General features: G+C 59.1%; 38 protein-coding genes, 4 tRNA genes, 1 rRNA gene and 1 riboswitch. Of the genes, 13 read left to right on the top strand and 30 right to left on the bottom strand.

What is annotated here, in order from left to right; all coding sequences use genetic code 11:
* Positions 1-162 precede the first annotated feature (162 nt).
* Positions 163-990 (bottom strand): protein-glutamate O-methyltransferase CheR, encoded by an 828-nt coding sequence (cheR, locus tag KGA88_RS22315; RefSeq protein WP_110662516.1) that lies wholly within the window; start codon positions 988-990, stop codon positions 163-165.
* 45 nt (positions 991-1035) lie between these two features.
* A complete protein-coding gene (locus KGA88_RS22310; RefSeq protein WP_007980130.1) occupies positions 1036-1968 on the bottom strand; it encodes a chemotaxis protein CheV in 933 nt (310 codons plus the stop codon).
* A gap of 83 nt (positions 1969-2051) precedes the next feature.
* Between KGA88_RS22310 and flgA the strand changes: the two genes are divergently transcribed.
* The 4 genes from flgA (at position 2052) to KGA88_RS22290 (ending at position 4660) form a co-directional block, all read left to right on the top strand.
* On the top strand, positions 2052-2810 hold the full coding sequence (gene flgA, locus KGA88_RS22305; RefSeq protein WP_110662515.1) for a flagellar basal body P-ring formation chaperone FlgA: 759 nt from the start codon (positions 2052-2054) through the stop codon (positions 2808-2810).
* A 167-nt stretch (positions 2811-2977) separates the two neighbouring features.
* Positions 2978-3304, top strand: coding sequence for a flagellar biosynthesis anti-sigma factor FlgM (gene flgM / locus KGA88_RS22300; RefSeq protein WP_110658344.1), 327 nt, complete (start codon positions 2978-2980; stop codon positions 3302-3304).
* A 48-nt stretch (positions 3305-3352) separates the two neighbouring features.
* On the top strand, positions 3353-3820 hold the full coding sequence (locus KGA88_RS22295) for a flagella synthesis protein FlgN (protein ID WP_110658343.1): 468 nt from the start codon (positions 3353-3355) through the stop codon (positions 3818-3820).
* A 93-nt stretch (positions 3821-3913) separates the two neighbouring features.
* Positions 3914-4660: a flagellar brake protein gene (locus KGA88_RS22290; RefSeq protein ID WP_110658342.1), complete on the top strand. Its 747-nt coding sequence runs from the start codon at positions 3914-3916 to the stop codon at positions 4658-4660.
* 63 nt (positions 4661-4723) lie between these two features.
* Here the strand turns inward: KGA88_RS22290 and KGA88_RS22285 are convergent, their stop codons facing one another.
* The 5 genes from KGA88_RS22285 to KGA88_RS22265 form a co-directional block, all read right to left on the bottom strand.
* Positions 4724-6109, bottom strand: a complete 1386-nt coding sequence (locus KGA88_RS22285) for an MFS transporter (protein ID WP_110658341.1) — start codon at positions 6107-6109, stop codon at positions 4724-4726.
* Between the two features lie 70 nt (positions 6110-6179).
* Complete coding sequence (locus KGA88_RS22280) at positions 6180-7424, bottom strand: glutamine synthetase family protein (RefSeq protein WP_181432002.1); 1245 nt, start codon at positions 7422-7424, stop codon at positions 6180-6182.
* Between the two features lie 201 nt (positions 7425-7625).
* Entirely contained in the window at positions 7626-8318 is a 693-nt protein-coding gene (locus tag KGA88_RS22275) for a sensor histidine kinase (protein WP_223594305.1), read from the bottom strand.
* Complete coding sequence (locus KGA88_RS22270; RefSeq protein ID WP_223594303.1) at positions 8315-9919, bottom strand: tetratricopeptide repeat-containing response regulator; 1605 nt, start codon at positions 9917-9919, stop codon at positions 8315-8317. The genes KGA88_RS22275 and KGA88_RS22270 overlap by 4 nt, the downstream gene beginning before the upstream one ends.
* A gap of 342 nt (positions 9920-10261) precedes the next feature.
* A tRNA-Arg gene (locus KGA88_RS22265) sits at positions 10262-10338 on the bottom strand.
* 291 nt (positions 10339-10629) lie between these two features.
* Here KGA88_RS22265 and KGA88_RS22260 point away from each other — a divergent pair.
* The 3 genes from KGA88_RS22260 to KGA88_RS22250 all read left to right on the top strand — a co-directional run bounded on the left by KGA88_RS22260 (position 10630) and on the right by KGA88_RS22250 (position 11806).
* Positions 10630-10863 carry a hypothetical protein gene (locus KGA88_RS22260; protein ID WP_110662655.1) on the top strand — a complete coding sequence of 78 codons (234 nt, stop codon included), beginning with the start codon at positions 10630-10632 and terminating at the stop codon, positions 10861-10863.
* A 23-nt stretch (positions 10864-10886) separates the two neighbouring features.
* Positions 10887-11066 (top strand): PA3371 family protein, encoded by a 180-nt coding sequence (locus KGA88_RS22255; RefSeq protein ID WP_110662656.1) that lies wholly within the window; start codon positions 10887-10889, stop codon positions 11064-11066.
* A 413-nt stretch (positions 11067-11479) separates the two neighbouring features.
* A complete protein-coding gene (locus KGA88_RS22250) occupies positions 11480-11806 on the top strand; it encodes an Arc family DNA-binding protein (RefSeq protein WP_003178899.1) in 327 nt (108 codons plus the stop codon).
* A 382-nt stretch (positions 11807-12188) separates the two neighbouring features.
* On the opposite strand, the gene mgtE is transcribed toward KGA88_RS22250, so the two are convergent.
* Positions 12189-13631, bottom strand: coding sequence for a magnesium transporter (gene mgtE, locus KGA88_RS22245; protein ID WP_110660499.1), 1443 nt, complete (start codon positions 13629-13631; stop codon positions 12189-12191).
* Between the two features lie 322 nt (positions 13632-13953).
* Here mgtE and KGA88_RS22240 point away from each other — a divergent pair, with 322 nt between their 5' ends.
* Positions 13954-14472, top strand: coding sequence for a cell envelope protein SmpA (locus tag KGA88_RS22240; protein WP_110660498.1), 519 nt, complete (start codon positions 13954-13956; stop codon positions 14470-14472).
* 20 nt (positions 14473-14492) lie between these two features.
* Here KGA88_RS22240 and KGA88_RS22235 read toward each other — a convergent pair.
* From KGA88_RS22235 to ltaE, 7 genes are all read right to left on the bottom strand, one after another.
* Positions 14493-14569 (bottom strand) — tRNA-Arg (locus tag KGA88_RS22235).
* Positions 14570-14641: 72 nt separating this feature from the next.
* A tRNA-Arg gene (locus KGA88_RS22230) sits at positions 14642-14718 on the bottom strand.
* A gap of 107 nt (positions 14719-14825) precedes the next feature.
* A tRNA-Ser gene (locus KGA88_RS22225) sits at positions 14826-14916 on the bottom strand.
* 62 nt (positions 14917-14978) lie between these two features.
* Entirely contained in the window at positions 14979-15167 is a 189-nt protein-coding gene (gene csrA, locus KGA88_RS22220; RefSeq protein ID WP_002554426.1) for a carbon storage regulator CsrA, read from the bottom strand.
* Between the two features lie 186 nt (positions 15168-15353).
* Positions 15354-16595: an aspartate kinase gene (locus tag KGA88_RS22215; protein WP_007971040.1), complete on the bottom strand. Its 1242-nt coding sequence runs from the start codon at positions 16593-16595 to the stop codon at positions 15354-15356.
* Between the two features lie 91 nt (positions 16596-16686).
* Positions 16687-19305 (bottom strand): alanine--tRNA ligase, encoded by a 2619-nt coding sequence (gene alaS / locus KGA88_RS22210; protein WP_223594300.1) that lies wholly within the window; start codon positions 19303-19305, stop codon positions 16687-16689.
* 146 nt (positions 19306-19451) lie between these two features.
* Complete coding sequence (gene ltaE / locus KGA88_RS22205) at positions 19452-20456, bottom strand: low-specificity L-threonine aldolase (protein ID WP_223594298.1); 1005 nt, start codon at positions 20454-20456, stop codon at positions 19452-19454.
* A gap of 197 nt (positions 20457-20653) precedes the next feature.
* A riboswitch (FMN riboswitch) is annotated at positions 20654-20824 on the top strand.
* Positions 20825-20927: 103 nt separating this feature from the next.
* On the opposite strand from ltaE, the gene KGA88_RS22200 reads away from it, so the two are divergent.
* Positions 20928-21440: a 6,7-dimethyl-8-ribityllumazine synthase gene (locus KGA88_RS22200; protein ID WP_110660495.1), complete on the top strand. Its 513-nt coding sequence runs from the start codon at positions 20928-20930 to the stop codon at positions 21438-21440.
* A 143-nt stretch (positions 21441-21583) separates the two neighbouring features.
* Here the strand turns inward: KGA88_RS22200 and astE are convergent, their stop codons facing one another.
* The 7 genes from astE to KGA88_RS22165 all read right to left on the bottom strand — a co-directional run bounded on the left by astE (position 21584) and on the right by KGA88_RS22165 (position 29494).
* Positions 21584-22594, bottom strand: coding sequence for a succinylglutamate desuccinylase (gene astE, locus KGA88_RS22195; protein ID WP_110662227.1), 1011 nt, complete (start codon positions 22592-22594; stop codon positions 21584-21586).
* Between the two features lie 12 nt (positions 22595-22606).
* The gene (locus KGA88_RS22190) at positions 22607-22894 is read right to left on the bottom strand and encodes a topoisomerase II (protein ID WP_108215213.1); all 288 of its coding nucleotides are present in this window, start codon (positions 22892-22894) and stop codon (positions 22607-22609) included.
* A gap of 61 nt (positions 22895-22955) precedes the next feature.
* Positions 22956-24302 (bottom strand): N-succinylarginine dihydrolase, encoded by a 1347-nt coding sequence (gene astB, locus KGA88_RS22185; RefSeq protein WP_110662226.1) that lies wholly within the window; start codon positions 24300-24302, stop codon positions 22956-22958.
* Between the two features lie 164 nt (positions 24303-24466).
* Positions 24467-25936, bottom strand: a complete 1470-nt coding sequence (gene astD, locus KGA88_RS22180) for a succinylglutamate-semialdehyde dehydrogenase (protein WP_223594307.1) — start codon at positions 25934-25936, stop codon at positions 24467-24469.
* Positions 25933-26958, bottom strand: coding sequence for an arginine N-succinyltransferase (astA, locus tag KGA88_RS22175; RefSeq protein WP_110658819.1), 1026 nt, complete (start codon positions 26956-26958; stop codon positions 25933-25935). Before astA ends, astD begins: the two co-directional genes overlap by 4 nt.
* 70 nt (positions 26959-27028) lie before the next feature.
* Positions 27029-28048 carry an arginine/ornithine succinyltransferase subunit alpha gene (aruF, locus tag KGA88_RS22170; protein ID WP_110658821.1) on the bottom strand — a complete coding sequence of 340 codons (1020 nt, stop codon included), beginning with the start codon at positions 28046-28048 and terminating at the stop codon, positions 27029-27031.
* A gap of 225 nt (positions 28049-28273) precedes the next feature.
* Entirely contained in the window at positions 28274-29494 is a 1221-nt protein-coding gene (locus tag KGA88_RS22165) for an aspartate aminotransferase family protein (RefSeq protein ID WP_110658823.1), read from the bottom strand.
* A gap of 310 nt (positions 29495-29804) precedes the next feature.
* Here KGA88_RS22165 and KGA88_RS22160 point away from each other — a divergent pair, with 310 nt between their 5' ends.
* Positions 29805-34745 carry a dermonecrotic toxin domain-containing protein gene (locus KGA88_RS22160; protein ID WP_223594296.1) on the top strand — a complete coding sequence of 1647 codons (4941 nt, stop codon included), beginning with the start codon at positions 29805-29807 and terminating at the stop codon, positions 34743-34745.
* A gap of 12 nt (positions 34746-34757) precedes the next feature.
* Here the strand turns inward: KGA88_RS22160 and argR are convergent, their stop codons facing one another.
* The 7 genes from argR to acs form a co-directional block, all read right to left on the bottom strand.
* Entirely contained in the window at positions 34758-35738 is a 981-nt protein-coding gene (gene argR / locus KGA88_RS22155) for a transcriptional regulator ArgR (protein WP_110658827.1), read from the bottom strand.
* A 249-nt stretch (positions 35739-35987) separates the two neighbouring features.
* On the bottom strand, positions 35988-36752 hold the full coding sequence (locus KGA88_RS22150) for an ABC transporter ATP-binding protein (RefSeq protein WP_110658829.1): 765 nt from the start codon (positions 36750-36752) through the stop codon (positions 35988-35990).
* A 27-nt stretch (positions 36753-36779) separates the two neighbouring features.
* On the bottom strand, positions 36780-37904 hold the full coding sequence (locus tag KGA88_RS22145; RefSeq protein WP_110658831.1) for a M14 family metallopeptidase: 1125 nt from the start codon (positions 37902-37904) through the stop codon (positions 36780-36782).
* A 1-nt stretch (position 37905) separates the two neighbouring features.
* Entirely contained in the window at positions 37906-38604 is a 699-nt protein-coding gene (locus tag KGA88_RS22140) for an ABC transporter permease (protein WP_110658833.1), read from the bottom strand.
* Entirely contained in the window at positions 38601-39290 is a 690-nt protein-coding gene (locus tag KGA88_RS22135) for an ABC transporter permease (protein WP_034151464.1), read from the bottom strand. Before KGA88_RS22135 ends, KGA88_RS22140 begins: the two co-directional genes overlap by 4 nt.
* A 91-nt stretch (positions 39291-39381) precedes the next feature.
* Positions 39382-40158: an ABC transporter substrate-binding protein gene (locus KGA88_RS22130; RefSeq protein ID WP_103397762.1), complete on the bottom strand. Its 777-nt coding sequence runs from the start codon at positions 40156-40158 to the stop codon at positions 39382-39384.
* A 703-nt stretch (positions 40159-40861) separates the two neighbouring features.
* The gene (gene acs, locus KGA88_RS22125) at positions 40862-42817 is read right to left on the bottom strand and encodes an acetate--CoA ligase (RefSeq protein WP_223594294.1); all 1956 of its coding nucleotides are present in this window, start codon (positions 42815-42817) and stop codon (positions 40862-40864) included.
* 475 nt (positions 42818-43292) lie between these two features.
* Here acs and KGA88_RS22120 point away from each other — a divergent pair, with 475 nt between their 5' ends.
* From KGA88_RS22120 to KGA88_RS22110, 3 genes are all read left to right on the top strand, one after another.
* Positions 43293-43556, top strand: a complete 264-nt coding sequence (locus KGA88_RS22120; protein WP_110662288.1) for a DUF2790 domain-containing protein — start codon at positions 43293-43295, stop codon at positions 43554-43556.
* A gap of 191 nt (positions 43557-43747) precedes the next feature.
* Positions 43748-44023: a hypothetical protein gene (locus tag KGA88_RS22115; RefSeq protein ID WP_110662287.1), complete on the top strand. Its 276-nt coding sequence runs from the start codon at positions 43748-43750 to the stop codon at positions 44021-44023.
* A gap of 527 nt (positions 44024-44550) precedes the next feature.
* Positions 44551-45798, top strand: coding sequence for a ribonucleotide-diphosphate reductase subunit beta (locus KGA88_RS22110; protein WP_007978181.1), 1248 nt, complete (start codon positions 44551-44553; stop codon positions 45796-45798).
* 584 nt (positions 45799-46382) lie between these two features.
* On the opposite strand, the gene rrf is transcribed toward KGA88_RS22110, so the two are convergent.
* Positions 46383-46492, bottom strand: a 5S ribosomal RNA gene (gene rrf, locus KGA88_RS22105); the annotation flags it as partial.

Below are 46492 nucleotides of genomic sequence, written 5' to 3'. Positions count from 1 at the left end.
GATGTTGTGGGTCAGTTCCAGTGCCCGAGCGAGACGCATAAAAAAATCCGATGCCAGTACAGGCATCGGATTTTGATTTCTTGCGGCCAAAGGTCAAGCGAGAAGGCTTAACTGATCGGCATTAGCCCCAAAGGGCTCCCGTTTTTTGACAACACCAACAAATCACTTCGCCTGGTAAATAATCCCCGGGCTGCACTGGACCATCTGGTAATGATCCGGCAAACCGTTCAGCGCTTCGGAAGCACCGAGGAACAGGTAACCGCCCGGCTTCAACGTACTGTGGATGCGCAACAGGATGTCCTTCTTCACCTCGGCGGAGAAGTAGATCAACACGTTGCGGCAGAACACGATGTCGAACTTGCCCAGGGCTGCGTAGCTGTCCAGCAGGTTGAACGAGCGGAACTCCACCCGGCTCTTGATCGGCGCCTTGATCGCCCAGCGTCCCGGTCCTTTCGGATCGAAATAACGCTGCAGGCGCTCGGGCGACAGGCCGCGGCCGATGGCCAGGCTGTCGTACTCGCCGGTCTTGCAGTTGTTCAGCATGGTGCCGGACAGATCGGTGGCAACGATCTGCACGCCCATCCTCAACTGCCCCATGTTGACCCGCTCGAACTCGTCGATGGACATCGACAGCGAATACGGTTCCTGGCCCGACGAGCATGCCGCCGACCAGATGCGCAGGCGCTGGCCGGGACTGGCCTTGATCGCTTCGGGCAGTACCTTGTTCTTCAAGACTTCAAACGGGTAGGTATCACGAAACCACAGGGTTTCGTTGGTGGTCATGGCATCCACCACCTGCTCGCGCAAACCGCTGCGCGGCTGGGTCTGCATGCGCTGAACCAGCTCACCCAAAGACTTGATGCCTTGCTGTTCCATCAGTTTGTTGAGACGGCTGGAGACCAGGTATTGCTTGTTTTCACCGAGCAAAATGCCACAGGCTTTTTCCAGGAATACCCGGAACTGTTCGAAATCCAAATTACCCGTAGACAATGATGCCGCCTCTTAAATCGTGTTGACTGCCAGGGGCGCGGGCCCCTAGCTGATATCTGCTGCTTTGATCCGGTCGACTACCCGGGATGCCAGGTCATCAGGACGGAATTTGGCCAGGAAGTCATCGGCACCGACCTTCTTGACCATCGCCTGATTGAAAACCCCCGACAACGAAGTATGCAGGATGATATGAAGCTTTTGCATGCGCGGGTCGTTGCGGATTTCCGCCGTCAGGGTATACCCGTCCATCTCCGGCATCTCGATGTCGGAGATCATCATCAGGAACTCTTCTTCCGGCTTCTTGCCCTCGTCGACCAGTTTGCGCAGGTAGTCCAGCGCTTGCCGACCGTCGTTCAACGCCACCACTTCGACGCCGACCGTTTGCAGGCAACGCGTGACCTGCTTGCGCGCCACCGACGAGTCGTCGACCGTCAGCACGCGCAACGACAGCGCCTTGTGCTGGGTTTCGACATCCACCACGCCGACGGAAATCGCTTCCGGCGTCGGCGCCACTTCCGCCAACACTTTTTCGACGTCGATGATTTCGACCAACTGATTGTCGACCCGCGTCACCGCCGTCAGGTAGTGATCGCGTCCGGTGCCCTTGGGTGGCGGATGGATCTCCTCCCAGTTCATGTTGACGATGCGTTCCACCGAGCGGACCAGGAAACCCTGGGTCTTGGTGTTGTACTCCGTGATGATCACGAAGGGGTTGTTCTTGTCCTTCAAAGCACCGGAGCCGGTCGCCATCGCCAGATCAAGGATCGGAATGGTCGCCCCCCGGATGTTCGCCACGCCGCACACGACAGGACTGGACTTGGGCATCAGCGTCAGTTTGGGGCATTGCAGCACCTCCCGAACCTTGAAGACGTTGATCCCGTATAGCTGCTGGCCGTCGAGACGGAACAACAACAGCTCAAGGCGATTCTGCCCCACCAGTTGCGTGCGCTGGTTTACCGAATCCATTACACCAGCCATGCCCAGACTCCTACACCAACGCCAAGTGTTGTTGCGACGCACCTTCATCACTAAACGGCACGGCGCTTGCTTTTTTAATCGTTATGAACACAGAACCGACATTTTTTCGACGCCTGATCACACCCTATCGCAAATTACTCGGCGTGCTGGCGGCTGTTTGCCTGTTCAACGCTGGCAGCCCTGCCCTTGCTGACGCGGTTACCTTGCCTGACATGCTTATCGGCGTCACTCAGGGCTTTCTTGAATTCACCGTAGAAGACTATCTGGCTACCAGTCAAACCGAAGGTCGCTACGAGATCGAGGTCAAGCAGCTCGATCCGCGCATGCACATGCCGATGTGCGACAAGGAATTGACAGCAACGCTGGAGAGTCCCAAGCCACTGGGACGGGTCACGGTGAAGGTGCGCTGCGAGGGCGCCTCCCCCTGGACCGTGTTCGTACCCGCTCAAGTCCGCCTGTTTCGCGATGTCGTGAGCACCGCCCGGCCACTGCGCCGCGCCGCCATTGTCGAGCCTGGCGACGTGGTGCTGCGCGAGCGCGATATCAGCCTGATCAGCCAGGGCTACCTGACCTCCCTCGACCAGGCGATCGGGCAGCGACTGACCCGACCAATGGTCGCCGACCAGGTGATTACCCTGGTGCATATCGAACAGGCCGAGGTTATCCGCAAGGGTGATCAGGTGGTGATTACTGCCCGCAGCGGTACGCTCAGCGTGCGAATGCCAGGCGAAGCCCTGTCAAACGGCAGCCTGAGCGAACAGATACGGGTGAAAAACCTCAACTCCCAACGGGTCATCAAGGCGCAGGTCATGGCGCCAGGGCAGGTGGAAGTGTCCATGTAAGGCTCTCTGCTCATCAGAATGTGGCGCTTGCCGCGGCTGTTCCCTAGACTGTGCTCCATGCAGGGCAAGCGCTGACGCGCGCGAGGTTCATTGATAAATGAGCCTAAAGTTTTCCAGGGAATGGCCGAAACCATGGCAAGCGTCCAAATTCCCAGAGGTTTTTTATCATGGTCATCGATTTCAGCCGATTGAACAGCTCCTCGTCCCTTACGGGCAGTACACGTACCAGCGCCAGCAAGGAAAGCGCCGAAACCGGCAAATCCGCGCCGCTGGAGTCCGCGGCCGAACAGGCCGGTACCGTCAAAAGCGGGGAATCGGTACATCTCAGCAATGAGGCTCAGCAGTTGCAGAAGGTCACCGACAAGCTGCGCGATCAGCCCGCCGTCGACAACGCCCGCGTGGCCGAGTTGAAAGCAGCGATTGCCGATGGCAGCTATAAAGTCGACAGCAACCGCGTAGCCAGCAAACTGCTCAACTTCGAAGCCCAGCGCTAGGCCTCCGCCGGCGCCAGGCTTTTGGACGCTTAAAACCCAAGGCCAGCCATGCACGACACTAATTTACTGCAACTGATCACCGACGACTTTGCTCCAGCGCAACACTTGCTGGAATTACTGCGCACCGAATCCCTCGCCTTGCATGGCCGCGACCTGCCATTGCTCGAGGACATCCTGGCGCAGAAACAGGCATTGATCGTCCTGCTCGAACAGCATGGCCGCAAGCGCAGTGAAATTCTCGCCAGCCTCAACCTGCCGACCAACCGCGGCGGTCTTGAGCAATTGGCCGGCCAGTCGAGCATTGGCGACCAGTTGCTGGCGCAAAGTGACGTGCTGACCGATCTCCTGGCCCAGTGCCAGGCCATCAACGCCAACAACGGTCAATCGATCCTCACTCAGCAGGCCGCTACGGCCACCCAGCTGAAAATCCTCAATGGCGGTGAAACCCCGGCGCTTTACGATGCCAGCGGAACATTCTCCAAGCTTGCTAAGCCGAGGCCGCTCAGTCAGGCTTAGGCCGCTCGATGAGCCCGCTCTATCCAAGACGCGAAAGATGCTGGCAAAATGCTGGCCAGTCGTAGTCAAATTTTGTCTGGAGATTGATTAACCGTGTCCAATGCCTTATCCGTGGATGATTCGCCGCAGCCACCCAAGGTGCTCTCCACGCCCTTGGAAATCTCCAGCAACCTGCGCCAGCTGCTCGAAAGCCATGACCCGCTGATCATCACGTTCCACGAGCGCAGCCAGCGCTTCCAGAGTTATCTGGTGGACCTGGACCGTGACAGCAACATGATTGCCCTGGACGAAATGATCCCCCGCGATGGCGAACGCTACCTGATGGCCGGCGAACCATTCAGGGTCGAAGGCTTCCACGAAGGCGTGCGCATCGCCTGGGAAAGCAACGGCCAATTGACCATCGACGAATCCGGTGGCAGCCGCTGCTATCGCGGCCCCCTGCCCGATGAAGTCTCGTACCACCAGCGCCGCAATGCGTTCCGCGCGGCGTTGAAGCTGGCACAACTGGTCAACGTCAACCTCGACGGCGAAAAGCTCAAGGCGCCCATCAGCGGCAAGCTGCTGGATATTTCCGCTACCGGGTGCAAATTGCGTTTCGACGGCGACATCACCGGCAGCCTGCAACTGGGCCAGGTTTACGATCGCTTCAACGCCGACCTGCCCTTTGGCAAGATGACCGCTCCAGTCGAGTTGCGTTACCTGCACTTCGAAGAAAGGATCTCCACTACGTTCGCCGGCGTTCGCTTCCACAACATGAGCGGACTGGTGCAGCGTCAGGTCGAACGCTTCGTCTACCAGTTGCAGCGCGAAGCACGTCGGTTCGACAAAGACGACATGTAACAGAGCGCCAACAAAAAACGGGCAGTCCCTTGCGGTGACTGCCCGTTTTTTTATGCCTTGGATTTAAGGCCTGGCCTCACTGAAGTTAGGGTCCCGCCCTGTATCAGGGTCTTGCGGTGGTTGATCGGTTTCAGCTTCGGTTACATCAGCCTCAGGTTCTGATTCAGGCTCTGGCCCGGCACTCACCGGGTTTTGCATCTGATCCTGCACTACCTGCTCATCAACACGCGGGTCGAGGCAAGCCACCAGTGGTGAACTCGTCATGTTGTCTGGCATGGCCACGTGATGCAGCGGCGCATCTTCCACCTGATGCAGGTTGGTCACCGCTTTCGGGCGAATCCGCCACACCAGCACCAACGCAAAGAAACTGAAGAAGGCATACAGCATCTGGCTGCCGAACAGCTTCATCAGCACACCAGCCACCAGCGGCCCGATACTCGCGCCAACACCGTAGGTCACCAGCAACATCGCCGTCAGGGACACCCGGCGATCGCCTTCGACGTGGTCGTTGGAGAACGCTACTGCCAACGGATACAGGCAGAACTGCACCAGCGAACAGATAAAACCGGCGATAAACAGAACCTCAAGCGGCACCTGCGGCATGATCGCCAGCGGCAGTGCAGCCAGGGCCAGGCTGAAAGCGAAACTGCGGATCAACACAGCCCGATCGTAACGGTCGGACAACCAGCCCAACGGCCACTGCACCAGCAACCCGGCAAAAATGCAGCTACCCATGAACAGACCGACCTGCTCCGTGGATAACCCTTGCTGCGAGGCATACAGCGGCGCCAGACCGTAGAACGAACCGACGATCAGGCCCGCCCCGAGCACCGTGCTCAATGACTGCGGCACGCGCTTGATAAAGAACCGTGGCTCCATGGGTGCCGGATGCAAGGGTGCCGGGTGAATCCGGCGGGTCAACGCCACGGGCACCAGGCACAGGGCGAAACACAGGGCGACCAGCATCAGCAGCTCCAGCCCCAGCGCCGGGTGCATGACCAGAATCAGTTGCCCCATGACCAAGCCCAGGTAAGAGGCAATCATGTAGCCGCTGAACACCAACCCGCGCTGCTTGGCCTCGGCCTGCTCGTTCAGCCAGCTCTCGATCACCATGTACTGGCACATCATGCCGAGGCCGACGATCACCCGCAGGAACAACCAGGCCGGCAGCCAATCGATCAGGCCATGCCCCAACACCGCCGCGCCGACGATCCCGGCACAGGCCGAATAGGCCCGGATATGCCCGACCCGGGCAATCAACCGGTGACCGATCTTGCCCCCCAGCACCAGGCCGAAGTAGTTGGCGGCCATCAGCGCACCAACCCACAGGCTGTCGACATGGTCGGCAGCCAGGCGCAGGCCCAGGTAGGTACTCAACAGGCCCGAGCCGATCAACATCATCAGCGAGGCGAAATACAGCGCTCGAAAGGATTTCCAGATTTGGCGCATCGGCGTTCCGAGCGGCTCCTTGCAGTGAGAATCGGCTATCGCTAAACGATAGCCGGATGTCGACGGATCGTCAGGCCTGGGCGGCTAAAACACGCCGTTCCCAGGGAGTAATTTCATCGTAGAAGCTGGTCAGTTCCAGGGTCTTCGAGGCGATGTAGCCTTCGATGAATTCCGTACCGAACAGTTCCTTGGCCAACTGGCTACGTTTCAGACGCTCCAGTGCCGCATGCAAGGTACACGGCAACGAAAGATTGTCCGGCACCTGGAACTCACCCTGGATCGGCGCGCTCGGTTCCAACGCGTTCTCGATGCCATGCAAACCCGCCGCCAGGCTGGCGGCAATCGCCAGATACGGATTGGCATCGGCCCCCGGCAAGCGGTTCTCGACCCGACGGGCCACCGGCAGGCTGGCCGGAATACGCAGGCCAGCCGCACGGTTGTCGTGGGACCAGCAGGCATTATTCGGTGAGGCGTATGGGTGGCACAAGCGCTGGTAGGAGTTCACGTTCGGCGCAAACAACGCAGTGAAGTCGGCCATGCAGGCCTGCTGACCGGCAATGAAGTGGCGGAAGATGGCCGTCTCCTGCCCCGCCTCATCACTGAATACGTTACGCCCCGAATCAATTTCGACGACGCTCTGGTGAATATGCATCGAACTGCCCGGCGTATGCGCCAGCGGCTTGGCCATGCACACCACGCTCAGGCCGTGCTTGAGGGCAACTTCCTTGAGCAAGTGCTTGAACAGGAACGTCTGGTCAGCCAGCAGCAATGGATCGCCGTGCAGCAGATTGATCTCGAACTGGCTCACGCCCATCTCGTGCATGAAGGTATCGCGAGGCAAGCCCAGGGCCGCCATGCACGCGTAGACCTCATTGAAGAAGGGGCGCAGCCCATTGTTGGAGCTGACGCTGAACGCCGACTGACCGTCCTCGCGACGACCGTCCAGCCCCAGCGGCGGCTGGAACGCCTGAGTCGGATCGGTATTGGGGGCGAAGATAAAAAACTCGAGCTCGGTTGCCACCACTGGCGCCAGGCCGCGAGCGGCGTAACGGGCGATGACCGCCTTGAGCTGGCCACGGGTCGACAGATTGGAGCTGGTGGTCGTGCCCAGTTCATCCGCGTCGCAAATGGCGAAGGCCCGTGGTGGGTTGCTCCAGGGCAGGCGATGGATTTGTGCAGGGTCCGGGATCAGCGCCAGATCACCATCATCGCTGCCGTAAAACCGCGCTGGCGGGTATCCGCCCATGATGCATTGCAGCAGCACACCCCGCGCCAGCTGCAAACGTCGACCGTCGAGAAAACCCTCGCTGGTCATCACCTTGCCCCGTGGAACGCCATTCAAATCCGGCGTGACACATTCAACTTCATCAATGCCCGTCAATCGCTGCGCGAGTGAACTCAGGCCAACGGTCGTCATGACGCTATCCTTGTTATTGTGCGGGCCGCGAACGGCGACCGTACAAAATAGGCTCCGCGTGTTCGGAATTTCAAGCAGCGTCGATAAATATGCTACCTGTCAGGGCAGGTACAGGCGGAACACACCACCACCCAACGGTCCGCCATTGCTGATTTCGGTACGCCCGCCGACGCCGTTGCGTTGATGCAACGCGGCAATACGCCCGGCAAAGTACAGGCCCAACCCGGTGCTGCCGGTGGTTTGATTGATGCCCTGCACGTAATCGGCCTGACGCTCGATCATCTGCGCCGGATACCCCTGGCCATCGTCATTGATGGTCAACACCAACTGCCCGGCTTCGTCGCTGACGCTGATCAGAACGGCATGCCGTGCAAAGCGGATCGCGTTGTTGATGCAGTTGGCCAATACCGACGCGATCAACTCACGGTCGAAGAAACCCAGCGGGCTCAACGGGTCCACTTCAAAGGTAGCCATGATGCCGCGGCTGGCGAACACTTCCTGATGGCAAGCCAGTTGCGCTTCGATGAAGTCGTCCAGTTCATGGTAGGCCGGCTGCAACGGCAACCGGTTGACGCCAAGCTTATACAGCCCCAGCAACTGCACCAGCATGCCGTTGAGGTGGGCGAACTCGAAGTCGATCACGCCCTGCTCCGGCGTCTGTTGCGCCGACGCCGGCAACCGCGCCAGCCACTGGCTGTGGGCCTGCATCAGCATGGCCAGCGAGTTCTTCATGTCGTGCACGGTAGAAGCGATTACCGTGGAGAAATCCAGTGCCTGCTCATTGTCATTCATTGGCCAAACGCCTTGCTTTTAAGCTTCTGATAACGCGGATAGCGCGCGTCGGAGTCGGGCATCAGGCCGACCATTTTCAGGCAGGTCCGGCATTCTTCCAGCTCGGCCGAAGGAGCGCTGGTATCGGTGCCGTGCAACAACGACTGCGCCAGGTTCAGGGCAATACTGATGTTCTTCGGTTGCATCGCCAGGGCTTTGCGGAACACCTGCCGGGCCTCCACCAGATTGCCGGTCTTGTACACGCGCACACCTTGACGGTTGAGTTCCGCGGCGGCGTTGCCGGAATTGAGGATGTTCGGGTCGTCGGTCTGCTTGGCGATGTCCTTCATGACCGCCGGATCGTCGCCGTAGATTTCCACGCAGTTTTTCAGCATCGCGGTGCCGGCTTCGGTCTGCCCGAGCATTTTCAGCTGCTTGGCCACCAGCAACGCCGCTTCGGCGCTCATGAATTGCTCCATGCCATCGAGGCGCAACAGCGCCTGCTCGGTGAGCTTGTCAGCCGTTTCCGCATCATTGATCAGCATGCTGGTGGCCTTCATCAAGCGCGCACGAATTTGCAGGCCAGGGTCGCCAGGGTTGTCCTTGGCCACTGCGCTCAGCGTGGTATTGATTTCCAGTCGGGTGCGGGTGTCCAGCCCCCTGTCGCTGCCCTTGCTGATCAAGGCATGAGCCAGGCCGAGGTTGCTTTCAGGATCCTTGAAACGCGACTGCGCGCCTTGGGCTACAGCCTGACGATAGGCTTTGGAGGCGGTGTCAAAGTCCTCGTTGGTCATCGCCAGCTTGCCGAGCATCGCTTGCCGGCGCACCGCCAGCGGCGACAAGCGAATCGCCTCTTCCAGAACGCGCTGCGCACCCTTGGTGTCGCCTTCGGCGACCAGCACGTCAGCCATGCCGTCATACAGCGACGGCATCATCGGGAAGACTTTCAGGGCTTTCTCGTAAATGCCTTTGGCCTGCCCGACCTGGCCGCGTTTGAACAGCAACTTGCCCAACCCGGCAAACGCCCATGGCAAAGGACGGTCGGCAATGATGCCGTCGTACAGCCGCTCCAACGCTTCGTTCTGATTGAGGTCGCGCAGGGCATCGGCACGATAGCGCAGGCACAGGGGCGAATAGCGGATGTCTTGCTTGCACAGGGCGATGCAGGCGTTGAGCACCTCCATCGGTTTGCCCCGGTCGAGGGCCTGCAGGATCGGCTTGAGCAGGGTCTTGCGCTGCTCCAGGCGCTCCAGGCGCTGGGCCAGGCTGGAACGGTTGAACGGCTTGGTCAGGTAGGCATCGGGCTCATGCTCCAGCGCACTGAGCACCATGGCCTGGCTGGTTTCGGCGGTGACCATGACGAACACCGCTTCATGGCTGATCAGCTTTTCTTCCATCAGGTCTTCGAGCACCTGCTGGCCGTTCTTCTTGCCGTCGCCCAGATGAAAGTCCTGCAGGATGAAATCGTAGGCCTTCTGCGAACACATTTTCAGCGCCTGTTCGCCGGTATCGGCAGTGTCCACTTCCTTGACGCCCAGTTCGCGCAGCATCGACCTGACCGAACTGCGGAAGTCCGAGAAATCATCGACGATCAAAAAACGCTTTTGGTGATACGACAGCATCGAAGATTTCCAGGCAATTGTTAGAAGAAGAACCCAAAGGCAAATACACGGACGGACTCAGCTTCGCAGCCCCTGTTTTGGCGCGCAGATGATAACTGGTGGCACTAGGCTATCAAACACCTTCTCATAGAGATGAGCCCGCCCAAGCCAACCGCAACAGACCAAGTGGCCCCTGACTGTCCGGGTTATCGGCCAACAATGGCGTTACCTTGAGAACCTTCCCCAACGCTTACCCTGAATAAGTAGAGGCGTTACTGAAAACGAGATATCGCGCACAAAAAAGCCCCGCCGGATGCAAATTTCCGACGGGGCTTTTCCGGACAGCAAAGTGCTGATGAATGATGGTGTCCCAGGGCAGGTTCGAACTGCCAACCTTCCCCTTAGGAGGGGGATGCTCTATCCAATTGAGCTACTGAGACACAAGTCGGCCGCGAAGAAACGCGACGCGATGGACGGCGTGCATGTTAACGGCCGGGCCTGCTTTTGTCATGTCGTCCGTAGGCTTTTTAAGTGTAGGCAGACGCCTCGGCCGGGCGCGGACTTGTTTACCGTGCAAATTGCATCACCTCAAAAAGCCATCATTGCAAAATGCAAGATCGAGCTTTCGCGTAAATATGTTAATTCATTGTTTTTAAAGAATTTAATTGCCGATAGACTCTGGCATGCGAGCTGCTTCTGCTGTTCTCCACAGAACAACGGAGGCCCGCCTCATGAACAGTGCCCTTTTACTCTCGAATGCAATCGCCCTGACGGTTTTGTTGGGTTTTCATTTTATCCCCGAGAGTGGTGCTACGCAGGTTGCCCAGCGGATGCCACATTACCTTCAACTGCAAAAAGCGCCGCAGTTGGCCGTGATGAGCGACCAGCACGGCTTTGTCAGCCAGGAGGTCAGCCAGGAAAACATCCCACTGCCGACTCCACCTGCCGAACGTTTGGTTTTTTGAATGACCCCCACCAGGAGCACAGCATGTCCAAATCAGCCGCGAGTTTCTTCATCCTCGCCTTGTCGAGTGGCATTTTTCATCTGTCATTGACCCAGGACATGGTCGTCACCCTCCCCCTGATCGCCTGTGGTGTATTCACTGCTCTGTTCGTGCTCGCATTGATTGCCGGGCGCAAGATCAAGTTTGATCCGGTGCTGCGTTAATCCTGGCTTGGCAGACCCGGTGCGAGGGCCTGCCATCCATCCCCAATTCAGCCCCTCTATACGACTCCCCCTAGTAAATCGGCCATTTGCCACTATTCTGTAGAGGTAAGGAACAGTGATCGAGTGCGCTGTTTTCTGCCTGCCGGACACCTTTCGTCGGGCGGAGAAAGCGCTAAGCGATACGGCCCGGTCGAACTTTTCAAACCAGTCCGCATTTCTGATAATTGGTGCTGGCAGAACGCCTTTATCCAGTTCAATATTTGTCACAGAATTGACGCCAAGGATCTGGCTGGTTTGAGGCATGATGCGCGCCTCTATCAATTCAGGTTGAACATTTGGTCAGAGCGCTTGTCCTACCAGACATCCTGCGGCCAATCCCGAAAACCGCTCCCCTGAACTAACCGGTTAAATATATGCGCCCATTGAAACAGGCAATTTATTCCAGCCGTACGGCTGACAAGTTCGTCGTACGTCTGCCAGACGGAATGCGTGAACGCATTGCCGAGGTGGCTCGCAATCATCATCGCAGCATGAACTCCGAAATCATTGCGCGCCTTGAGCAGAGTCTTATTCAGGAAGGCGCACTGGGAGAAGAGTTGAGCATGCGCCTGGACAGCCCGGAGCTTTCCTTGCATGAGCGCGAGCTGCTGCAACGCTTCCGCCAACTCTCCCATCGACAGCAGAACGCCCTTGTTTCGCTGATCGCTCATGATGCTGAAATGGCCGCCGACGCGTCCTGATTCAGCCTGAAAGCTCAAGCCAGCCTGATCGCTGGCTTTTTTTTGGGCTTTTACTGGACGCAGCCTCCTGCAGGAGCTGGCTAGCCAGCGATGGTCGCCAACGATAACGCGTGTGACCTGGATAAACGCGGCGCACCTGGGTCCATCGCCGGCAAGCCGGCTCCTACAGTTCCCCAGCGCTCAAACGCAGTCACTTGTAGGAGCTGGCTTGCCAGCGATGGTCGTTAACGATAACGCGTGTGACCTGGATAAACGCGGCGCACCTGGGTCCATCGCCGGCAAGCCGGCTCCTACGGGGATTGCGTTATCGGTGCTTCCCGGGGTTGCCCGAAATCCGGGCACAAAAAACCCGCCAATTGGCGGGTTTTCAATGAGCAGGACTTCAGAGCAGGAAGATTGTCGCAAGCCCGAGGAAGATGAAAAAGCCGCCGCTGTCGGTCATGGCGGTAATCATCACACTCGCACCCATTGCCGGATCGCGCCCCATCTTCGCCAGGGTCATCGGGATCAAGACCCCCATCAACGCCGCCAGTAGCAGGTTGAGCGTCATCGCGGCGGTCATCACCACGCCCAATGACCAACTGCCATAAAGCAGGTAGGCAACCACACCAATCACCCCGCCCCAGATCACGCCGTTGATCAGCGCGACCGCCAACTCCTTGCGCATCAGGCGCGAGGTGTTGCCGGTGCTCACCTGGTCCAGCGCCATGGCGCGAACAATCATGGTGATGGTCTGGTTGCCCGAGTTGCCACCAATGCCCGCCACGATCGGCATCAACGCCGCCAGCGCCACGAGCTTCTCGATCGAACCCTCAAACAGACCGATGACCCGGGAGGCTACGAACGCGGTAATCAGGTTGATCGCCAGCCAGGCCCAACGGTTACGCAGGGATTTCCAGACCGAGGCAAAAATGTCTTCTTCTTCACGCAGACCCGCCATGTTGAGAACTTCGCTTTCGCTCTCTTCACGGATCAGGTCGACCATTTCATCGATGGTCAGACGGCCGATCAGCTTGCCGTTCTTGTCGACCACGGGCGCGGAGATCAAGTCGTAACGCTCGAACGCCTGGGCGGCATCGTAGGCGTCTTCGTCCGGATGAAAGCTCACCGGATCGCTGGCCATCACCTCGGACACCTGTTTGTCCGGGTCGTTGACCAGCAAGCGCTTGATCGGCAACACACCCTTGAGGACGCCGTCGTAATCGACCACGAACAGCTTGTCGGTGTGGCCCGGCAACTCCTTGAGACGGCGCAGATAACGCAAGACCACTTCAAGGCTGACATCCTCGCGGATGGTCACCATCTCGAAGTCCATCAGCGCACCGACCTGCTCCTCGTCATAGGACAGAGCCGAACGCACGCGCTCGCGTTGTTGCTGGTCGAGGGTCTCCATGAGCTCATGAACGACGTCTCGCGGCAGCTCGGAGGCCAGGTCAGCGAGTTCGTCGGCATCCATGTCCTTGGCGGCTGCCAGGAGCTCGTGATCGTCCATGTCGGCGATCAGCGACTCACGAACCGAATCGGATACTTCAAGGAGGATGTCGCCGTCGCGATCGGCCTTGACCAGTTGCCAGAGCGTCAGACGATCATCCAGCGGCAAGGCTTCAAGGATGTAGGCAACGTCGGCGGAGTGCAGGTCATCGAGCTTGCGTTGCAACTCGACGAGATTCTGCCGGTGGACCAGGTTCTCGACCCGGTCATGATGCGGGCCTTCCTGGCGGTGAGTCAGGTCTTCTACTACTCGCTGGCGCTGCAGCAATTCAACCACCTGAGCCAGGCGATCCTGCAAGCTTTCCTGCGTTTTCTTTACTTCGATTTCAGACATAGGCGAACTCCACTCCCAGCAGCGGGGCACGCCGGAAGGATCAATCAGTCAATTCATGATTGGTAAAACGGGGTACTGAGTAACTACTGGGTAAGTCCATGGAGGTATTCCACAAGCCCCGGCGGGGCTGACGGGCGTAATGATACACCGCCTGACGGTTTTAAACGTTAAAAAATCGCGGCTGAAACAAGCGCTTGCACAACAAACTTGAGCATCGTCCTGATCCGTGAAAATGCGACGACGCATCCAGAAAAGAAAACACACCTCCTTTTCGAAAATTGTAGCCGCTACCCTTGATAAGGAACGTCATGGAGGACGCCTGATGCCATCAGTTGCACGATTCTTTTTGCTTTTCACCCTGCTCAACCCCCTGCCCCCGGCGCTCGCTACCACTGTTCAGCGCTGCGAGGCGGCCAATGGGCGCACTACCTTCACCACACTGGGTTGTGCCGCGGGAGAGAATGTTTCACTTCAGGACGCCCGCGCCTTTACGCCAGGCAGCACGAGGGCGCTTATGCCGCCAGCCGAACCCCGCGAAACATCAGGAATGAAAATCCAAAGGAAAGAGCCGACCGTGGTCGGTCAGGTGCAGGACAAGTGTGGAAACCTGATCAGTGCCAGGCAGCGCCGAGAGGCGATCATCAATCGACGAGTAATCGCCGGCATGAGCCAGCAAGACGTCGAAAGCGCGCTCGGCAAGCCGGACAAGATCAGTATTCGCAATTCAGCCACGAGCTACCGTTACGACACCCTGCGAGGCCGCAGCGCTCAGGTGGAGTTCGACGAGAGGGGATGCACGAAAGGAAAAGCCAAATCCCAGACGGCAAAAAGCCCGCATTAAATGCGGGCTTTTTGTTTGTATGGTGCACTCGACAGGATTCGAACCTGTGACCGCTCGGTTCGTAGCCGAGTACTCTATCCAGCTGAGCTACGAGTGCAATTTGTGTTTTTATACCAGATCACAACTGGTTGAAGCCAAGTTACTTACATCGCTGTAACTAACTCTTAAATGGTGCACTCGACAGGATTCGAACCTGTGACCGCTCGGTTCGTAGCCGAGTACTCTATCCAGCTGAGCTACGAGTGCATTTGTTGCCGCGCATTATAGGCCGTCTAATCTCTATGTCAAACACTTTTTCTAGTAATTTCAACAACTTACCGAAGAAGCCAGATTACAACGTACTACGCAAATAATGGCGGAGAACGGGGGATTCGAACCCCCGACACCCTTTTGAGGTGTACTCCCTTAGCAGGGGAGCGCCTTCGGCCACTCGGCCAGCTCTCCGCAACACGGGGCGTATATTAACCAGCTTCTTCCCCGTTTGCAAACATAAAAAACGATAAAAATTAATGGCTTGGTTCTTCGTCCTTCTCTTTCTTGATACGCAGGTAAATTTCTTCCCGGTGAACAGCCACCTCTTTGGGGGCATTAACACCGATGCGCACTTGATTTCCTTTGACGCCGAGCACGGTCACGGTGATTTCGCCATCACCGATAATCAGGCTTTCTGCGCACCGACGAGTCAGAATCAGCATACCTTTCTCCTCACGCATTTCATTTCAGGGACAACAGTCTGCAAAAAAAAGGCACTCGACCTACAACCAAAACGGTCGAAGTCCTACATGCCTGAGTATTGACTAGCGCGAGCAAAAGAACAGCCAACGGGTCGCGCCTTTCAAAAAACAAAGGGCGCGGTCAGACCGCGCCCTTTGGCAAACGCATCACTCGCCCTGGCGGGCCGGTGCATCCAGTTCGAAAGCCGTATGCAGGGCGCGCACAGCCAGTTCCAGGTACTTCTCTTCGATCACTACGGAGACTTTGATTTCCGAGGTCGAGATCATCTGGATGTTAATGCTTTCCTTGGCCAGGGATTCGAACATGCGGCTGGCCACGCCTGCGTGAGAGCGCATGCCAACGCCAACGATCGACACCTTGGCGATCTTGGTGTCGCCCACGACCTCACGGGCACCCAGCTCACCAGCGGTCTTTTCCAGCACGGCTTGCGCCGCCTGGTAGTCGTTGCGGTGCACGGTGAAGGTGAAGTCGGTGGTGTTATCGTGCGCGACGTTTTGCACGATCATGTCGACTTCGATGTTCGCGGCACTGATCGGGCCGAGAATCTTGAAGGCAACGCCCGGGATGTCTGGCACGCCACGGATGGTCAGCTTGGCTTCATCGCGGTTGAAAGCGATACCGGAAATGATCGGCTGTTCCATGGTTTCCTCTTCATCAATAGTAATGAGGGTGCCCGGACCCTCCTTGAAGCTGTGCAGTACGCGCAGCGGAACGTTGTACTTGCCGGCGAACTCGACCGCGCGGATCTGCAACACCTTGGAACCGAGGCTGGCCATTTCCAGCATCTCTTCAAAGGTGATCTTGTCCAGGCGCTGGGCCACGGACACCACACGCGGGTCGGTGGTGTAGACGCCGTCGACGTCGGTGTAGATCTGGCATTCGTCAGCCTTCAGGGCTGCCGCCAGCGCCACGCCGGTGGTGTCGGAACCGCCACGACCGAGGGTGGTGATGTTGCCGTGCTCGTCGACGCCCTGGAAACCGGCGACAACCACCACACGACCTGCCTTCAGATCACCACGAATCTTCTGGTCATCAATCTGCAAGATACGCGCTTTATTGTGCGCGCTATCCGTCAGAATCCGCACCTGGTTGCCGGTGTACGACACCGCTGGCACGCCACGCTTGATCAGCGCCATGGCCAACAGGGCAATCGTCACCTGCTCACCGGTGGAAACGATCACGTCCAGCTCGCGCGGAACCGGTTGGCCGTCACCACTGATTTGCTTGGCCAGATCGATCAGACGGTTGGTTTCGCCGCTCATTGCAGACAGCACAACCACCAGGTCATCGCCGGCATCGCGGAATTTCTTAACCTTGTCGGCGACCTGCTCGATTCTCTCGACAGTGCCGACCGAGGTGCCTCCAAATTTCTGTACGATCAAAGCCATTTCAAAGCCGCCTCTGCCCATGAAGGGCGCCCAAATAATCACTCAAACAGCGTTGCGGCCCGCCACTAGACTACGAGCCGCAAGTACTGCCTTATAGACCCTGCTCTACAAACGGAACGGTCAGGGCCAGTGCCGCATCCAGTGCGCCAGCGTCGGTACCGCCGCCTTGCGCCATGTCTGGACGACCACCACCCTTCCCGCCCACTGCCGCAGCGGCTTGCTTCATCAAATCACCGGCTTTGAGTTGGCCAGTCAGGTCTTTGGTTACGCCTGCAACCAGAACGACCTTTTCCTCATGGACACTGCCGAGCAGGATCACTGCGCGGCCGAGTTTGTTTTTCAGTTGATCGACCAGCGCCAGCAGCGCCTTGCCATCCTGACCGTCCAGACGCACGGCCAGCACTTTCACGCCCTTGACGTCCAGCGCCTGGGCCGACAGATCGTCGCCCGCGGCACTGGCAGCCTTGGCTTGCAACTGCTCGAGTTGCTTCTCCAGCAGACGGTTGCGCTCCAGCACAGCCGACAGCTTGTCGATCAGGTTGTCGCGGCTGCCCTTGACCAGGTTGGCCGCTTCCTTGAGTTGTTCTTCCGCCGCGTTCAAGTAGGCCAGCGCTTGCGCACCGGTGACTGCCTCAATACGACGCACACCCGAAGCCACACCGCCTTCACTGATGATTTTCAGCAGGCCGATGTCGCCGGTACGGTTGGCGTGGATACCGCCGCACAGCTCGACGGAGAAATCGCCGCCCATGCTCAGTACGCGCACGTTGTCGCCGTACTTCTCGCCGAACAGCGCCATGGCGCCTTTTTGCTTGGCGGTTTCGATGTCGGTTTCTTCGGTTTCAACAGCGGAGTTCTTGCGAATCTCGGCGTTGACGATGTCTTCCAGCGCTTTGATCTGCTCAGGCTTGATCGCTTCGAAGTGGCTGAAGTCGAAGCGCAGGCGCTGGCTGTCGACCAACGAGCCTTTCTGTTGAACGTGATCGCCCAGCACTTTACGCAATGCTGCGTGCAGCAAGTGGGTGGCCGAGTGGTTCAGCGAAGTGGCGTGACGCACGTCGGCCTCGACGTGGGTCTCCACCGGTGCGCCAATGATCAGGCTGCCGGAGGCCAGCACGCCGTGGTGCAGGAACGCGCCGCCGGTCTTGGTGGTGTCACGCACGTCGAAACGCGAAGCGCCAGCCTGCAGGTAACCGCAGTCACCGACCTGGCCACCGGATTCGGCGTAGAACGGCGTCTTGTCGAGAACGATCACGCCCTCGTCGCCTTCGCTCAATACGTCGACCGACTGGCCGTTCTTGTACAGGGCAACGATTTTTGCCGAGCCACTGGTATCGGTGTAGCCGGTGAATTCGGTGGCCACATCAACCTTTACCAAGGTGTTGTAGTCCAGACCGAACGAGCTGGCCGAACGCGCACGAACACGCTGGGCTTCCATCTCACGCTCGAAGCCGACTTCGTCGATGGTCAGCTCGCGCTCACGGGCGATGTCGGCGGTCAGGTCCATCGGGAAACCATAGGTGTCATACAGTTTGAACACCACGTCGCCCGGCACCACGGTGCCTTTGAGTTCAGCCAGGTCCTGTTCGAGAATCTTCAGGCCGTGCTCCAAAGTCTTGGAGAACTGCTCTTCTTCGGCCTTGAGTACGCGCTCGATGTTGCTCTGCTGCTTCTTCAGTTCCGGGAAGGCTTCGCCCATCTCGGCGACCAGCGCGGCAACGATCTTGTAGAAGAAGCTGCCGGTGGCGCCCAGCTTGTTACCGTGACGGCAAGCACGACGAATGATCCGGCGCAGCACGTAGCCACGGCCTTCATTGGACGGCAGGACACCGTCGGCAATCAGGAAACCGCACGAACGGATATGGTCGGAAACAACTTTCAGCGAAGACTGATCGCCATTTTCACAGCCGATCGCCTCGGCCGACGCGCTCAGCAGGTTCTTGAACAGGTCGATTTCGTAGTTGGAATTGACGTGCTGCATCACCGCACTGATCCGCTCCAGGCCCATGCCGGTGTCGACCGACGGCGCTGGCAACGGATGCAACACGCCATCGGCGGTGCGGTTGAACTGCATGAAGACGTTGTTCCAGATCTCGATGTAGCGGTCGCCGTCTTCTTCAGGCGAACCCGGCGGGCCACCCCAGATGTGGTCGCCGTGATCGTAGAAAATCTCGGTGCATGGGCCGCACGGGCCAGTATCGCCCATGGTCCAGAAGTTGTCGGAAGCGTATGGCGCGCCCTTGTTGTCGCCGATGCGGATCATGCGCTCGACCGGCACGCCGATTTCTTTGGTCCAGATGTCATACGCTTCATCGTCCGAGGCGTAGACGGTGACCCAGAGTTTTTCCTTCGGCAGTTTCAGGACACCGGTCAGGAAGGTCCAGGCGAAGGTAATTGCGTCGTGCTTGAAATAGTCACCGAAGCTGAAGTTACCGAGCATTTCGAAGAAGGTGTGGTGACGAGCGGTATAACCGACGTTTTCCAGGTCACTGTTCTTGCCGCCGGCACGTACGCATTTCTGGCTGCTGGTGGCGCGGGTGTACGCGCGCTTTTCCTGGCCCAGGAAGCAGTCCTTGAACTGGTTCATCCCCGCGTTAGTGAACAGCAGGGTTGGGTCGTTGCCCGGAATCAAAGAGCTGGAGGCTACACGGGTGTGGCCTTGCTCTTCGAAGAAGCGAAGGAAGGCTTCACGGATTTCTGCGCTTTTCATTAGGTTCTTCCACGGAGGCTGCGGCCAAAGGCCTGTTCGAAACGTCAACAGACGAAGCGACGGCAAAGGGCCGCATTATATCGGCCCTGCGCGCGGGGTACAGCGTGTTTATACGATAGAAACGGTCAATTGGAGCGCTAACGCTATCACTTGCGCGAAAAGTCGACGAATGTCGCGACGACTTGCCCGATTTGCGCACGGCTGACGTCCATGTGCGTGACCATGCGCAGACGAGCGGCGGCACTGAGCCTGATCCCGCGCTCGGCGGCAAACGCCTTGAGCGCCTCGGCCTGGTCGCCCATCTGCACATATACCATATTGGTCTGCACCGGCTCGACCTCGAAACCAGCCGCACGCAGGCCTTCGGCCAGCAACTGCGCATTGGCATGGTCATCGGCCAGGCGCTGGACGTTGTTATCCAGCGCATACAGGCCCGCCGCCGCGAGGATACCGGCCTGACGCATGCCGCCACCGACCATCTTGCGCAGGCGTCGAGCCTTGCCGATCAACTCGACCGAGCCGCACAGCACCGAACCGACCGGTGCGCCCAGGCCTTTGGACAGGCACACCGAGACCGAATCGAAATACTGGGTGATTTCCCGGGCATCGACACCCAGCTTCACCGCCGCGTTGTACAAACGTGCGCCGTCCAGGTGCAACTGCAAACCCTGTTCGCGGGTAAAACTGCGCGCCCGGGCCAGGTATTCCAGCGGCAGGACCTTGCCCTGCATGGTGTTCTCCAGCGCCAGCAGTCGGGTGCGGGCGAAATGGAAGTCGTCCGGTTTGATCGCTGCGGCGACGTGGGCCAGGTCCAGCGAACCGTCAGCCTGCACTTCCAGCGGCTGCGGCTGGATCGAACCGAGCACCGCCGCGCCACCGCCTTCGTATTTATACGTGTGGGCCTGCTGGCCGACGATGTACTCGTCACCGCGCTCGCAATGGGCCATCAACCCCAGCAGATTGCTCATGGTCCCGGTCGGCACGAACAGCGCCGCGGCAAAACCCAGGCGCTTGGCCAGTTCGGCTTCCAGGTGATTGACCGTCGGGTCTTCGCCATACACGTCGTCGCCAGTGGCTGCTTTGGCCATCGCGTCGAGCATGCCGGCGGATGGTTGGGTGACGGTGTCGCTGCGAAGATCGATAACGCTCATGAATCTGGCCTCGGTAAGCAGGGGAAATCCCTTTCAGGAAGGAATTACTGCGGGCATGACGGTGAATATTCAACCCTTGGACCAGGATAATGCCCGCTAATACAGCGAAATACTCGATGACAATCATCCAAAAGGGGCCATGCGCACACCGCAAATATGTGATAAAAACGCTGCGCCGCCAAACATTCCGGCGGCAAAAACGTTCTCAGGGCGGGGTGCAACTCCCCACCGGCGGTAATTGCGCGCAATGCGCATAGCCCGCGAGCGCTTGGTGACAGCACGGCTTCGGCGGTGCCTGACGGCAAGGTCAGCAGACCCGGTGTGATCCCGGGGCCGACGGTCATAGTCCGGATGAAGAGAGAACGGGATTGGCACCAAAGGGCCGTCCGCCAGCATTCGTGTGAGCGTGCGCACCCTCAGATCCCCTTCGATTCATAACGCCCTGTTTTTTACACAAACAGGAGTCAGAACATGCAACCCACCGCAATCGACAGCAAAAGCAAAAACCATCACGGCGAGCGCGTTGCGTTCATCCAGGCCTGCTGGCACAAGGACATTGTCGATCAGAGCCGTAAAGGCTTTGTCGCCGAAATGATTGCCCAGGGTTATCAGGAGTCCGACATCGATTTCTTCGAAGTCGGCGGCGCCTTTGAAATGCCCCTGCACGCCAAACTGCTGGCCAAGACCGGTCGTTATGCCGGCATCGTCGCGGCCGCCCTGGTGGTGGATGGCGGGATCTACCGTCATGAGTTCGTCGCCCAGTCGGTGGTCAGCGGCCTGATGCAGGTACAGCTGGAAACTGAAGTGCCGGTGTTCTCGGTGTCCCTGACCCCGCACCACTTCCATGCCGGCGAAGAACTGCATCACAAGTTCTTCTTCGATCACTTCGTGCACAAAGGCCAGGAAGCGGCAAAGACCTGTGCCGATACGCTGCACAAGATTCGTACGTTGCGCCGCACTGAGCCACGCGCGGTGGCCGTCTAAACACTAAGTGAGGTCTATGGCCTCACTCAAAACCAAATGTGGGAGCGGGCTTGCTCGCGAAAGCGGTGTAACAGTCACATCAATGCTGGATGTGCCACCGTCTTCGCGAGCAAGCCCGCTCCCACATTGGTTCTATGCTGGTGTCAGGCCAGGTTTTCGTCGGTGGTCGGTACGACCAGAATGCCGGCACGCAAGCCGTTCTTCACCTTGGGATTCGGGAAGATGATCCGGGCGCCCTCCTCCTCGATGATCCAGCGGGTATTGGCGATGTCTTCCGCCAGCAGGTAACCCACTTCCAGCTCGGAAAAATTCTCGATGTCCGCCGGCAGGTTCAGGCGGAAACTGTCGCTGTGCTTGATGATTTCCCGTGCCACGCTGTACAGCTGCAACCCGTCCAGTGCATCTTCCGTCAGTTCCGGTTCAGTGCCTTCGATGATCTGCTTGAGGCGCGCCTCCAGCAGCGAGACATTGACCCCGGCGTTCTGCCCGAACGGCCGCGCCTTGCCCAATTCCAGCGTAAAGGCCTCGGCACCGAGCTTGTCGTAGGTGTAGGAGCTGAACACGATGGACGGCTTGTTCTGCAGCAACACCGCTTCCATGCCGGCGGCGCGCAGACGCGCCAGTTCCTGACGCGAATGCTGGCGGCCTTCTTTCCACGGATACAAGGCGAACTGCTCGATTTTCGAGCCACGAATTGCCGTGTGCAGGTCGTAGTGCAACCGCTGACGGTCCGGCAGGCTGAAGAAGCTGGCGGCCAGACGCTCCAGTTCACAGGCGCGCAGGGCTTCGCAACCGCTGCTTTGTTCGTGACGGCCATTGAACAGCCGATTGACGTCCTGCTCGATAAAACGCTCGCCCTTGCGAATCGCTTCAGGATTGCCAAACAGGAACAGAATACGTGCGCGCGGCTTCAAGTCGCCGCGGGCGATGTCGTGCAACAGGCGATCGAGCAATTCGATCGGCGCTGTTTCATTGCCATGGATCCCCGCCGACAGCAGCAGGTCCAGGCCATTGTCACGCGCTTCAGGTGGCCGGACTTCCAGCGCACCTTCGCTCAACCAGCGCATGCGCACGCCTTCGACAGTCAGTTGAGTCTTCTCCGCCGGTTCGCGGCCGGCGAGGGTCAGTTCAAGCAGTTTGCCGAGGGCGAGCATAGAGCGGTTTCCTTAGTGATCGTGGTTGCAATCCGGGCCGTGAACGTGTTCCTCGTCGGTGAGGTCGGCAGGTTCCATCTCCAGTTGCAGACTTACCAGATTAGTCGCCAATGGGCGCAGCAGCAGGTTGGCGTATTCGGCATCGCCTTCTTCGACGTCCACGCCGATCAGCAACTGACCACGGCCGTCCTGCTGGATCCACAGCTCTTTGCCTTGCCACATGACCGCGACACGGGTGCAGGAAGTCTCCAGTTGCGTGCCGTCGGTGTCTTCAAGGATCAGCTGTAGGGTATCGCTCATGTCTTTACGCTCTCGTTTGAGATGAAGCGACGCGCTGCCATGCAAGGCAGCGCGCCGTCGATCAATTGATCTGGAATGGATAAACCGCGCCCAGTTTAAGGATTTGCGTCAGTTCATCCAGTGCCGTCCGGCACTCAAGCAGCAATTGCGGGTCCGCCAGATCGTTTTCGGTCATGCGGTCGCGGTAGTGCTTCTCGACCCATTCGGTCAGAGTGCCGTACAACGGTGCCGTCATGATAACCCCTGGGTTGACGGCCGCCAGTTCGGTTTCGTTGAGTGCGACGCGCAACCGCAGGCAAGCCGGGCCACCGCCGTTCTGCATGCTCTGCTTGAGATCGAAGACTTTCACTTCGCGGATCAGCCCGCCGGAGCTGGTCAAACCCTGCAGGTATTGCCAGACACGCTCGTTGCCACGGCATTCTTCCGGCACGATCAACAGCATGGAGCCGTCAGGACGCGACAGCAGTTGGCTATTGAACAGGTAGGAACGAACGGCGTCTTCCACGCTTACCGCGGAACGCGGTACGCAGACCGACTGAAATTTCCCACCGGCTTTGGCGAGTTTGCCCTGCAACTCGGCCAGCATCTTTTCGGTCTCGAGGAACGCGTCCTCGTGATAGAACAGCACTTCGCCGTTACCGACGGCGATCACGTCGTTGTGGAACACGCCCTGATCGATCACCGACGGGTTCTGCTGGGCGTAGACCACGCCGTCATCGCTCAAGCCGTGCAAACGGGCAACGGCCTGGGACGCTTCAAGGGTCTGACGCGCAGGGTACTTCTGTGGTGCCGGGTAGCGGGTGTCGAACGCGCTGCGGCCGAACACGAAGAACTCGACGCCGGCTTCGCCATACTCACGGCAGAAACGCGTGTGGTTGGCCGCGCCTTCGTCACCGAACTGCGCCACGGCCGGCAAGGCGGCGTGGTGGGCGAAGTGTTGCTGGTCAGCGAACATCGCCCCCAGCACGCGGCTGGTAGTCGGGTGTTCGATGCTGCGGTGATATTTGCAGTTGAGGTTGGCGGCGGTGAAATGCACGCGACCGTCAGCCGTGTCAGCGCTCGGGCTGACGGTAGCGGCGTTGGCCACCCACATGCTCGAGGCCGAGCAACTGGCCACCAGCAGCGGCATCGCGTCTTTGGCAGCGCGCTCGATCACTTGCGCGTCGGTACCGCCAAAGCCCAGGCGACGCAGTGCGGCCACATCCGGGCGCTCTTGCGGTGCCAGCACGCCTTGCTGGAAACCCATTTCCATCAGCGCTTTCATCTTCGCCAGGCCTTGCAGCGCAGCTTCCTTGGGGTTGGAAGACTGCTGGCTGTTGCTCTGGGACGCGACGTTGCCGTAGGACAGGCCGCCGTAGTTATGGGTCGGCCCCACTAGACCGTCAAAATTGACTTCATAGGATTTCATCAGCGAGGCTCCACGAATCTGTTTTTTATAGGCATCAGTAACAAAGGATTGGCGGCCGCTTCGCGACCGATCGCTGGCAAGCCAGCTCCTACAGGTTCAGCAGTGTTCACAAATTTTGTGTTCGACGCTGTCCTTGTGGGAGCGGGCTTGCCCGCGAATGGGCGTTACGCCATCTTCACGCCAGGCGTCAGGGCCGCAGGCATCACCAGGCTCGGCGTTTCCAGCGAAGCCACCGGGTACGCGCAGTAATCCGCCGCGTAGTAAGCGCTGGCGCGGTGGTTGCCCGAGGCGCCGACGCCGCCGAATGGCGCGCTGCTTGCCGCACCGGTCAGCTGCTTGTTCCAGTTGACGATGCCGGCCCGGCTTTCCAGCCAGAATTGCTGGTAACGCGCTTCGGAATCCGATAGCAGACCAGCGGCCAGACCGTAGGCGGTGGCGTTGGCTTCAGTGATCGCCGCTGCAAAATCAGCGTAGCGGATCACTTGCAGCAACGGGCCGAACAGCTCTTCGTCTGGACGATCGGCAACGGCGCTCACGTCCAGGATGCCCGGGGTCAGCAAGGCCGATTGAGCCTGAGGCTGAGTCATTTCCAGCAGCGCCACGGCGCCGTTGGCCAGCAGTTGTTCTTGCGCATCCATCAACGCTTTCGCAGCGCCAAGGGAAACCACCGAGCCCATGAACGGCGCCGGTTGTTGATCGAAAGCACCGACTTCGATAGTCGCGGTGACCGCCACCAGGCGCGCCAGCAACGAATCGCCCCAGGCACCCTGCGGCACCAGCAAGCGGCGGGCACAGGTGCAGCGCTGGCCGGCGGAGATGAAGGCCGACTGAATGATGGTGTACACCGCGGCATCGAGATCGGCGACCTGATCGACCACCAGCGGGTTGTTACCGCCCATCTCCAGCGCGAGGATCTTGTCCGGACGACCGGCGAACTGCTGGTGCAGATGATTGCCAGTGCGGCTGGAACCGGTGAAGAACAGCCCGTCGATACCCGGGTTCGCCGCCAGGGCGATGCCGGTTTCGCGAGCGCCTTGCAGCAGGTTCAACACGCCCGCTGGCAGACCGGCTTCGATCCAGCACTTGACCGTCAGTTCGGCGACTTTCGGCGTCAGCTCGCTCGGTTTGAACAGCACGCTGTTACCCGCCAGCAGGGCCGGTACGATGTGGCCGTTCGGCAGGTGACCCGGGAAATTGTAAGGACCGAACACAGCAACCACGCCATGGGGTTTGTGACGCAATACGGCGGTGGCATCGCCCAGCGGGCCGCTCTTCTCGCCGGTACGTTCGCGGTAGCTCTGCACCGAGATGGCGATCTTGTTGACCATGCTGGTGACTTCGGTCGCCGCTTCCCACAGGGGTTTGCCGGTTTCTTCGCCGATGGTATGAGCCAGTTCGTCCGCATGATTCTTCAACGCGGCGGCAAAGGCTTCCAGCACCGAGATACGCTCTTCCAGGGTACGCCGCGCCCAGTCCGGGAACGCCTGACGTGCCGCTTGTACGGCCGACTCGACCTGAGCGGTGGTGGCGCCAGCGCCGGACCACAGCACTTGCTGGGTCACCGGGTTCAGCGACTCGAAGACTTCGCCCTGCCCGGCCAGCCATTCACCTGCGATGTAAAGCGACTTCATTATTTCGACTCCCGAGCTGCGGACAACGCCACGGCGCGCACTTGATCGCCAGCGTTGAGTTGAAGACGTTTGGCGGTCTGCGGATCGACCACCAGGGTGCCGGCGGCCAGACGTGCTGGCGCAGCAGTGATGCGGCAGTCTTCGCGCTTGCGGTTGTGGATGATGAATGGCGTGGCGTCGTCACCCGGAGTGCCGACGGCCAGCACCAGTGCCTGGCTGTCACGCACGGCGCGGATCTTGCCGGTTTCGCACTCGATCGCAGGACCTGCGTCGAAAATGTCGACGTAGCCCTGGTAGCTGAACCCTTCGCTCTTGAGCATGGCCAGTGCCGGCTCGGTGTCCGGGTGCACCTGGCCGATGACGTTGCGCGCATCCGGCGACAGGAAGCAGGTGTACAGCGGGAATTTCGGCATCAGTTCGGCGATGAACGCCTTGTTGCCCACACCGGTCAGGTAGTCGGCCTGGCTGAACTCCATCTTGAAGAAGTGCCGGCCCAGGCTTTCCCAGAACGGCGAGCGCCCGGCTTCGTCGGAAACGCCGCGCATTTCGGCAATGATCTTGTTACCGAACAACTGCGGGAATTCGGCGATGAACAGCATCCGCGCCTTGGACAGCATGCGGCCATTGAGGCCACTGCGATAATCGGCATGCAGGAACAGCGAGCACAGCTCGGAGTTGCCGGTCAGGTCGTTGGCCAGGAACAGCGTCGGGATTTCGCGATAGATGTTCAGCTCTTGCGAAGCGCTGACCGTCAGGCCGACCCGGAAGTTGTACCAGGGCTCACGCAGGCCGACGGCGCCGGCAATGGCGGAAATGCCCACCACGCGAGCGTCGTCATCTTCGAGCACGAACAGGTAGTCCGCATCGCCCCGCCCGGCTTCGCCGCGAAAGGTCTTCTCGGCCCAGCCGACCCGATGGGCCAGACGCTCTTCGTTGGCCGGCAAGGTAGTCAGGCCGGTGCCGGTGCTGCGGGCCAGGTCGATCAGAGCGGGTAAATCGCTGCTGCGTACGGGACGAACGATCATGCTATCTCCTCAAACGGGCCGCTTGCGCCACCCGTGAAACTTCGCTGCTTTCTAGGCATCAATTGCGACGTTAAACCGCCACCAGGCGCACGCTGGCACCCTCGCCGACGCCCAGGGCTTCGGCCGCTTCCAGGTCCAGGGTCACTGGTTTACCCGGTGCGTAATCGAGCTCGAGCATCACTGCGCGGTAATCCTGCAACTGGGCATTGGCCACCAGATACTGGCGACCGACACCTTTGACCGGCTCGCCGATCTTCACCGGCACCACACGGCTCTGGGCGATCGAACGGATCCCCGAGACGCGGGCATGCAGGGTCGGGCCGCCGTCGAAGATGTCGATGTAGTGATCGGTCTCGAAGCCTTCGCGCATCAGGATGTCGAAGGTGATCTGCGCCCGCGGGTGCACCTGGCCCATCGCTTCTTGCGCGGAGTCCGGCAGCAGGGGCACGTAGATCGGGTAATGCGGCATCAGTTCGGCGAGAAACGTCCGGCTCTTCAGGCCGCACAGACGCTCTGCTTCGGCGTAGTTGAGGTCGAAGAAGTTGCGACCGATGGCATCCCAGAATGGCGAGTCGCCGTTTTCATCGCTGTAACCGACGATCTCGGTCACCACGGAATCGGCAAAACGCTCCGGATGGCTGGCCACGAACAGCAAACGGCCACGGGAATTGAGTTCCGACCACGGCGAACCCACCAGGTCGCGCTGCACGTAGAAACTGGTCAGCAAGCTGTTGCCGGTCAGGTCGTGGCACTGCGAGAGCACGTGGATCTTGTTGTGAATCTTCAGCTCGCGCGAAGCGTGCACGAAGGTTTCGTTGCGAAAGCTGTAGAACGGTTCGGAGTAACCGGCCGACGCCACGATGGCCGAGCAACCGACCAGCTTGCCGGTGGTACTGTCCTCGAGGACGAAAAAGTAACTTTCCTCACCGTTGAAGCTCACTTCGGCGGCGAACGAGGCTTCGCTTGCCGCGATCTTGTCGCTCAGGCGCTCAACGTCATCCGGCAAGGAAGTGACACCAATCGGACTGTCCGCAGCCAGACGCTGTACCTCGCCCAGATCAGCCATTTGCGCGGGGCGCATCACCAGCATGGTGTCACTCCTTTCTCGTAAAACTCTTATAGGAAAAAACACCGGGTTCACCCTGAAACACCCCTTGTAGGAGCCGGCTTGCTGGCGATGGCGGCAGGTTGATCGCCGCAAGGCTTTCGGGCCTCATCGCCAGCAAGCCGGCTCCTACAGGTGTGGTGAGTCAGAGCGGATCCGGCATACAAAATTGGGTTCGACACCCGAAAAACTCGGGCGTCGAAGGGACTATCAAGCTTGCGTCAGTTTTGCTGCGGCACGTTCGAAGCGGTCCAGACCGGCATCGATATCGGCGTCTTCCACCACCAGGCTCGGGGCGAAACGCACCACGTCCGGGCCGGCTTGCAGGACCATCAGGCCTTCTTGCTCAGCGGCGTTGAAGATGTCCTTGGCCTTGCCTTTCCAGGCATCGCTCAACACACAACCGATCAACAGGCCCATGCCACGAACCTTGGTGAACAGGCCGTACTTCTCGCCGATCTGCTCAAGGCGCGCCTTGAACTTGTCGTGCTTGGCGTTGACGCCGGCCAGCACCTCAGGGGTGTTGATCACGTCGATCACGGCTTCCGCGACAGCACACGCCAGCGGGTTGCCGCCGTAAGTGGTGCCGTGGGTGCCGACGACCAGGTGCTTGGCCAGGTCTTCGGTGGTCAGCATCGCCGCGATCGGGAAACCACCGCCCAGGCTCTTGGCACTGGTCAGGATGTCCGGAGTCACGCCGTAATGCTGGTAGGCGAACAGGTGGCCGGTACGGCCCATGCCGGTTTGCACTTCGTCGAAGATCAGCAGCGCGTTGTGCGCGGTGCAGAGCTCGCGGGCACCTTGCAGGTATTCCAGCTCAGCCGGGATCACACCGCTTTCGCCCTGGATCGGTTCCAGCACCACGGCGCAAGTCTTGTCGGAAATGGCGGCTTTCAGTGCGGCCAGATCGTTGTACGGCACGTGGGTGATGCCGGTGATTTTCGGACCGAAGCCGTCGGAGTACTTCGACTGGCCACCGACGTTCACGGTGAACAGGGTACGGCCGTGGAAGCTGTTGAGCGCGGCGATGATCTCGTACTTCTCGCTGCCGAAACGGTCGAAACCGACACGACGGGCCAGCTTGAAGGCGGCCTCGTTGGCTTCGGCGCCGGAGTTGCAGAAGAAGGCGCGGTCGGCAAAGGTGGCGTCGACCAGCTTGTGCGCCAGGCGCAGGGCCGGCTCATTGGTGAACACGTTGGACACGTGCCACAGCTTGTTCGCCTGCTCGGTCAAGGCACCCACCAGCGCCGGATGTGCGTGGCCCAATACGTTAACGGCAATCCCGCCGGCGAAGTCGATCAGCTCGCGACCGGACTGGTCCCAAACGCGGGAGCCAGCGCCACGCACAGGAATGAATGCGGCAGGCGCATAGTTGGGAACCATTACCTGATCGAAATCGGCGCGTTGTACCGCAGCGTGCTCAACGGACATCGGAGTCTCCTGAAGAGAAAACACTCGCCTGAAACTGGCGAGCTTGGTGAGGATTGTAAGGACAGTTTTCAGCCCGGCCTTGCCGCCAAGCGACAACTTCTTATAGCGCAAACCCCGGATTTTCCCGGGTTTACGGCAATGCGACATATAGGGTCGCAAAGGCGCAGTTTAACTGGCGGCTGGCGTTTGCGGCAGGTCGCTGTGCTGTAACCGATGCCGATTCAATGAATGCGGTAGATATGTACCGCGTGTCGTCTGCGTTTACGGGTTTTCCTGACGGTCTCTCAACCGCGATGGTGGACCTATCCGCATGAACACCGAAAATCCCGACATCCCCGAGACCTTCAGGCCCGACGCGCATTATCAGCATCTGATGAACGTCATTCCCCCCTGGCTTCGTCAATCGACGCCACAACGGCGCGAAGCGCTGAGCAGCATCAAGCCAGGGTTGCCCACCCGCTTGAGGGATATATCTGAAGATCAGCGCGCCGAACTCGGCCAACTCATTAGCTTGCAGACGACAAGCCAGAACCAGGTTGATCTGGCACTGGCGAATCTGCTGAACCCCGCAGCCTTCGCCGAACCCATGCTCAAGGGCGCACTCAAGACACGTTTCGGCCTGGAAGCGGACGTCAGTAACATCTTTGTGCGTCTTTACATTCCCGCGCACATACCCTGGTTGCGCCTGAAGTCCGGGGCCGCACGCACCTGGACCGTATCGCTGCTGGATGCCGCGTTGCACAACTTCGAAAGCGCCGAAACCGAAGCCGACGCCTTTGAGTCCGCCTCGACTTACATCTCGGCGCCCTCTTCCACCGGACAGTTCAGTACCCTGCCCCTGATTCTGGAAAAGATGCCCATCGCGGCGTTCACCCGGCTTTGCCGCGAGCTCGACATTGGCGAGCGCTATAAAAGTTACCTGGAAGACAATCTGGGCATCAGCAACCCGGTGGCCGCGGCGATCCTGCAACCGAAAATTCGCGAAAGCCAAAAAACCGCGCTGACCGCTGCCCTGCATATGGCGCAGATGCAAAACCTGCTGGCCAGCGACGTACATCAGTTGCTCACCGCTGCGCACGGACAATCCTGGAAACCTCATGAACTGACCATCATGAATGCCCGCCTGACCGGCATCGTGCTGTTCGCCCCGGAACTGGAGCGCGCCCGCGAAGCGGTGCGGGTAGTGGCCTGGATTCCTGACGACCCCGAGCATCCAATCAAGGAATACCCCTCATCGGCGGCATTCGCCGAGGAACTGAGCCAGCGATTGCGGGAGCCCGACTACCAACAGTTTTTCAGTCGTTTTATCAATCATGAAGACCGCGGTTACTTCTTCGCCGAGCTGAACAACCGGCTCGACCCCATCACCTGGCAACCGGTCCCGCCTGGCGATCCACGGCCGACCTGGAGAGAAAGCCCCAACCAGCGCCCCGATCTGCAAATGGCAGTCATACCGATCGGAGGCGACCTGTGGGTTCATCTCTATCAACGCAAACTCGACAAGATCCTCAATGATGCCCGCGTCATCGCAGTGTCGACGGCCACGGTCGACCGCAAGGCCCGATGGGCTTTATGGGACTCCTTCACGGAAATCGCTTCGGCACTGCTGAACATCGCCGCCTTCATCGCTTTGCCGTTTGTACCCTTTCTTGGCGAGCTGATGCTGGCTTACATTGCCTATCAGCTGGTTGAGGAGACATTCGAAGGTGTTGTCGACTGGGCAGAAGGCCTGACCAGCGAAGCCTTCGAGCATTTCATGGGGATGGTTGAATCTGCAGTGCAACTGGGCACTTTTGCGGCAGGAGGCGCGATTGCCGCCAACGAGTTTCGCGCGGTCCTGCCCCGGGAAGTCGTGCAATTCATCGACCGCTTCAACTCGGTGAAACGCCCCGATGGCCAAACCCGCTATTGGAAACCCGATCTGACGTTTTACGAACAAAGCGTCGCGATTGCCAAAGACGCGAAACCCGACGCGACGGGACTGCACGCCCATCAAGGCAAAACCCTGCTGACGCTGGAAAACAGCCTTTACTCAGTGACCGAAGATCCACTGACCGGGCACCATCACATCCAGCATCCCACTCGTCCCGAAGCTTACCAGCCGGCCCTGAGGCATAACGGCAATGGGGCCTGGCAAACCGAACTCGACCAGCCGCTGACCTGGGACCAGGCCACCCTGCTGCGACGCATCGGTCCGGACATGCAGCGTTTTTCGCCGACCGAGCGCGAGCGCATCCTCAGCATCAGCGGCTGCCACGAAAACGCTTTGCGCAAGATGCATGTCAACACTGAACAGGTACCGCCACTGCTGGCCGACACACTCAAACGCTTCAAGATCGATCAGGACCTGCAGATTTTCATCGAGAGAATCGGCAGCGAACGTCCAGAGCAATACCTGCAGGCCGATCCGGTCATGCAACTGGAGTTGCTGTGCGACTACGGTGACTGGCCAGCGGACAAGGGGCTGCGGCTGCTCGATGCAACGGGAAACACCGTCTGGGAGCGCGTCATTGATAACCCGGTCGTGGTGCAGATCAATCAAGCGCAACTGGACGATGGCGACCTGATCAAAACCCTGCTGCACCACCTCGACAAATCTGACGCAAGATCATTGCGCCGCAATCTGGCAACGCTCGCCGCAGAGAAACGGGAAATGCTCTTCAGTGAGCGCTACCGCAAAATCGAACAAGGTGCGCGCGCCTTGGTCCAGCGCATTATCGACAGCGAACCCGGCTTGCCAACCAGCCTCGCCGAAGCGCTGCTCGACAGCGCCAGCGCCGAGGAACGCCAGCTACTGGAGCGTGGAACTTTGTCCAAACGCCTCACTGAACTGGCACAGGAGGCCGGTTTGCAGGTGCGCGTCTCTCGCGCTTATGAAGGGTTCGACCTGCATTCGACGCGCAACAACCTCGACACCGATCGCCTGGCGCTGCACACGCTGGAACGCCTGCCTGGCTGGTCGGGGCAACTGCGCCTGGAAATCCGCCAATACACGCACACCGGACCGCTGATCGACAGCATTGGCGAGCCGGACGCGCCCTTGCGCAAGGTGCTGGTGTTGACCGATGAAGGGGCTTATCAGGCCTACGATGACGCCGGTGAACAGCTCAGCAGCACCGACTCGCTTTATGCCAGTCTGTTGCAAGCACTGCCCGACAGCGAGCGAATCGCCCTGAACATCAACATCGGCGAGGGCGAAAAGCTCAAGCAGATGATTCGCACCCACGCCCTCACTCGCGAAGCATTGCGTATGCTGCTGGCGCAGCAAACGACTCTCAAGCCAGCCTACGATCCGGCGGTGATGCGTTTGCTCGGCGGGCTCGATGGTTACCAACGGATGCCGACCAATATCCCTTCATTACAAAACCACATCCATCGGATGTTTCCCCATTTGAATGCAGAGGAACTCGAGGCCTTTGCCGCACGATTGCAACGAAGTCCCGGCGGACCGCGCGTAGAACTCCAGCGCCTGTTTAATCAACACACGCAATTGTTTGACGAATTGAGCGTCTGGCGCGATGAGATCCCGCTGTATGTTCCGGGCACGCAGACCCGGTTGACGGTCGAACAAATCGTCAGTCAACGGCATGCACGCCGGCAATTCATAGCCCGGTTGCTCGACTGCTGGCGGCGTCAGGCCACCTACGACAGCGCCCATGGCGAACCGGTTTCCTTTGAGTTTTCCCCGCCGATTTTTGGCGAGCTGCCAAGGCTGAACGTCGATTTCCCTCAGGTGCGCAGTGTGATGCTTGAAGGCCATCGTGCCACCCGCGGTGTGAATGATTTCCTGAGAGGGTTTTCCGGGCTCAACCGCCTGGCACTACGCAACTTCGAACTGGGTCAGTTACCGGAGGCCATTGCACAATGGCCACAACTCGAAGCACTTATCCTCAGCGACTGCGCCGTGACCCTCACAGAGCAGAGTCGCACCACCCTTTCGGCCCTGAGCCGATTGAGCGCGCTCGACCTGTACAAAAACCCGCTCGGCCTGTGCCCGTCCCTGGAGAACATGCCGTACCTCAACTACGTCGATCTTTCCGGCACCGAACTGTCCGAGCTGCCTCCCGGCCTGTTGACGCGACCACGCCTGCGGACCGCCCTGCTCAATAACAACCGGATCGAGGAACTACCCCCCGCGCTGTTCAAGTTGCCCGGCAAAACTCAAGAAGGTTTCGATCTGGGTGGCAATCCCGTTTCCTCCGCCGACCGCGAACGGATAAAGATCCATTTCAATCAGACCGGTCGCGACTTTGGCATCTTTGCCGAACAGGCCGACATCCAGCGTTTGCAAAGGCTCTACCCGCTACTGGATCAGGAAGAGGCCAGCGCATTCATCTATCGCCTGCCTGGAACCCTGGCCGAGGGTCGAATCGAAATAACGCGCCTGGAAACCGAGTACGACACCCTTCGTACCGTACTGGCCGCCTGGACCGCCGACATCCCCGCGCTGCACCCGGACACCGGTGAACCCTTTACCCCGCAGCAATTGTTGGTCGAACACGCCACCCGTGATGAATTCAAACAACTGGTGGAGCGCTGCTGGCGTCGAGAGACCGAGCTGGACGATCTCAATCAGCAACTTGACCCCAACTTCGAGCTAGCGCTGACCACCATCATCACCGGCGAACTGCCTGAACTGCATGCGGACTTCAGCCACGTCTCACTGCTGTACATGCACAGCGACGCCGGGCTGACCAGCGGTGTCGAGGGTTTTCTGCGGAGTTTTCCTCAGCTGAAGCACCTGACCATCCGCGAATACGCCTTGCACCAGATACCTGAGGCCGTATTCACCATGGGCAAGCTGACTTCACTGTCGCTGAGCGAGTGCGACATCACCCTGAACACACAATCGGTGCTGGCGCTGGCCCAACTGGATCGCCTCGACTACCTCGACCTGAGCAACAATCCGCTGGGGCTGACTCCCGATGTCAGTCAGATGCCGAACATGTCGTCACTGCATCTGTCTCGCACGGGAATCACTGAACTGCCGCCAGGCCTGCTGAAGCTGACGAGCCTGGATGTCGCTGACCTGAACAACAACGCTATCAGTCACATCCCCGGCGACATTCTCGAGCTGCCCCTGGAAATTGCAGAAAGCATCAACCTCAGGGGCAATCCGCTGGATGCGCAAAGCGTGCAGACACTGATCGCCTACTTCAAAAAAACCAGCACCGATTTTGGCGTCGAAGCCGTGATCGAACAGGCTGAATTGGAAGTATCGACCTCAGGGGATTCCGAACCGGACGAATAACCGGCAACTGACTCAGCCGCGTTCCGGCGGCACCGATGACAATTCGAACGGGCTACTGCTGCGCCGCTGGTTACGATCTTCCCGCGGCGTTGCACCGAAGAAGTTGCGATAGGCGCTGGAGAAATGCGGCCCCGAGGAGAAACCGCAGGACAAGCCGATCTGGATGATCGACTTGCTGGTTTGCATCAACATCTGCCGGGCCTTGTTCAGGCGCAGCTCCAGGTAGTACTGGCTCGGCACACGGTTGAGGTATTGCTTGAAGATGCGCTCCAGCTGCCGACGGGACACGCACACATGCTGGGCGATCTCGTCGGTGGTCAGCGGCTCTTCGATGTTGGCCTCCATCAGCAGCACGGCCTGGGTGAGCTTCGGATGGCTGGAGCCGAGGCGATTCTGCAACGGAATGCGCTGGCGCTCACCGCCCTCGCGGATACGCTCGACCACCAGTTCTTCGGATACCGCACCGGCCAGTTCGGCACCGTGGTCACGGGCCAGCACTGCCAGCAACAAGTCGAGCACCGACATGCCGCCGCACGCGGTCAGGCGATCGCGATCCCAGTCGAACAGATGACTGGTGGCGATCACCTTCGGAAAGCGCTCGGCGAAATCGTCCTGCCAACGCCAATGCACAGCCGCGCGATAACCATCGAGCAAACCCAGCTGTGCCAGCGGGTAAACACCGGCCGACAGTCCGCCGATCACGCAACCGGAACGCACCAGCTGTTTGAGCGCACTGCTGAGCGCCGGCGCCAGAGCGGTCGGTGGTTCGTCAGCGAGCAGGAACAGTTTCTGGAAGTTTTCGAGCTTGCCGGTCCACGCCTCACCCGGCAATTGCCAGGCGCTTTCGCTCGGTGGTTCTGCCTGCAGGAATGACAGCTCGTAAACCACGTCCGGATGCACACGCTGGGCAACACGCAAGGCCTCCTCAGCCAGCGCAAGCGTCAGTGCTTTAGTGCTGGGCCAAATCAGGAAACCAATTCGATGGGCAGTCATGGGCGAGCGATCCGAAGCGAAGAACAGTGATGAAGGCATGGGCCAATGCTAGCCCGTAAATGAACGCAAATCTCAAAACCGGCAGAGATCAAACCTGTAGGAGCCAGCTTGCTGGCGATAGCGATGGGTCAGTATGCATATCTTTCACAGACATACCGCCATCGCCAGCAAGCCGGCTCCTACAAGGAATCGGGGCCAGCCGTTAAGTTGCGAAGCATGCACTATCGCGGTGCACAACGGCAGTTCTGATTACTTCAGGCTACCCGAGAGGAATTGCTGCAGACGCTCGGATTGCGGGTTCACCAGCACTTCGCGCGGGTCGCCGCTTTCTTCAACCACACCTTTGTGCAGGAACACCAACTGGTTCGACACTTCACGGGCGAAGCCCATTTCGTGGGTCACCACCACCATGGTCCGGCCTTCCTGGGCCAGGGCCTGCATGACTTTCAACACGTCGCCAACCAGCTCCGGGTCGAGGGCCGAGGTCGGTTCGTCGAACAGCATCACTTCCGGTTCCATCGCCAGCGCACGGGCAATCGCCACGCGCTGCTGCTCGCCGCCGGACATGTGGCCAGGGTAAGCGTCCTTGCGATGGGCCACGCCGACCTTGTTCAAGTAGTGCTCGGCCTTTTCGCGCGCTTCGGCCTTGGATACGCCGAGCACATGCACCGGCGCCTCCATGATGTTTTCCAACGCGGTCATGTGCGACCACAGGTTGAAATGCTGGAACACCATCGACAGCCGCGAACGCATGCGTTGCAGCTGTTTCGGGTCGGCCGCCTTCAGCGCGCCGTCCTTGTTCGCCACCAGCTTCAACTCTTCGTTATTGAGCAGGATCTTGCCCGCGTGCGGCTGTTCCAGCAGGTTGATGCAGCGCAGGAAAGTACTTTTGCCGGAGCCACTGGAGCCGATGATGCTGATCACATCGCCGGCTGCCGCTTTCAGGGACACGCCCTTGAGCACTTCGTGACTGCCATAGCGTTTATGCAGGTCTTGGACTTCAAGTTTGTACATGCGGTCGGTTCTCACAAAAACAGTCAGTCAGTCGTTGAGCAAGCGCCCGTGACGCAGCGCTTCGCGCCCCGCCACCTTGGCCAGCCAGAAACCGGGTTGGGCATAACGCAGCCGTTCAATGGCAAACAGCACCCCGGACGTACCAGCACACACCGTGCTGACCCGATCCGCCAACGGATCGATCACTTCAAAAATCTCGTCGCCAGCTTCAACCCATTCACCGGGTCTGCGCAGGAAACTCACCACACCCGGGTGTGGTGCCAACAACAACTCGGTGCCTTCGAACGGCATGCCTTCGCAAGGATCTTGCGCAGGTTTTGGCCATTCACCGCCGATCAAGCCTTGCTCGGCGAGGAACGCCAGAATGCCTTCGGCGTGGGCGCACGCTTGCTCGCGACCGGTGTCGGCCTGACCACCCAGTTCAATGGTAGTCGCCAGGCAGGCCAGCGGAATCCGGGCATCCGGGAATAGACGCGACAGACGCAACCACGGCAACGAACAGGCTTCGTCGAACGAACTGCCGCCGGAATCTTCGGCCAGCAACCCCACCCGCACGTTCAGGTGCGCAGCCAGCGAACGCCACTGTGGCCAGTGTTGCGGCAAGGCGTACAGGTGCAGCGCCGCCTCGGCATCGCAATGCAGATCCAGCACCACATCGGCGGTGCAGGCGTGACTGAGCAGAACGCGCTGCATACCCTGCAACTGGCTGCTCGCCTCTGGCAAAGCGGCCAGGTGATCGGCCATCGCCTGACGGATCAGGCGAATGTTGGCGTGCGGATCATCACCAAGGCTTTCTGCCAATGCAGCCGCAACCGGTGCGCTCAGCTCGACGAAATCGCGGTTGAAGTTCTTGCCGCTGCCCGCCTCGAAACGCCCTTGATGATTGCCCTGCAGCAGTTGACCGAGGCCCAGTGGATTGGCCACCGGCACCAGTTCGATCACACCGTTGAGCAAGCCTTGGGCTTCGAGTTCGGCCAGGCGCTTTTTCAGCTCGAAGGCTGTGCGCATGCCCGGCAGCTCATCGGCGTGCAGGCTGGCCTGGATGTAGGCCTTGCGCCCGCCACTGCGCTCCCTATTGCCGAAACAGAACACCGAAATATGGCGCTCGCTGCCCAGGTGGCTCCACGGCAAAACATGATCGATACGTTCCATATCAGTGCTTCCGCGGGGCCAGGTAGCCCAGCCAGCGGCGTTCGGCCATCTTGAACAGCTTCACCAGGATGAAGGTCAGGCACAGGTAGAACACGCCGGCAGTGATGTACGCCTCGAACGGCAGGTAGAACTGGGCGTTGACCGTGCGCGCGGCACCGGTGATATCGATCAGGGTCACGATGGACGCCAGACTGGTGGTCTGCAGCATCATGATCACTTCGTTGCTGTACTGCGGCAGCGCACGGCGCAGGGCCGACGGCAGCAGGATGCGCTTGTACATCTTGTAGCGCGACATGCCCATGGCCTTGGCCGCTTCGATCTCACCGGCCGGCGTGGCCCGCAGGCTGCCGGCGATGATTTCGGCGGTGTAGGCGCTGGTGTTGATCGCGAACGCCAGGCACGCACAGAACGTTGCGCTGGACAGCCACGGCCAGAGGAAGCTTTCACGAACCGCCTCGAATTGCGCCAGACCGTAGTAGATCAGGAACAGCTGCACCAGCATCGGCGTACCGCGGATCACATAGGTGTAGAGCCACGCCGACATGTTGACGGCCGCGTTCTTCGAGACACGCATCAGCCCCAGGGGCAATGCACACAGCAGGCCGAAGAACAGCGACAGCGCGAGCAGTTTGAGGGTGGTCACCAGGCCGCCGAAGTACAGCGGCAAGGCCTCCCAAATGACGTTGTAGTCGAAGATCATAGATCAGCCGCCCTTACGCCTACCGAGTAGCGCTTCTCAAGGTGACGCAATGCCAGCAACGACACACTGGTGATCACCAGGTACATCGCCGCCACTGCGAGGAAGAAGGTGAAAGGTTCGCGGGTGGCATCGGCCGCCTGCTTGGCCTTGAACATCATGTCTTGCAGACCCACCACCGAAATCAGCGCGGTGGCCTTGGTCAGAACCAGCCAGTTGTTGGTAAAACCCGGAATCGCCAGACGAATCATCTGCGGCACCAACACCCGGAAGAACACCTGGAAACTGCTCATGCCGTAGGCCATGCCGGCTTCGGCCTGACCTTTGGGGATCGCCATGAAGGCGCCACGGAAGGTTTCCGACAGGTACGCACCGAAGATGAAGCCCAGGGTGCCGATACCGGCGGCCAACGGGTTCAGGTCGATGTAATCGTCAAAACCGAGCAGCGGTGCGACGCGATTGAGCAGGTCCTGGCCGCCGTAGAAAATCAGCAGGATCAGCACCAGGTCGGGAATACCGCGGATCACCGTGGAGTACAGATCGCCCAGCCAGGCCAGCCAGCGTACCGGCGACAGACGCAGTGCCACGCCGATCAGGCCCAGAACAATGGCCAGGGCCATGGACGACAAGGCGAGCTGAAGCGTCAACCAAGCGCCATCGAGGATGACAGCCCCGTAGCCTTTCAACATGATTCAGGTCCTCGAAAGTTGGGATGAAAAAATGGCGCAAACCTCAGAGATCCTGTTGCTTGCGCCATTTCGGACTTGTCGCTTGGACGTGTTACTTGCCGTAGATATCGAAGGCGAAGTATTTGTCCTGGATTTGCTTGTATTTGCCGTTCTCGCGAATGGCGGCGATGGCTGCGTTGAGCTTGTCCAGCTCAGCTTTGTCACCCTTGCGAACCGCGATGCCTACGCCGTCGCCGAAGTATTTGACGTCGGTGAACGCAGGGCCGACGAATGCGAAACCTTTACCGGCGTCGGTTTTCAGGAAACCGTCATCCAGAAGCGTAGCGTCTGCCACGGTACCGTCGAGGCGGCCGGCGGCCACGTCGAGGTAAATTTCGTTCTGCGAACCGTATGGCTTGATCTCGGCACCCAGCGGGGCCAGGACTTCGCGGGCGAAACGCTCGTGGATCGAACCACGTTGCACGCCGATGTTCTTGCCCTTGAGCTCGGTCAGGCCTTCGCTGACCTGGGTGCCGGCCTTCATGACCAGGCGAGCCGGGGTGTTGTAGTACTTGTTGGTGAAGTCCACGGACTTCTTGCGATCTTCAGTGATCGACATGGACGACAGGATCGCGTCGATCTTGCGCACTTTCAGTGCCGGGATCAGACCGTCGAACTCTTGCTCGACCCATACGCACTTGACCTTCATCTCTTCGCACAAAGCGTTGCCGATGTCGTAGTCGAAACCAACGATGCTGCCGTCCGGTGCCTTGGAAGCGAACGGAGGGTAAGCCGCCTCGATACCAATTTTCAGAGGTTTTTCATCGGCGAAGGTTGGCAGGGACAGCACGGACAGTGCCAGGGCGCCAAGCAGCACGAGTTTCTTCATCTTGGGACTCCATCGGTAAAGGGCAAAAACGGCAGAGTGAGCAACAGCCCAATATGCGAATGAGTGGAACCAGAAAGCAGTGCTGCGTCCTAGGAAGCGGGTGTTGAAATTCAACACGGGCAACGACGAGCGAGTGATCGGCATTCTAACGACAGGCCCGAGGCCGATATTTCTTCAATGCGACAACTAATTACAGAAGCACCGAGAAAGCCGTTTTAGCGCGTTGACAGCCCTGCAAAATCATGCAAGAGCAAAAGACATTGAACCGATCTATGTTGCAAATTGCGGGCCTATTATTGGCAAACCCTTCTAATCCGGCAAGCGTAGCGTGGAGTCTTATTTTTCAGCCGTGGTTTTCAGGGCCGGATACAGGGCCTGGCGTTTCCCAATACCCCGTATTGATACGATGCGGTTACACATTCAGTAACCTGAAAGATCGCGGGTAACAGTAGGAAAACACCGACAGCGGAACCCGATAATTATTGGTAGATGTTGCTTCGACGCATGGCAGATCGCCTTCGCGAGCAAGCCCGCTCCCACACTGATTTTGTGTGGACTACACAATGTGCATCCACTGGAGACCCCCTGTGGGAGCGGGCTTGCCCGCGAAGAGGCCAGCCCAGCCAACACAAAAACCCCAGGCACAAAAAAGCCCTGCCAGGCCCAACACCTGACAGGGCTTTCAGTGACTCACTCCCGCCGTTTAAGCGACATTCATGGTCTTGTGCGTATCAATCAAATGCTGCACCACACCCGGGTCAGCCAGGGTGGAGATATCACCCAACCCATCATATTCAGCAGTAGCAATCTTGCGCAGAATCCGCCGCATGATCTTGCCTGAACGGGTCTTCGGCAGCCCCGGTGCCCACTGGATGACATCCGGCGAAGCAATCGGACCGATCTCTTTGCGCACCCAGTTTTTCAGTTCCAGGCGCAGTTGCTCGTTCGGCTCTTCACCATTTTTCAGGGTGACGTAGACATAAATGCCCTGCCCCTTGATGTCGTGCGGCACACCGACCACAGCGGCTTCGGCGACTTTCGGGTGCGCGACCATCGCGCTTTCGATCTCGGCGGTGCCCATGCGGTGGCCGGACACGTTGAGCACGTCGTCCACGCGACCGGTGATCCAGTAGTAACCATCGGCGTCGCGACGGGCGCCGTCACCGGTGAAGTACATGCCACGGAAGGTCTTGAAGTAAGTATCGACGAAGCGGTCATGGTCGCCAAACAGCGTACGCGCCTGGCCTGGCCACGAATCGAGAATCACCAGGTTGCCCTCGGCCTCGCCTTCGACGATGTTACCCAGGTTGTCCACCAGTGCCGGCACCACGCCGAAGAACGGACGCGCCGCAGAGCCTGGCTTGAGCGCGTGAGCGCCCGGTAGAGGGCTCATCATGTTGCCGCCAGTTTCGGTCTGCCACCAGGTGTCGACGATCGGGCAGCGCGACTTGCCGACATTCTTGTAGTACCAGTCCCAGGCTTCCGGGTTGATCGGCTCGCCAACCGAACCGAGCAGGCGCAGGCTGCTGCCATCGGCACCTTCAACCGCAGCAGTACCCGAGGCCATCATGGCGCGGATCGCGGTCGGTGCGGTGTAGAGGATGTTGACCTTGTGCTTGTCGACGATCTTCGCCACCCGGGTGATGTCCGGGTAGTTCGGCACGCCTTCGAACAGCAGCGTGGTCGCGCCGTTGGCCAGCGGGCCGTAGACGATGTAACTGTGACCGGTGACCCAGCCGACGTCGGCGGTGCACCAGTAGATCTCACCCGGGCGGTAGTCGAACACGCGCTCGTGGGTCATGGCTGCATACAGCAGGTAGCCGCCAGTGGTGTGCTGCACGCCCTTCGGCTTGCCGGTGGAGCCTGAGGTGTAAAGGATGAACAGCGCTTCTTCGGCGCCCATCTCTTTCGGCGCGCAAACGGTGCCGGCCACTTTCATCAGGTCCTCGAACCAGATGTCGCGATGCTGGTTCCACTTGATGTCGCCACCGGTGCGCTGGCACACGATGACTTTCTGGATGCTGCTGGTTTCCGGGTTGGTCAGTGCGTCGTCGACGTTGGCCTTGAGCGGGATTTTCTTGCCGGCACGAATGCCTTCGTCGGCGGTGATCACCACTTTGGATTTGCAGTCGATGATGCGACCGGCCAGGGCTTCTGGCGAGAAGCCGCCGAACACCACGGAGTGAATCGCGCCGATCCGGGTACAAGCCAGCATGGCGACCACGGCTTCGGGGATCATCGGCATATAGATAGTCACCACGTCGCCGCGGTGCACATCCTGGCCACGCAGGGCGTTGGCGAACTTGCAGACTTGCTCGTGCAGTTCGCGGTAGGTGATGTTGCGGCTTTCGGCAGGGTCATCGCCCTCCCAGATGATCGCCACTTGATCGCCGCGCTCGGCCAGATGACGGTCGAGGCAGTTGTAGGAAACGTTCAAGGTGCCGTCGGCGAACCATTTGATGTCGACATGGTGATCGTCGAAGGAGGTCTGTTTCACCGTGGTGAAAGGCTTGATCCAGTCGAGGCGCTTGGCTTGCTCGCGCCAGAAGCCGTCCGGGTTGACGACCGACTGCTGGTACATGGCCTTGTAGGTCGCCTCGTCGGTCAGCGTATTGGCCAGAACCTCGGGACGAACGGGATACAGGGAAGCCGCACTCATCTTTCTTACCTCGGTGGAATAGTTGTTTTTGTATGGCCCAGTTGTAGCCGGGCCGGGCCTATAGAACCATTCGACGATGGTAGTAACAAGCCCCTACAAACTGTCGTGAAAATCCCTATGAAGCCAGTGCCGCCGCGGCTCCTGTGGGAGCGAGCCTGCTCGCGATGGTCGTCAACGATAACGCGCCCAAATCTGACACCCCGCGGTGCTCTCTGGCTCATCGCGAGCAAGCTCGCTCCTACAAAAGAACAGGCTATTCAGGGATTGTTACAGGATCTGTCAAAAGTGTTTATCAAATCCACGGCTATATGGACGAGGCGCACACACCTAAAATCAGCCACGCCGACAAGGCAACCTGATTAACCAAGTTGCAGCCCCCACGAAGGCAGTTAATCAAACACCCTGGTACTGAAGTTCCACACGCAATCCCAAAAGGATTGCGTGCCCCCTCCCGACCTCTAAAAGGTAAATCCGAATGAAAGCTTTATTAGTTCTGGCCCTCAGCAGCGTGTGCCTTACCGCCATGGCCGGCGAGGTCCCGACTGATGTCGCGAAGCAACAACCGGCAATAGAGGAATACACTTACTCCACCCATCTGGACATCGCCAAAGTTATCTCGATGAGCGAAGCGCCGAACGTTTGTGAAGTTGTGCCGATGACAATGGAATACGAAGACTCCCATGGCCAACGACATATCCTGCGCTACAGCATGATGGGCAATGGCTGCTCTAACGGCTGATCTCCTGCTTCACCCCCTCCCCCAAAAAGGTTCGACCCACCCGCCACATTCAGGCAGGTGAAACGCCGACGCAATATGATCTATTAAGTAGATCGTTTTAAGCATTTATTTGCGCTTTTTAATCGAATTTGTCGGCGTAGAATCAACTGCAACCCAAGACAAACAACGCCTGCGAAACTGGAGCAACGACCATGAAAACCCAACTGATCCTCGCCCTGACCCTTTCCGTCCTGGCTGCCAACACCTTCGCCGCCGATGGTTACGACCGCACCGGCTCGGCCGCTTACACCACTGAAGCTGCTGTCGCTTCCGACGGTTACGACCACACCGGCTCAGCATCCTTCGCGGCCGATGGTGCCGATCACGTCGGTGCTGGCAAACTGGCCTCCGACGGCTCTGACCACACCGGTGCCGCCCGCCTCGCCGCCGATGGTGCCGATCACGTCGGTGCCACTCGCCTGAGCTGATCCACGAGCGTGACTTCACAGCCCGACTTCGGTCGGGCTTAGTTGTGTCTGGAGCCTGAGAAAACCCCGCCGAAACACAAGATGTAGTGAAAAAAGCCTTTTTTGGTTATTTATTGAACAAAAATAATCAGGGGCAAAAATTTAAGAAAAAAAATCTTCTCCCGCCAACCTCGTCCAAAGCCCTGTAAACCCTCGCTCTGACCGAAAAACGGTCGCCGTCGACCGATCCGTGAGCCATTTCGCCGCACCACAGCACGCAAAACTTCCCTATAATGCGGCCTTAAACGGGCCTGTAATATCCCCTTACAGGGATGAAAAGCCAGTCTGAAGCCCCGCACAAGCGTTTGCCGCTTGCTGCGCCCATCAGTGGCTCTCGGAACCCCGTACAAAATTCTGTTTGATGCCTGCGTATAGCTGCTGCAAAAAACGATTCCTTTAGATCCACCGCGGCCAGTAAGGCCGTGTGAAAAACCAACCTATCCATTTTCACACGGGCACTCTGGCCCTCACGCAGGAGACGACACGTCATGCTGAGCTGGGACGAATTCGACAAAGAAGACACGGAAGTAGCAGTCAAGAGCGCCAACGCTGGCCACGCCACCGAAGCCAACATGGACCGTCTCGACAGCGCCGGCGGTGCCGCCGCCCTGGAAGCCCGTGCCGTGACCGCTGCTGACTCCGCCGCCGTTGCCCGTGCCAAAGCCGCCCTGGACTCCCTCGACGTCGCTGAAGGCCTCGCCGAACTCGAAGGCGCCTCCGCCCGTGTCGCCGTTGACGAAAAGCGCATGATCAACTGCCGCGCCGACCTCAACCAGCTCGTACCCTTCAAGTACGACTGGGCCTGGCAGAAGTACCTGGACGGCTGCGCAAACCACTGGATGCCGCAAGAAGTCAACATGACCGCCGACATCGCCCTCTGGAAAAACCCGGAAGGCCTGACCGACGACGAGCGCCGCATCGTGATGCGCAACCTCGGCTTCTTCTCCACCGCCGACTCCCTGGTTGCCAACAACCTGGTGCTGGCCGTGTACCGCCTGATCACCAACCCGGAATGCCGCCAGTACATCCTGCGCCAGGCCTTCGAAGAGGCGATCCACACCCACGCCTACCAGTACTGCATCGAATCGCTGGCCATGGATGAAGGCGAAATCTTCAACATGTACCACGAGATCCCATCGGTCGCGAAAAAAGCCACCTGGGGCCTGAAATACACCCGCTCGATCTCCGATCCGAAGTTCGAAACCGGCACCGTCGAAACCGACAAAGAGCTGCTGCGCAACCTGATCGCCTACTACTGCGTCCTGGAAGGCATCTTCTTCTACTGCGGCTTCACCCAGATCCTCTCCATGGGCCGCCGCAACAAAATGACCGGCGTCGCCGAGCAGTTCCAATACATCCTGCGCGACGAATCCATGCACCTGAACTTCGGCATCGATGTGATCAACCAGATCAAAATCGAAAACCCGCACCTGTGGGATGCCGAGATGAAGGAAGAAGCTTCGCAGATGATCCTGCAAGGTACCCAACTGGAAATCGAATACGCTCGTGACACCATGCCTCGCGGCGTACTGGGCATGAACGCGGCGATGATGGAGGACTACCTCAAGTTCATCGCCAACCGTCGTCTGAGCCAGATCGGCTTGAAAGAAGAGTACCCAGGAACGACTAACCCGTTCCCTTGGATGAGCGAGATCATGGACTTGAAGAAAGAGAAGAACTTCTTTGAGACTCGGGTTATTGAGTACCAGACTGGTGGGGCGTTGAGCTGGGATTGATTCCCTGGCTCCTGATTTTCAGCCAGCGTTAGACTGTTTTCAGCAACGCTGGCCTGCTCCTAAGCAATAGATGTAAAAAGCCACCTAAGCCCAAAGGCAAAGGTGGCTTTTTTGTGGGCGCAATTTGAAGCGCACATTGAATCCAGTAAGCGCCCAGCAATCTCCCCCCACCTTGATCCTTAGGCAGCACAGCGCTGGCCTCTCAGCCCTGACGCAGCAGAAACAAAGCATCGGGCTGAATACCTACAAGAAGCTGCATCAGGCATATGGATCATGCTCATAATCGCCAACGCGTCCATTGCTGCCATCGGTGATACCAGCGCAACCCCGTCCAGGCGGTTGCCGTGAAGCACCGCTGAGGGACGTCGCGCCCGGCATAAAGGCTTACTTGGAGAATACTATTTCGATTGACCCTGTATTGCTCGCGAAGGTCGTCAATGATGACGCGGGTTGTCTGGGGTAACGCGGTGCCCTGAAGTTCTTCGCGAGCAGGCTCGCTCCTACAGGGAACAGCGTTCGAGGTGTACAGAGGCGCAAAAACAAAACCCCTACCTGCATACGCAGATAGGGGTTTCGGAATTTAATCTTGACGATGACCTACTCTCACATGGGGAAACCCCACACTACCATCGGCGATGCATCGTTTCACTGCTGAGTTCGGGATGGGATCAGGTGGTTCCAACGCTCTATGGTC

Origin of the sequence: Pseudomonas sp. A-R-19 (assembly GCF_019956575.1) — a bacterium.
In the GTDB taxonomy this organism is placed as follows: Bacteria; Pseudomonadota; Gammaproteobacteria; order Pseudomonadales; family Pseudomonadaceae; genus Aquipseudomonas.
Note: the sequence above shows the minus strand (reverse complement) of the source record. Positions and strands in the feature narration are given on the sequence as shown.

Bases quoted from the DNA above. Each gene is read 5' to 3' on its own strand.
- astE (WP_110662227.1), bottom strand. From the start codon at position 22,594: ATGCTCGCCCTCGGCAAACTGCTTGAACTGACCCTCGCCGGCCGCGAA.
- KGA88_RS22215 (WP_007971040.1), bottom strand. From the start codon at position 16,595: ATGGCTTTGATCGTACAGAAATTTGGAGGCACCTCGGTCGGCACTGTC.
- KGA88_RS22160 (WP_223594296.1), top strand. From the start codon at position 29,805: ATGAACACCGAAAATCCCGACATCCCCGAGACCTTCAGGCCCGACGCG.
- KGA88_RS22240 (WP_110660498.1), top strand. From the start codon at position 13,954: ATGCCATCAGTTGCACGATTCTTTTTGCTTTTCACCCTGCTCAACCCC.
- csrA (WP_002554426.1), bottom strand. From the start codon at position 15,167: ATGCTGATTCTGACTCGTCGGTGCGCAGAAAGCCTGATTATCGGTGAT.
- KGA88_RS22295 (WP_110658343.1), top strand. From the start codon at position 3,353: ATGCACGACACTAATTTACTGCAACTGATCACCGACGACTTTGCTCCA.
- astB (WP_110662226.1), bottom strand. From the start codon at position 24,302: ATGAAATCCTATGAAGTCAATTTTGACGGTCTAGTGGGGCCGACCCAT.
- KGA88_RS22110 (WP_007978181.1), top strand. From the start codon at position 44,551: ATGCTGAGCTGGGACGAATTCGACAAAGAAGACACGGAAGTAGCAGTC.
- KGA88_RS22255 (WP_110662656.1), top strand. From the start codon at position 10,887: ATGTCCAAATCAGCCGCGAGTTTCTTCATCCTCGCCTTGTCGAGTGGC.
- alaS (WP_223594300.1), bottom strand. From the start codon at position 19,305: ATGAAAAGCGCAGAAATCCGTGAAGCCTTCCTTCGCTTCTTCGAAGAG.
- KGA88_RS22120 (WP_110662288.1), top strand. From the start codon at position 43,293: ATGAAAGCTTTATTAGTTCTGGCCCTCAGCAGCGTGTGCCTTACCGCC.
- KGA88_RS22130 (WP_103397762.1), bottom strand. From the start codon at position 40,158: ATGAAGAAACTCGTGCTGCTTGGCGCCCTGGCACTGTCCGTGCTGTCC.
- KGA88_RS22165 (WP_110658823.1), bottom strand. From the start codon at position 29,494: ATGTCCGTTGAGCACGCTGCGGTACAACGCGCCGATTTCGATCAGGTA.
- KGA88_RS22135 (WP_034151464.1), bottom strand. From the start codon at position 39,290: ATGTTGAAAGGCTACGGGGCTGTCATCCTCGATGGCGCTTGGTTGACG.
- KGA88_RS22190 (WP_108215213.1), bottom strand. From the start codon at position 22,894: ATGAGCGATACCCTACAGCTGATCCTTGAAGACACCGACGGCACGCAA.
- KGA88_RS22145 (WP_110658831.1), bottom strand. From the start codon at position 37,904: ATGGAACGTATCGATCATGTTTTGCCGTGGAGCCACCTGGGCAGCGAG.
- KGA88_RS22250 (WP_003178899.1), top strand. From the start codon at position 11,480: ATGCGCCCATTGAAACAGGCAATTTATTCCAGCCGTACGGCTGACAAG.
- KGA88_RS22280 (WP_181432002.1), bottom strand. From the start codon at position 7,424: ATGACCAGCGAGGGTTTTCTCGACGGTCGACGTTTGCAGCTGGCGCGG.
- KGA88_RS22310 (WP_007980130.1), bottom strand. From the start codon at position 1,968: ATGGCTGGTGTAATGGATTCGGTAAACCAGCGCACGCAACTGGTGGGG.
- acs (WP_223594294.1), bottom strand. From the start codon at position 42,817: ATGAGTGCGGCTTCCCTGTATCCCGTTCGTCCCGAGGTTCTGGCCAAT.
- flgA (WP_110662515.1), top strand. From the start codon at position 2,052: ATGAACACAGAACCGACATTTTTTCGACGCCTGATCACACCCTATCGC.
- flgM (WP_110658344.1), top strand. From the start codon at position 2,978: ATGGTCATCGATTTCAGCCGATTGAACAGCTCCTCGTCCCTTACGGGC.
- KGA88_RS22150 (WP_110658829.1), bottom strand. From the start codon at position 36,752: ATGTACAAACTTGAAGTCCAAGACCTGCATAAACGCTATGGCAGTCAC.
- argR (WP_110658827.1), bottom strand. From the start codon at position 35,738: ATGACTGCCCATCGAATTGGTTTCCTGATTTGGCCCAGCACTAAAGCA.
- astA (WP_110658819.1), bottom strand. From the start codon at position 26,958: ATGATCGTTCGTCCCGTACGCAGCAGCGATTTACCCGCTCTGATCGAC.
- KGA88_RS22260 (WP_110662655.1), top strand. From the start codon at position 10,630: ATGAACAGTGCCCTTTTACTCTCGAATGCAATCGCCCTGACGGTTTTG.
- KGA88_RS22285 (WP_110658341.1), bottom strand. From the start codon at position 6,109: ATGCGCCAAATCTGGAAATCCTTTCGAGCGCTGTATTTCGCCTCGCTG.
- KGA88_RS22270 (WP_223594303.1), bottom strand. From the start codon at position 9,919: ATGCTGTCGTATCACCAAAAGCGTTTTTTGATCGTCGATGATTTCTCG.
- KGA88_RS22140 (WP_110658833.1), bottom strand. From the start codon at position 38,604: ATGATCTTCGACTACAACGTCATTTGGGAGGCCTTGCCGCTGTACTTC.
- ltaE (WP_223594298.1), bottom strand. From the start codon at position 20,456: ATGAGCGTTATCGATCTTCGCAGCGACACCGTCACCCAACCATCCGCC.
- KGA88_RS22115 (WP_110662287.1), top strand. From the start codon at position 43,748: ATGAAAACCCAACTGATCCTCGCCCTGACCCTTTCCGTCCTGGCTGCC.
- KGA88_RS22275 (WP_223594305.1), bottom strand. From the start codon at position 8,318: ATGAATGACAATGAGCAGGCACTGGATTTCTCCACGGTAATCGCTTCT.
- mgtE (WP_110660499.1), bottom strand. From the start codon at position 13,631: ATGTCTGAAATCGAAGTAAAGAAAACGCAGGAAAGCTTGCAGGATCGC.
- KGA88_RS22200 (WP_110660495.1), top strand. From the start codon at position 20,928: ATGCAACCCACCGCAATCGACAGCAAAAGCAAAAACCATCACGGCGAG.
- aruF (WP_110658821.1), bottom strand. From the start codon at position 28,048: ATGCTGGTGATGCGCCCCGCGCAAATGGCTGATCTGGGCGAGGTACAG.